This window comes from Lonsdalea britannica, assembly GCF_002111595.1.
Taxonomy (GTDB): Bacteria; Pseudomonadota; Gammaproteobacteria; order Enterobacterales; family Enterobacteriaceae; genus Lonsdalea; species Lonsdalea britannica.
The window spans coordinates 1-57,671 of sequence record NZ_LUTN01000006.1; the positions used below are offsets into that span (position 1 = coordinate 1).

The window sequence follows — 57,671 nt, forward strand, 5'->3', positions numbered from 1 at the left end:
AACCCTCGATACGTTTTCACGTATACACACTTTCCAGGCGTGCTCCTTCAGCCTCTCGGACACCTCACCGTATTGCCGCGCTCGGCGGCAACGGGGCGCTACTATAGGGAGTCGCCTTGTTACGGTCAAGCAGTATTTAGTGGTTTTGAAACATCTGGTTAAGCCTTGTACGTTTGGCTGATGACTTACGCTGTTGCGCGGGTTTGACCTACGGTGGTATATGGAAGAAAAGAGGGGGGAGGCTAGATTTGAGTGGGCTACGCGAGCCTGAAGACGAGAGAAATTTGCAGGGGGAGGATTGCCGATAATAGGATACCGTAATCACAGAGATCAAAAAGGCATTCTAGGATGACCCCGAATGCCTTTCGTCTTAAAGCGGTGGTTTAGAACGCGCTAGTATCTTTGAACAGGCCGACTTTCAGATCGCTCGCCGTATAGATGACGCGACCATCGACCAGCACTTCACCGTCCGCGATACCCATAATCAGTTTGCGATTGATAACACGCTTGAAATGGATGCGATAGGTGACTTTTTTGGCTTCAGGGAGAATCTGACCGGCGAGTTTGACTTCACCGACGCCCAGCGCGCGACCTTTACCTTCTCCGCCTAACCAGCCGAGGTAAAAGCCCACTAATTGCCACATGGCATCCAGCCCCAGGCAGCCAGGCATAACCGGGTCGCCGATGAAATGGCAGCCGAAGAACCACAGGTCGGGATTGATATCCAGCTCGGCTTCAACATAGCCTTTGTCATGCTGGCCGCCATCTTCGGTCATCTTGATGACACGATCCATCATCAGCATATTGCCAGAGGGCAATCGCGGGCCCTGTTGGCCGAACAGTTCACCGCGTCCGCTGGCGTAAAGATCTTCTTTCGAATAGGATTCGCGTTTATCTACCATGTTTCTTTAAGTCCTGTTTTTGTGAAGCGAGCAGGTTAGCGTACACGTGTACGCTGAGCAAGCCTATTACCGCTGGACATACCAGTTTCGCTATCGGAAAAACCAAGGGAAGCGACGGCGTTCTTGCGGTGTTAAAAGAGCGATACGCTCACGAATCGCAGCCAGCAAGCTGGGGCGATGTTCTTCATCGTAAGCAACCTGTGTCAGCAGGGTGACCGCTTCTGCGACAGAGGATACCGGATAGATATGGAACTGCGCATTTTTCACAGCCTCAACCACGCCAGGCTGTAAACAGAGATGGCGCTGATTGGTTGCGGGGATGATGACGCCTTGCTGACCGTTCAGACCACGGCGCTGACAAACATCGAAGAAGCCTTCAATCTTTTCGTTAACGCCGCCGATGGGTTGAACGTGTCCAAACTGATCCACCGAACCGGTGACGGCAAATTGCTGATTGATAGGCTGTAGGGCCAGCGCGCTGATCAGGGCGCAAAGCTCCGCAAGGGAAGCGCTATCCCCGTCTACCTCACTGTAAGATTGCTCAAAAACGATAGAGGCAGAGAAGGGCAACTGCTGTTCCAACTGTAGTTCAGAAATCAGAAAAGCCTGCATAATCATCATGCCTTTGGCATGCAGGTTACCCCCGAGTTCGGCTTTACGCTCGACATCGGTCAGTTCGCCATCGCCCGGATGTACTACGCAGCTGATTCGCGTCGGTTCGCCAATCATCATCGGATAACCTGGGTATTCCAGCACGGAAAGTCCATTGACCTGACCGATGACGGCGCCGTCGGTTTCAATCAGAATCTGACCGAGCTCGATATCGTCCTGTAACCGTTCATACAGGTAACTATCGCGCCAGCGGCGGGTGGTTTCGGCATCGTTGATCGCCTGCGCAGTGAGCGTTTCTTGCTGTGCGTAGAGCGAGGCATGCTTCAACTGATGAGTCAGCCATTTGGGACACAGGGGCAGACAGCCCTGATCGTCGCTGTGACGCACCGCGTGGGTGACCAGTGCGTTCCATCCGTCCTCCGCCAGCAGAGGAAGTTGATTTTCCTGACACAGAGCATTTATGTATGCACACCAGTGCACCATATCCTCAGGCGCGATCAGAGAGAGTTGAGATTCAAACTCGCCATAAATGGCGTCTCCGCTCAGCTCGGGCTCCATATCGTGCAGGTCGGCCAGACTTTCACGATCGCCCACGATGATCAGTCGCAGATCCATAGGCATTGGAGGAACTTCCACCGGCAGCGGGCGGCGTTCATCTGGCGAGAGCCACGAGTACTGCCCTGAGACTATCGTCTGCTTCAACCGAAGCCACATCAGCGGCTGCGCCAGCAGCGTGCGTGCAGAAAGAATCAATACGCCGCCGTTGGCCTGATGAATCAGTCCGGGCTGTAGCTGAATATCGTCCTGGAACAGGCGGACGCAACCAAACAGCTGCTCCGGCTCAATCCATTCCTGATACCCACACCGTATTTTGGCCGCAAAATTGTCATCCTGATGCAGGGCCGGCTGGACGCTGATACGGCGACCGGAGATCTGATACAGGCTGCCGGAAAACGCTTTTTCCATTGACGCAGTAGCGTTAACAGCTCGGGCGATCAGCCGCAGATAATCATCACTCTCCTGCGCTTTCAACAGCATGAAGCGAGAGGGGGAGCGAGACTGGCAAAAGAGTGTCAGCGCATTCGCCAAACGGGGCTGGATCGCTGAAAACTCAGCGGGCGTCAGCTGCGCGGCTTGAGAGAACAATGTCTGATACGGGGTGAGATCAGGCAACAGTTGTTGCCATTCGAGTCGGTTGTTGGTCAAAGTATCTACAGCACTCGTCTAAAGGGAAAGCGGGATTATACAAAAATAATGCCTGATGCACATGAGAGCCTGCGTGTTGCTGGCAGACAACAAAGGCGGAATAGCCGTTCTGGCTGAAAAATGGCCAGTAAAAAGTTTGCCTGAAACAGGAAACTCAGGCCACAATGGAGATATGTCGGGCACGTTACACGGTCACTGAAGACTTTATTATGAAATACCAGCAATTAGAAAATCTTGAGTGCGGCTGGAAGTGGAAATATCTGGTCAAAAAGCACCGTGAAGGCGAGTCCATTACGCGCTTTATAGAGCAAAGTGCGGCCGATGAAGCGGTCAATGCGCTGCTCAGAATGGAAGATCAGCCCTCGAAAGTGCTCCAGTGGATTGATTTGTATCTCAATCCCGCGCTGGATAACCGGATGAAGCAGACCATCCGCGCGCGCCGTAAACGGCACTTCAATGCTGAACATCAGCATACCCGCAAGAAATCCATCGATCTCGAGTATCTGGTATGGCAGCGTTTGGCGGGATTGGCTCACCGTCGTGGCTGTACGCTGTCGGAGACCATTGTCCAGTTGATTGAAGATGCTGAACACAAAGAGAAATATGCCTCCCAAATGTCGACGCTAAAACAGGATCTACAGGCCATGCTTAACAGTAAGTCAGGCCGCTAACATGTTGCGTTTTCAGCCGACCTGGTTGATCCGTTCAATCAAGCTGAGGATTTCCCGGTCCGAAAATACCTCCACTCCCTTCGATCTCAGCAGTTCGGCGGTGACGCCACTGCCCGCAACGGTTTCTCCGTTGAAATGGCCGCTATAGATAGTCTGGCTACCGCAGGAAGGACTGCCGTCGGTGAGTAGTGCGAATCGGCAGTTATGCTGCTGCGCCATTTCCAGCGCCAGCCAGGCGCCCAAAAGATACTGTTCAGTGACGTCGTCCCCGGTTTCTTCGACTACCCGCGCCCCTGACGCAATGACCGCGCGTCGGCGTTGAGTGGGGATAATTTCCGCCGGAGGCCGCGGTGTGGAAAACCCCGCCGCCAGTTCGGGGCAAAATATAATCAGACGCTGTTCCCGCTGCCAACGGTCAAGATACTGTTGGACTGTCTTTTTATCTGAGCCGTTATATCTGACGGGAAATCCTGCCAAACAGGCGCTTATCAAAATCTTATTCATCAGTGGGATCTTCGACTTTCGAGAGTTCAAGACCGCCATTAGAGGCGAGTGACATCAACAGAGCGGGAATAATAAACACGCGGATAGGGCAAAGGGAAATAATTAAAAGAAAGAGAACATCACGACAACGGGAAAACTCAGCGGCCAGGTCAGGCCGATTAAAACCGCGCAGAGTAGGCGTATCAACATCGAGCGGTCCTTGCTGACGAAGAAAGTGAAGACCAGCGATAGAACAAAACCAATGAAATAAACAGTTTTAATCATTTCCCACAGATGATGGTGAGCCACTTTGTTCTCTTCCTTATAGTCGCAGGCGGCGCGTAGTTTAAGGCGTTGCCAATTTGTGATCAATCCTTTAACACAAGGGATAAACGTGAAACGTTTTTCCGGCCGGTTAATCATAGTGCCAAATCGAGGGGAATTCTGACGAGTCCTTAGAAAAAAAAGATTTACTTATGGATAGTGACTTCAACTGCCGGAGGCGATGAAGGGGGGAATATTCACAGTATTACATGGGGTAAATAAAGAAGTGAGGGGCCGGAAAATGATTTATACCGGTAGGTGAAATCAAAATTGAGACATGGCTGACGGGCTGGATACCAGTCGAATAATTGTGACATAAATATTAATTTTTGGTGACTATATGGACTTAGTCGGCCAACTAAAATAGTTTGGTTTTTTATCCTGTTTAAAAGGGAATAAAATGAACGAGATATCAAGCCTGTCGTTAAAAATCACTCATGAGCTCAAAGAAAGAATTAAAGCTGCGGCCTCCGCGAACGGGGTTTCAATCAGTGCGGAAGTCAGCGCTCGTTTGCAGAGAAGCTTTGAGCCAGCGCTGTCAGACACCCAGCAAGCAGACGCCATTGATAATCAACATACCGAAGAATTGTTAGAACAGCCGCTATCGGCTAAAGAACTTAAAAAGCTGCGGCAGTTAATCAAGGAAAAAACCAAAGGTTCTGTCAAAAAGAAATAAAACCGACCTTTATGCCTGCCAGTGACAAGGGAGGCATATATTCACTTTCCCATTCCTTTTATTTCCCGATCATCCACGATTAATCACTGCGTTTTGCCCTCATCTTGTGTGAGTTATCGAAAGTGGTGCCCACACAATTTAAAATTCTCGCTGGCGCTGCCGATAGACACACAATGAAAGGTCTTATTTTTAACAGGGAGGGCGTATGCCTATCGGTACCTTAAAGGAAACATTGCTGTTTGGTGATGACATTGACGCAGTAAGCCATCGATATGAAATCTACAAAGCTGATTCCCGTGGCGGTTTTTTTGCAATGATTTACGCACTAAAGCCATTGCGGATGGAGCACCATATGGTCATGGCATGGAACATTGAAGAAACCTGTTTGCCTTTACGCTCTTCCTACATTCCCAATGCGCGTAGGGAATGTGAGGCGCATTGGAAAAATGCATCTGTCCTGGCCGAAGGAAAGACGTTGAGAGCCGTGTAATGGACCACAGAAGCAAGCCATTAAGCTGCTTCTGTGTAAACTCTCGCTTAGGAGCCTTCAGGATAATCCGTTACCCCGCCCTGGATTGGTTTTTATCCCGCTCGGTGTTTGACTCGTGCCGGTAAAGAAGCGCGGTATCGCAGCCAACAAGAGATATCTAACAAAATCAACATCACAGCGCTGATCCCCATCACTGGTAGAAAGATGCCGATGCCCAAAGTGATAATGACCACCGGAATCCGCAATGCCAGCGGTAAAGTTAAAAAGGCTGCGGTCACTGTTTGCAGGGGATTTTTGGAAACCGAGGCGCGTGGACGCCGTAGCCACCACAAGCGATATCCCCAAACAATCATTGTGCACAGTCCCATGCCAAAAACGGCGAGTAATAGCTGATTAGGCCATCCAAACAACACGCCCATATGTATATCAACGCCCCATCGGGTCAATTTAGCCGCTAACGGGAAGTCGCTGAAGGCGACCTTGCTGACAACCTGACCCGAATCGGGGTCGACCGCTACGGCATCTGCTCGGGTAGGCCAGGTTCTTTCCATTTCGGTGACTGTCCAGGCGCGATGCGGTTTTGACGTTGGGCGAATCTCTATTTTGCTGGCCTTAATGCCTGCAGCGCGTGCGGATGCTAACACCCGATCAAAGCGGGCAGGATCGATAGGTGTCCTATCTGACATGTCCATCATCATATGGTGGGCATGCTCGTTCTGCGGAGAGGGTTCGGTGTTTCCAGAAAGTTGCGTGGAGACTGCCGGCGTTTGCCAGCCGAGGGCGTACCGCAACTGCGATACGTGATCTCCAGCCCAACGCGCCCAGGTCAGTCCTGTCGCAGAGAAAAAGAGTAGGCCTGCCAGTAACGCCAGCCCGGTCACCGTATGGCGTCGACGCAATCGGCGACGGGCGCTACGTAAGGCATTGGCCTTTTCCGCATTGATGGGCGACTGACGACCCGACCACCACAGGTAAGCGCCGCCTAACGCCGCAATCCACAGCCATGAGGCGGCCAGTTCGCTGTAATTTCTGCCGAAGCTCCCCAGCAATAGACTGCGATGCAGGTTATCCAGCCAGAGACGGAACGGCAAAATTCCGCTGGTGCCGTAAACGGTTAGATCGCCGTTGACCGCCAATGACACCGGATCGATAAAGACGGATCGACTTTCAGAAGGCCCTAAATCAGGAGACGAAAACATGACGCGGGTTGTCTCGCCCGGGGATGGCGCGGGTCTGACTGCAGATAATGTCGTATTTTTGTCGTTACCCAGCACGCTCAATGCCGCCGCAACTTGAGATGACAGCGGTTGTGGCGTTCCTTCTCTATCGGTGTAGAGCACGTGCGCATAAAGCCGATTTTCAATCTGAGGCGTTAATACATACAGGGTGCCGGTGAGTGCGGCGATAAAAATAAATGGGCCGACGAACAGACCAATATAAAAGTGTATTCGTAAGAAGAACGTCCTTAGCCCGGAAGAGGTTGGGATAGGAAGCTGTTCGACGTTGGGGCGTTTTTCCCCGGTTTTGGGAGCAGACATAACGTTTCCGCAAAGATAATGAAATAGGGCGCGCAGGCTCGATGTTTCAAACCTGCGGATGCGTAAGCAGAGAATTGAACGCGAAAAAAAGCGGTGGCGCGCGTGCCAACGGGGAGAAGTGGTGCGAATCAGCAATGCGCTGCGGTAAGTCGCTTTTCAATAAATGTAAGGCACGCCAGTAAATGCGCGGTATCAGATCGCCGCCGCAAGGTTGCAACGCGGGAAGATGCAAAAACAGGACGCAATAACCGCATGCGCTGCGCGTCTGCGCCGCGTTGTGGCAATCGCGAGAATGCGAAGAGAGGTGCCCGTGTGTGGACGACGATGCGGTGGAATGCGGGTGATGATGTCTTGTTTGCGTCTGGACGTCGTGACTCCGAGCCAGCAGTTGAGAAACCGCTGGCGAGATAAAAATCATGATGACGGCAAGAATACTCAGCCAGTAGGGACCGCGTTTTCGCCTTAACTCAAACAGTGACATGTGCGCTTAAGCATAGAGCATATTTCGATGGCGTGACTGTAGCGTATTTAGAGGGATAAACGTTACAAAAATGTATTTTCTTAGGCGTCATAGTGGCCTAATGACGCACGCGTTTCCAAATAAAGAAACTTCGCTTCTGAGCGCGGTGATTGCGCTTGCTCAAGACCAAATCTAAGAGGAGAATCCCTGCTTTTACGCCTAACGGACTATTCCTAGGCGAAATCCCTACAATTTCCGTTATGGTAGTGCCCTGTCATGGAATGACGGCTTGATAATGAATGATGCGCATTTAGCGCTTTAAGGAATGAGAAGGCTGCGGTCTGTGAGAATCGTTGTCCCAAAGTCTGAAAAAGGGAAACGCGAATCACCGATGCCCGTTTAAATCGGAATTAAATGACGAATAGAGATAGCCGTTGTTTAAACGCTGACCTATCATAATGAACCAAATCTTTATGAAGTTGTCGGATAGCTAACTTATCCATTAATATGGATTTTAGTTGATTGAAGCACACATACAGGGGGAGATGTGCTGGTTAATAAATTTAAGGTTAAACAGCGAGTCAACAATCTTCGCTTGCTCTCAGCCGCTGTAATGCTGTCTTTGACGTCTTTGCCTACATGGGCATTTTCTATTGACGATGTCGCGCAACAGGCGGAAAAACTGGCAGCAAAGGGGTTTGAAGCACCGAAAAGTAATCTGCCCGATCAATTCCGCGACATGAAGTTCGCCGACTATCAGCAGATTCGTTTCAATCAGGATAAATCATACTGGAACGCAACGCCCACCCCGTTCAAGCTGCAGTTCTATCATCAGGGGATGTACTTCGATATCCCTGTCAAAATCAATGAAGTTACCGCTACCTCGGTAAAAGAAATTAAATATTCGCCTGACTACTTTAACTTCGGTTCAGTCAACCACGACCCTGACGCGGTGAAAAACCTCGGGTTCGCTGGTTTTAAAATTCTGTATCCTATCAATCAGGCGGATAAAAACGACGAGATCGTCAGCATGCTGGGCGCGAGCTATTTCCGCGTTATCGGCAAAGGTCAGATCTACGGTCTGTCGTCGCGTGGACTGGCTATCGACACGGCGTTGCCGTCCGGTGAAGAATTCCCGCGTTTCCGCGAATTCTGGATCGAGCGTCCAAAACCTAATGATAAGCATCTGGTCATTTACGCACTGCTGGATTCGCCGCGTTCGACGGGCGCATACCGCTTCACCGTATATCCAGGCCGCGATAGCGTCGTAGACGTTCAGGCCAAGGTTTACCTGCGTGATAACGTCGGCAAGCTGGGCATCGCGCCGCTGACCAGTATGTTCCTGTTCGGACCTAATCAGCCGTCGCCGACACTGAACTACCGTCCGAACCTGCATGATTCAAATGGCCTTTCTATTCATGCCGGTAATGGCGAATGGATATGGCGTCCGCTGAACAATCCGAAACATTTGTCCGTCAGCACCTATACTGTCGAGAACCCTAAAGGTTTTGGTCTGTTGCAGCGCGGTCGCGATTTCACCAGCTATGAAGACCTGGACGATCGTTACGACCAGCGTCCGAGTGGGTGGGTTGAGCCTAAGGGCGACTGGGGCAAAGGCAAGGTGGAGCTGGTAGAAATCCCAACGGCGGATGAAACCAACGACAACATCGTTTCTTTCTGGACGCCGGATACGTTGCCGGAAAAAGGGAAGCCGCTGGATGTGAAATACCGCCTGCATTTCACGACGGATGAAGATGCATTGCATTCTCCTGAAATCGCCTATGTTAAGCAGACCATGCGTTCTACGGGGGACGTGAAGCAGTCGAACCTGATCCGTCAGCCGGATGGAACAATTGCTTTCCTGGTGGATTTCGTCGGTACGCAGATGAAAGACATGGATCCCGCGACGCCGGTAGCGCCTCAGGTGAGCATCGGTGATAACGGTGAAATCGTCGAAAACAGCGTACGTTACAACCCTGTAACCAAAGGCTGGCGTTTGACGCTCCGTCTGCGCGTGAAGGACAGTAAAAAGCCAACAGAAATGCGTGCAGCGTTGGTGAATGGCGAGACTACTTTGACTGAAACATGGAGCTATCAGTTGCCTGCCAATGAATAAGTCAACTTCCTCTCTCGACTATGTCGAGAAATTGTCTCTGCCTGCCGAGCAGGCAGAGACGTTGCGTGAATCCCTCCCGCATTCAACGACTCCCCCAAATCCATCTGAAGTGCATCAGGCTTTAGCTGATGGCGATTCGGTGAATCTTCGGGCCGAAGATGATTTGCCCTTAATCTCCGTGAAGCGTCGCTTGGAGATGGGATGGGGAGACAATCCGTCTCAGGAAAAACTACTGACCAAAGATCGGGAAGGGCGCACTGCGATTCAGGCGATGCCGAAGATCAAACGTGCCGTGATGTTTCCTGACGCTTGGCAAACCAACCCGCTTGTACGCTGGTGGCATGGTATTTTGGGGCAGTCGACCGCACCTCGTCACCGCCGTGTAACGGTGCAGGAAAACAAAGAAGAGAGCCGGTGGCGTACGGTGGGTACGATCCGTCGCTACATCCTTCTGATTCTGACGCTGTTTCAAACGACAATCGCGACCTGGTACATGAAAACCATCCTGCCGTATCAGGGATGGGCGCTGATCGATCCCTTCGAGATGGCGCACCAGGACTGGCTGCGCACCGTTATGCAGCTGCTGCCTTACGTATTGCAAAGCGGTATCCTGATTTTATTCGCCATCCTGTTCTGCTGGGTCTCCGCGGGCTTTTGGACTGCGCTCATGGGGTTCCTGCAGTTACTGATAGGCAAGGATAAATACAGTATTTCATCCAGCACGGTCGGCAACGAGCCCCTCAATCCGGAACATCGTACTGCGTTGATCATGCCGATTTGTAATGAAGACGTAGAGCGGGTATTCGCCGGTTTACGGGCGACTTACGAGTCGGTGGAAGCGACCGGCCAGTTAGCGCATTTCGACATGTATGTGTTGAGTGATAGCAACGATCCCGATATCTGCATCGCAGAGCAGAAAGCTTGGATGGATTTGTGCCGCGATGTCGGAGGCGAAGGTCATATCTTCTATCGCCGTCGTCGCCGTCGTGTGAAACGGAAAAGCGGCAACATCGATGATTTCTGCCGCCGTTGGGGAAGTCAGTATAGCTACATGGTGGTACTGGACGCCGACAGCGTGATGAGCGGAGATTGTTTGACCAATCTGGTCAGGCTGATGGAAGCGAATCCGAATGCCGGGATTATCCAGTCATCGCCGCGGGCATCGGGTATGGACACGCTGTACGCGCGCTGCCAGCAGTTTGCGACACGCGTCTACGGACCGCTGTTTACGGCGGGGCTACACTTCTGGCAGTTGGGCGAATCGCATTACTGGGGCCATAACGCGATTATCCGCGTTAAACCCTTTATTGAGCATTGTGCGCTTGCGCCGCTGCCGGGAGAAGGTTCTTTCGCCGGGTCGATCCTGTCTCATGACTTTGTGGAAGCCGCTCTAATGCGCAGAGCCGGTTGGGGAGTGTGGATTGCTTACGATCTGCCCGGTAGCTATGAAGAGCTGCCGCCGAACCTGTTGGATGAATTGAAACGTGACCGCCGCTGGTGTCACGGCAACTTGATGAACTTCCGGTTGTTCCTGGTCAAAGGCATGCATCCCGTGCATCGCGCAGTGTTCCTGACCGGGGTGATGTCATACCTCTCCGCGCCGCTATGGTTTATGTTCTTGGCCTTATCGACCGCGTTGCAGGTTGTGCATACCTTAATGGAACCCCAGTACTTCCTGCAGCCGCGACAATTGTTTCCGGTATGGCCGCAGTGGCGACCTGAGCTTGCCATCGCGCTATTCTCCACCACGCTGGTTCTGTTGTTCTTGCCGAAATTGCTGAGCGTGATTTTGGCCTGCGCCAAAGGGGCGAAGCCATACGGCGGCGTCATCCGGGTGTTCATTTCACTGTTGTTGGAAATGCTGTTCTCCGTCTTGTTGGCGCCGGTCAGAATGCTGTTTCACACGGTCTTCGTCGTCAGTGCTTTCCTCGGCTGGTCGGTACAGTGGAATTCTCCACAGCGTGATGATGATGCAACTTCGTGGGGCGAAGCATTCACCCGCCACGGTTCGCAGTTGGTGCTGGGGCTGGTCTGGGCGCTGGGAATGGCCTGGCTGGATCTTCGCTTCTTATGGTGGCTGGCCCCGATCGTCTTCTCGTTGATTCTGTCGCCTTGGGTGTCGGTGTACTCCAGCCGCGCCAATCTGGGTCTGGCCTGCAAACGTGCGAAGCTGCTGCTGATTCCGGAAGAGTTCAATCCGCCGCGTGAACTGGTGGCGACGGATGAGTACTTCCGTCTTAATCGTGAACGCAAGCTGAACAACGGATTTATGCATGCGGTCTTTGACCCGACGATCAACGCATTAGCCAGCGGGATGGCCACGGCGAGACATCGCTTCAGCCAGCCTATCGAAACGGTGCGCGAACAGCGTGTGGCGGAGGCCTTGAGCCTGAAACCACAAGAGGTTGAAAATAACCAACGACTGGCGCTGCTCAGCGATCCGGTGACGATCTCTCGCTTGCATTACCATGTCTGGCAGGAGCCTGAACGTTACACTGACTGGGCTGAGTACTATCAGACCCTAGCCGTTCCGCCGGTGAAGTCGTAATGTAACTCGGTTAAGCCATTAATACCGACATAGCTAAAACGCCCGATGAATTTCATCGGGCGTTTTTTTACTTACGGTTTTGTCACGTTGGGCAGGGTAAGCAACGATTCGGAGTTACGCTGCTATTCGTTTATCTGCTGCGGATGGTCCTCCATCCACGGCAGTAAGAAACACGACTAATACAAAGAGGGTTCACCCTGCGGGCGTGTCTTAAATCGGCGGTGCAACCACATGTATTGATCGCTGGCCAGCATGATATTTTGCTCAATGATGTGGTTCATCCAGGTGGCCGTAGCGATTTCATCCTCTACTGGTATATCCAGTTCGGCGGGCTGAATGATGAGCTCATAACCTTTGCCGTTAGGCAGCCTGCGGGGGACAAATGGAACGACCGCCGGTTTTGCGCTCCGGGCCAGCATATAACTGCCAGCAGTCGTCGCGGCTTTATCGACGGCAAACAGCGGGACGAACACACTGCTGCGCGGACCATAGTCGTGGTCAGGGGCATACCATAATATCTCTCCCTGTTTGAGAGAGCGGATCATGCCTTTTAAATCCTTGCGGTCCAGCATGGACTTGTTAGAACGCATGCGACCCCAAGTCTGCAACCAGTCAATCAGCTTATTATCATTCGGACGATATACGCCAATCCCTTCGTTCTGCATGCCAAAAATGCGAGCGCCGAGTTCTAACGTCAGAAAATGAATCCCGATCAGCAATATTCCACGATTCTGCTCGCGCAGGGGTTGCATATTCTCCAGGCCGGAGACCTTGAACCAACGCGCGATACGCCAGTCTGGCCAGAACCACGCCATACCCGTTTCCATGACGCCCATGCCGACTGATTCGAAGTTGCTACGTACCAGCGCTTCCCGTTTTTCGGCGGACATGTCGGGAAAACACAGCTCCAGGTTGCGCCGAGCTATCTGGACTCGGTGCTTCAAAATAGGCATCGATAGCCGGCCAAGATGTGTCCCTAGGCGGTAAATGATCGGATAAGGAAGCAGGACGACCAGATAAAGGATGCCTATGCCCAGCCAGGTAAGCCAATAGCGCGGATGCAACAGCGAACGGTTGAAAGAGGGGATTGTCGTCATGGCCTTAATATCGAAAACGGCGGTAACTCACGCCTTGTGTTAATGGAATTTTCAGAACACCACTCCGAAGAGTAGTTGAATATGGCATTTAATGGCGCATTTGAAATGTGCTACAAGCTGATTTTTATACGGATTTAGTCAGACGCCTATCATAGCATCGGTTTGCGATGGTTTTTGACCTTTGGTAGTACGGTCAGCCAGTCACAAGAGGCCAGTATTATGACGAAACCGTCACGATGAAACTAGTCATCAATTCTCCTTGTGTAGCTCACATTGATATTTATAAGGGGGTTATCTGAGCCTGACAGGGGCTAAGCGCTGGTGTATCATGCCGCGCTATTGTGTTGGCAACAAAATGCTAACACAGAATTAATGTCGTTAACCTCACTATAAACAGGATCGTACACCATGCCAGTGTTACATAACCGTGTTTCCAATGAGGAACTGAAGGCGCGCATGCTTGCTGAAACCGAGCCTCGCACCACGGTCTCCTTCTATAAATACTTCCAGCTGGACGAACCCCAAGCATTTCGCGACGCGCTCTACCTGTCGTTGACCGAGATGAACGTGTTTGGCCGTGTCTATATTGCCAAAGAGGGGATCAATGCGCAGATTAGCGTCCCTCAAAGCCTGTTTGATGCGTTCAAAACGCGGTTGTATGAGTCGCATCCTGCGCTGAACAACATCAGGCTGAATATTGCGCTGGAAGATGACGGCAAATCGTTTTGGGTATTAAGGATGAAGGTGCGCGAGCGGATTGTGGCCGATGGGATTGATGATCCGACGTTTGACCCGTCACAGGTTGGCCATTATCTGAAAGCCGAAGAGGTTAACCGGATGGCGGAAGATCCTTCCACGGTGTTTGTCGACATGCGCAACCATTATGAATATGAAGTAGGCCATTTCGAAAATGCGTTGGAAGTGCCGTCTGATACCTTTCGTGAGCAATTGCCTATGGCCGCGGAAATGTTAGCTGACGACCGTGAAAAGAACATCGTCATGTATTGTACGGGCGGTATTCGTTGTGAAAAAGCCAGCGCTTATATGCTGCATCATGGGTATAAAAATGTGTTCCACGTCGAAGGCGGGATCATTGAGTATGTCCGTCAGGCAAAGGCTCAGGGACTTCCCCTCAAGTTCATTGGTAAAAACTTCGTCTTTGACGAGCGTATGGGCGAACGGGTCTCCGATGAGGTGATTGCTCATTGCCATCAGTGTGGCGCCTCATGCGATACGCACACAAACTGCCGTAATGAGGGATGTCATTTGCTCTTTATACAATGTCCTCAGTGTGCGGAAAAATATCAAGGTTGCTGTGGTCCTGCTTGTCAGGAGGAAGTCATGCTGCCGCTGGATGAACAGCGTAAGCTGAGGCGTGAAAGGGAAACCGGTATGAAGATTTTCAATAAATCCCGGGGATTGCTGCATACGGCGCTGCCGACGTCCACGAAGGGTGAGAAAGCGTAGCAACGTTCAGAAAAAGGAAGAGCCCCGTCAGGGGCTCTCTTTTGGCTGAATTATTTCTGACGAACACCTTCAAGTGAAATAATGAGCTCAACGTCTTGTGAAGAGGGCCCCAGGTCCGTTGTGATGTTGAAGTCTTTGAGCTTGATCTTCCCTGTGGCTTCGAAGCCTGCGCGATAGTTGCCCCACGGATCATCCCCTTGTCCCAGCAGTTTGGCATCGAGCGTGACCGGTTTGGTGACGCCGTTTAATGTCAGATTGCCGGTGATATCCAAATCATTACCCTGCTTTTTCACTTCGGTGGAAGTAAAGGTCGCCAAAGGCGCTTTCGCTACGTTCAGGAAATCGCCACTACGGATATGTTTATCACGCTCAGCATGGTTGGTGTCCACGCTGTCGGTTTTAATCGTGACATTCACTTTGTCCGCTGAGGGATTCGCTTCGTCAAAAGTGAAGGTCCCGTCGAAATCCTTGAACGTGCCATACAACCAGCTGTAGCCCAAATGTTTGATTCTAAATTGTATGAAGGCATGCTGGCCTTCTTTATCAATTTTATAATCCGCAGCAAGGGCGGAACCCGCGTAGGAAACTGATGAAGCCAGTAACAAACCCAATAGCGTTTTCTTTAACATTGGTTTTCTCCTAACAATCCCGAGGTTTAATGGCCGCTGCGTCCCAACATCCGCTTTAACGTGCCGTCACGATCAATGAAGTGATGCTTCAGTGCTGCTAATGCATGCAGAACCGACAAAATGACGATGCCCCATGCAAGATAAAAATGGATATTTCCAGCTATATCCGCCTGATCCCTGAGCCCGCTAAGCGTGGCAGGAACGTAAAACCAGCCAAATACTGAAATAGGCTGACCTTCTGCCGTGGAGATGAGATAGCCACTGATGAGGAGACTGAACAGCAGAAGATAAAGCAGAATATGTGCGAGCGTGGCGCTTATTCGGGTTAGTCGTGAATAACTGGCAAGCGGCGAAGGAGCCGGGCTGATTTTGCGCCATATCACCCTGAACAGCACGACAATAAAAAGCAGGATACCAATACTTTTGTGTATCTCAGGTGCCTTGTGGTACCAGGTATCGTAATAGCCAAGCGAAACCATCCACAGGCCTAGCGCAAACATGCCGTAGACAGCCAGTGCGACGATCCAGTGAAGCAGCACGCTGATATGACCATATCGAGCTGACGTATTGCGCCAAAGCATGACCACATTCCTTATCGTGAAGTTGCTATCAAGTCAGGAGAAAATTAAACACAGGTAAAAATAAAAGCAATACAAAATTATTGCTTTTAACATGATGATTTTATTTATCAATCATTTTGAATGAGCTGTCCCTATCTCATTCAGAACATCATATGGATTGCTTAAAATAATAGTCGTCATCGACCTTGATGCGAAAAATAAAAATGCCTTAATTTTTAAACTGTGAGCAACATATCGGGAGTGAAAATAATTAGAGATGTGAATTATTGAGATGTTCGTGAGATTTTATATTGATATAAAAGGCGACACCGCCTCGGGAGACGGTGTCTATGGTGATAATAACGTACTACAGAAAAAGAAAATTTAATGCTTTAGATAATCAATGGGCTCAAATTCATTTGATTCGATTTTGGCAATGCCCGCTTCAAGAATGTTAATGAGTTGCTTTGCCACATCGGTGGTTAACCACAAAGTACGATCAACCTGAGCTTCATCGGGAGCCTGGTCCGCGGTAGAGAGGTAGTGTAAGCGGATCATCATTGCATCGTAGCTGTCAACGGTGCTGATATCCCAACCCACAAGTGGATGTGTTTGAATAACTTCACTTTTTATATCCATGATTACCCCTTATGACTAGTTACTAGCATGAGTGACTAAACGAGGTTCTAGGTGACTCCTATCTACAATAACTTAATGAGTATATCGCTCCTGACTGTATTTATGGAATTTTATTGTAAACAATCGCAAAGCAGGTCGTTTTTTGTTCTTTATTTAACCAATGAATGGATGGGGGCTGGCCAGAATAACTTAATCATTGTGCGGTCAGAATAGACTTACAATTCAAATTCTTTTAAGCCTGCTCATTCAGCAATACGCAATAGTTATTTTTTTGATAAGACTCTTTGAGAATATTGCTGATTTAATTAAATAGCACTCGAATTTTCTATCCAAAAAACGAGTGCATTTATGACAAAAGAGAAGGTTGCGGTGAAAAAAGAAGAATTGACAAACTTTTAGTCTGTGTCGAGTCCGGAAAGAAACCAATCGTCAGCGCTTTCCCAAGTCTCTTGCAGAATCTCGGTGATTTTCTCTTTATCATCCTTATTGCCACCGAAAACACTGAGACTATTCGACCCGGCATAACGTACCAAAACAGAGGTATCCGGGTAATGTGTTTGAATGCGGTGACTCAGCTCTTGAGTCAAGGCGTCAATGGCGCCGGCGGGCAACTTAACGGTTTTTGCTACAGTGACTTCAACACGCATAATGACCTCCATACGGGACTGTTTGTTTATACAGTTGTCCCTATTAAAACGCAAGAGGCATAAAGTCGAAGAAAGACGAATTTTCCCTGCCTTCCGGCAGGGTAAGGTTACCGGACAGACCAGTTGAGCTGCTGTCCTGCCATAAAGGGAATGAGTTTTTGTCCTTTGGCATCAATGTATTCAGGGAAAGTGATCGGCTCCCGATGCAGTTCAATAAAGTCATCATTGATGGGGAGACCATAGAAACGAGGTCCATTAAGAGAGCAAAACGCTTCCAGGTGTTCCAGCGCTCCCATCTCTTCGAAGACGGTGGCATACGCACTCAGCGCAGCCTGAGCGTTAAACACGCCTGCGCAGCCGCACGAAGACTCCTTGCGATGCTGCAGGTGGGGCGCAGAGTCTGTTCCCAAAAAGAATTTTTCTGAACCGCTGGCGATGACGTCGCGCAGGGCTTGCTGATGTACATTTCGTTTCAGTATAGGTAAGCAGTACAGGTGGGGACGTATTCCGCCCACCAACATATGATTGCGGTTGAACATCAGATGCTGTGGCGTAATGGTGGCTGCCAGATACTCATCGTTTGCTAAAACGTAGTGCGCCGCGTCGCGGGTCGTGATGTGTTCGAAAACGATTTTGAGGGCGGGGAATTGCTTGCGCACAGGTTCCATGACGCGATCGATGAAGTAAGCCTCACGATCAAAAATATCCACCTCGGGATCCGTAACTTCGCCATGCACTAACAAGGGCATCCCCAACTTCTGCATTTGCTCCAGCAGCGGATAGATAGCGCGTATGTCCGTCACGCCGTGGCTCGAGTTGGTGGTCGCGTTCGCGGGATAGAGCTTGGCCGCCGTAAATACCCCTTGGTCGAACCCTTCGGTCAGCTCGCGCGGGTCCAGCGTGTCGGTTAAATAACAAGTCATCAGGGGATGGAAATGATGAGCGGAAGGGATGGCGGCAAGAATGCGCGTTCTATAGGCCTCTGCTGCCGCGACGGTGGTGATGGGCGGTGTCAGGTTAGGCATAACTATAGCGCGGCCAAAAACGGCGCTGGTGTAGGGTAATACCGCATTTAGCATGTCATCGTCACGGAGATGCAGATGCCAGTCGTCGGGACGACGAATTTTCAGGACGGTTGGGACGGGGGTCATGGATTATGCTCCGGCGGTCAGTGATTAACATAGCGGTCATAAGACTGATTACGGCGGGTGACAAGCATAAGCGTAAAGTGGTTGAAATGCACCCGATTGTTTTGAAGTGGTTGAAATTCTTCTTTTATTGGCGTTTCATATTAAAAGATCTAATACATTCGCAAAATGCGAGAAGAGGAAAAAAATGGAAATTCGTGTCGTCGCTTGCCTTCAGGCAAAACCAGAGTACTTGAAAGAAATCGCGGATGCGGTAACCAAAGCGGTAGAACCTAGCCGCAAAGAGGCCGGTAATTTGCAGTACGACCTGCATGCGGAAATCGATAAGCCAGGTGCTTTTGTTTTCATCGAACGCTGGAAAAACAAAGAAGCATTAGAGACGCATGAGAAGACAGCTCATTTCCAGAAACTGGTTGCAGATATGGAAGGTAAGACGGTTTCTGTCGACATCAAACTGATGACCCAGGTCGCTTAAGCAAAAAAAATGCCCGTCAATGACGGGCATTCCAGAGATACAACGGGCACCACGTAAGTTATGTGGTGCTTTTTTTATCGTTACTCTTCAACGGTAGGCTTGGTTGCCGGGGCGCTGGCGCGGTTAACCGAAGCATGGCCACCTGCAGACCCTTTTCCGGTGAACTCGAACGCAGGGCGCTGCCAGTCGCTGGATTTCGGCTCTTCAGGCACATACTGTGGCGCTGGTGCTTTAGTCATCGGCGCTTTGGCGTGATGTTTAAAGCTCGGCTGCGCATCAGGTGTCGGCTGAATCGCTTTCTCGACCGGTTTCTCGGTCAGGACCGGCGCCGTTTCTACGGGCTGCTCAACGTGTTCCTCAACCGCCTCGGCGGTCTCTTCTGTTACCGGCGCAACAGGTTCAGCGGCGGGCGCGTGGGCATGATTCGCAGCGGCGTCTTGAACCGGCGCTGACTCTTCTGAACTCGCTTCTTCCGCTTTTTTGGCGCTGTCATCCGCATCCTCAGAGGCACTTTCTTCACGCGATACACGGGTTTCCAACGGCAGTTGCGCGGTCACTTCTTCTTCCGGAGCAATCACATCGCTGCTCTGGGCTTCCGTCGACTCGTTGTTTTCCTCTACGATTTCTTCCGCGATGGAGCTGGACAGCAACTCGTATTCCGTGACCGTAGGAATGGTGATCGCATCTTCTTCCTGAACCACGGTTTCTGGCGCTTCAGGTTGAGGTTGCGTAATCGGGTAGTGAATCCACACTTTGCCCGAGGCCATTTCCGGCGCAGAAGCCGCCTGTTCGACAACCATCGGAGACTGTACCGGGTAACGCTCATCACGGTAACGACGACGACGCTGTCCGCTGACACGCAGATGGCGCGGTGATCGGCGTGAACGACGCGGCATGTTGTTATCACGGTTATCTCCAGCGTTGTTTTCCGAGCTGGTTTCTGAGGTGGCCGGTGCGGCGACTTCCGCAACCGGAGTTGCTTCAACGGCCGGTTTAGCTGCGGCAGCGGTATCTGCGTCATCAACAACACGAACTTTCTGCGTGAGCTGACGACGTTGGCGACGCGGCATCACCTGAGCCGGTTTTTCCTGCTCTGGCGTCTGCACTTCAGTTTCAGCTGCCGTGTTCAGCTCTTTGACTTCCTGCTGAGCCTGGCGCTTGTCTTCCTGACGGTTACGTTGACGTTCCGCTCGTTGCTCACGACGTTGCTCTTCGCGCGCTGCTTTTTCCTGTGCATCGACGGCCGGAGTTTGTGTGTCATTCGTTGCGTTTTGCGTCCGCTTGTTGTTACGACGCTGCTGATCGTCGCGTGGTTCGCGGTTTTCGCGCGGTGTCCGCTCATTACGGTCACGACGATTGCCGGATTGGCGGCGATTGTTGTTGCGACGTTCCTGACGCGGTTGGCTTTCGTTTGTTTCGTTTTCTTTAGCCTGAGGCTGTTGCGGTGTTTCTTCCGCCGTCGCCTGAGGTGCATCGAACATACCTTTCAACGAGCCGAACAGACGACGGATGATACCGGACTTCTGAGGCGCAGCGGACTGTGCATTATGGGCGGCGGCCGGTGTCGGCGTTTCTGTCGGAAGGTTATCCGGCAGGCTAAACGTCGCTAGTGCCGGTTGCTCAGGGATCTTGCGTTCGGCAATCTGCTCTTCTTGCGCCTGCTGAACTTCCGCATCCAGCATTTGCGGCAGCATGTAGCTCAGGGCTGGCTTCTCTTCACCGTTACGGATACGTACGACGGAGTAGTGAGGCGTTTGCATACCGTCATGCGGTACGATGACCGCGCGAACACTGCCCTGACGTTGTTCGATAGCGTTGACCGCGTCACGTTTTTCGTTCAGCAGATAGGAAGCGATCGGCACCGGCACAATCGCCTGGACTTCTTTGGTGTTTTCCTTCAGCGCTTCTTCTTCGATTAAACGCAGGATAGACAGAGACAGGGATTCATTATCGCGAATAGTCCCGGTGCCGCTACAACGCGGACAAACGTGATGACTGGATTCGCCCAGAGAAGGGCTCAGGCGCTGACGCGACATTTCCAGCAAACCAAAACGTGAAATTCGTCCAATCTGAATGCGGGCACGGTCCTGACGGACGGCGTCGCGCAGACGGTTTTCAACTTCGCGCTGATGGCGGACTGGCGTCATATCGATAAAGTCGATAACGATCAGACCGCCCAAATCTCGCAGACGCAGCTGACGGGCGATTTCATCGGACGCCTCCAGGTTAGTGTTGAAGGCGGTTTCTTCAATATCGCCGCCGCGGGTAGCACGTGCGGAGTTGATATCAATAGCCGTCAACGCCTCGGTGGTGTCGATAACAATGGAGCCGCCAGAAGGCAGGCGCACTTCACGTTGGAAGGCGGATTCTATTTGGGATTCGATCTGATAGTGGCTGAAAAGTGGGATTTCACCGCTATACAACTTAATTTTGCTGCTGAAATCGGGACGACCCAAAGAGGCGATATGCTCCTTGGCGCGTTCCAGAATTTTGGGGTTGTCGATCAGGATTTCGCCGATGTCCGGGCGCAGATAGTCGCGGAATGCGCGAACGATCACATTGCTTTCCTGATGGATCAGGAACGGCGCAGGGCGACCTTCTGCGGCTTTCTTGATGGCTTCCCAATGTTTGATGCGAAACGCCAGATCCCATTGCAGGGCTTCTGCGGATTTGCCTACACCGGCCGTACGTACAATCAGGCCCATGCCTTCAGGCAACTGCAGAGAGCTCAGCGCTTCCTTCAGCTCGGTCCTGTCATCCCCTTCGATACGGCGTGAAATACCGCCGGCACGTGGGTTGTTCGGCATCAGAACCAGGTAGCTACCGGCAAGGCTGATAAACGTCGTCAGCGCCGCACCTTTGTTGCCGCGTTCTTCTTTATCCACCTGCACAATAACTTCCTGGCCTTCGCGCAGAACATCTTTGATGTTTGGGCGGCCATGGGAAGCATAGTGACTGGGGAAGTATTCGCGTGCGATTTCTTTGAGGGGGAGAAAACCGTGTCGTTCAGCGCCGTAATCAACAAAAGCGGCTTCGAGACTCGGTTCAATACGCGTGATTTTACCTTTATAAATGTTTGCTTTCTTTTGCTCATGACCCGGGCTTTCAATATCCAGATCATAGAGGCGTTGACCATCAACCAAGGCAACACGCAACTCTTCTTGCTGAGTCGCGTTAATCAACATTCTTTTCATCGTAACTTACTCGTTATTCTTAACTTGCATTATGGATAGAGCTGCCGGTGAAAGCGGGGTATGACCGGAATGAACCGATGGCCTCGTGGCTTATCGCAGGGGCGTCAACCTCCCGGTTGTCGTCTGCATAGAGACGCATGTTTCGGTAGCCTGTATTTCCTGATGGAAAACAGCGCATTTATTGTGGGAACAGCTTCTGAAAATAGGTGCCAGATCTGATTCCATTTGCCGGCCAAACTGCTTACCGCAGCTCGCTAACTGCTTGATAAATCGCTTCGTCTTACGCCATTGCTGCGTTGTGACTCATCAGGCAAATATGATATTTCCGCAATTTCCCTTGTTTTTCAGGTAAACAGCGCGGAAAGCCGAAGCATTATTCCATTGCTGACACGCCGATAGCAAGGTGACTTTGCCTGTCAAAATGAAGTTATCACCCGCTCTGAGACAGCAATGTACGAAATTCGCGCATCGTCACTGTTACAGAAGCTGACTATTAACTTCATAAGTCAGACTCACAGTTAAGCATAGAAAAAGATGTGGCGCTATCTACCCACGCTCTTTAGAATTCTGGCACATGAAAACAGATAACCCATCAGTACAATTTTTGACGGTTTCCGACGAAGAGGCCGGTCAACGCATCGACAATTTTCTGCGCACGAAATTGAAAGGTGTGCCGAAAAGCATGATTTACCGTATTTTGCGCAAAGGTGAAGTACGCATAAATAAAAAGCGGGTGAAGCCGGAGTACAAATTGCTCGACGGCGACCTGATCCGCATCCCACCGGTGAGAACGTCCGAACGTGAAGATGCGCCGGTCTCCGCGGGGCTGGCCAAAGTGTCGGCATTGGCGGATTGCATCATTTATGAAGATGATTACCTGTTGGTGCTTAACAAGCCCTCAGGGACGGCTGTCCACGGAGGCAGTGGTCTCAGCTTTGGCGTGATCGAAGGTTTGAGGGCGCTGCGGCCTGAAGCCCGCTTCCTGGAACTGGTACACCGTTTAGATAGAGACACATCTGGTGTCCTATTAGTTGCTAAAAAACGGTCGGCTTTGCGTGCGCTTCATGAACAGCTGCGAAGCAAAGGGATGCAGAAAGATTATCTCGCGCTCGTGCGTGGGCAATGGCAATCGCATTGCAAAGTGGTGCAGGCACCACTGCTGAAGAATATCTTGCAAAGCGGTGAGCGTATTGTCCGAGTCAATAGTGAAGGAAAACCGTCTGAGACACGCTTTAAGGTCGAAGAGCGGTTCGAGCATGCGACTTTGGTCAAAGCGAGCCCAGTGACCGGGCGTACGCATCAGATCCGTGTACACACCCTCCATGCGGGCCATCCTATTGCATTCGACGATCGTTACGGCGATCGGGAGTTTGACAATCAACTGGCGAGTACGGGCCTTAAACGCCTGTTCCTGCACGCACAGGCTCTAAAATTCGAGCATCCCAACACCGGCGAGACGTTACGGGTAGAAGCACCGTTAGATGAGGCGTTACGCCGATGCCTGCAACGCTTACGCAACCATAAGCAGTAGTTGAGGACCGCACCTGGCGATGAGTCAGGTGCGGTAAAAATACGTGTCAGGCTATTAAAAGAGGGTTCACGCCTTCCTGTCGTAGCAGGTCGAGTAACGCAATCAGCGGTAGCCCGATGAGTGTATTGGGATCGCGTCCCGAAAGTCTTTCAAACAGCGTAATACCGAGGCCCTCGCACTTAAAGCTTCCCGCGCAGTCGAAAGGTCGTTCCTTCTCTATATAGTTATTTATCTCTTTATTCGTTAACGCGCGAAAATGGACCTCATAAGGCTCAACCAGAGAATGCATATGCGCGCTTTGGCTGTTATACAGCGCCAGTCCGGTATAAAAAGTAACGTGACGACTGCTAGCCTGACTCAACTGAGCGATAGCGCGATCACGATCGTGAGGCTTGCCGGTTATTTTTCCGTTCAACACACAGACTTGGTCGGAGCCTATAATTAGATGGTTGGGGTAGGCGTCAGCTAACGATCGCGCTTTGGACATCGCCAGACGTCTCACCAGGGTGGGTGCATCTTCCTCAGGACAGGGGGCTTCATCAACATTAGGTGATGCATACTGGAAAGGAATAGCGAGTTTTTCGAGTAATGCGCGACGGTATGGTGATGTTGATGCGAGAACAATATTAGGCATAGTTATTGTAAAATCGTGACCTGAACATGCGGCTTATTCTAAACTGCGTTTGGCGGCGGAGGCTAACCCTCACGAAAGTTTCCATTCCCCACCTTTTCCTTTGACTCTATGTCGTTACGACGCTAATATGCGCGCCCTATGCAAAAGGTAAAATTACCCTTAACCCTCGACGCGGCTCGCACTGCTCAAAAGCGTTTAGATTATGTTGGTGTCTATACAGCTGAACAGGTGATGCGTGTTGCCGAATCAGTGGTTAGTGTGGATAGCGATGTCGAAGCGGCTTTATCGTTCAACATTGATAATCAGCGTTTGGCTGTTATCGATGGACGTGCCGATGTGGCGGTAACCTTACGGTGCCAGCGCTGTGGCAAGCCTTTCGAACATCAGGTCCATGCCACGTTATGTTTTAGCCCGGTCATCAGTGATGAGCAGGCCGAAGCTCTGCCGGAAGCGTACGAACCGATTCAGGTCAATGAGTTCGGTGAAGTCGACTTGCTGGCGATGATAGAAGATGAAATTATTCTTTCATTGCCCATCGCACCGGTGCATGATTCTGAACACTGTGAAGTGTCCGAAGCGGACATGGTGTTTGGCAAACTGCCTGAAGAGGCGGAGAAACCAAATCCATTTGCCGTATTAGCTAGTTTAAAGCGTAAGTAATTGAAGGAGTAAGGTCCATGGCCGTACAACAGAATAAACCAACCCGTTCCAAACGTGGTATGCGTCGTGCTCACGATGCTCTGACCACAACTGCCGTATCCGTAGATAAAGTTTCTGGCGAAACTCATCTGCGTCACCACGTAACTGCGGATGGCTACTACCGCGGTCGCAAGGTCATTGCTAAGTAATTCCTGCTTAAACGCAAGGAAATGCTTTGACACGCCTAACTCTGGCGTTAGATGCAATGGGCGGGGACTTTGGCCCCTGCGTAACAGTGCCTGCTGCATTGCAGGCACTGGCTTCTAATCCCAATCTTTATCTGCTGCTGGTTGGCGATCCTACAACGCTCACTCCATTACTTAGCAAAGTCGATTCCTCCCTGTTTTCCCGTTTGGAAATCGTACCGGCTGAAACGGTAATAGCGGGCGATGCCAGACCATCTCAAGCTATCCGCGCCAGCCGAGGCTCTTCTATGCGTATTGCATTGGAGCTCATCAAGGAAGGGCGTGCACAGGCTTGCGTGAGTGCTGGAAACACCGGAGCGCTGATGGGGCTGGCCAAATTGCTGTTGAAGCCGGTTGATGGTATTGAACGTCCGGCGCTGGTAACCGTGTTGCCACATCAACAGCATGGGAAAACGGTCGTTTTGGATCTCGGTGCCAACGTGGAGTGCGACAGCACCATGCTAGTGCAGTTTGCTGTGATGGGCGCCGTCATGGCGGAAGAGGTTCTGGGACTCAGTAATCCCCGAGTGGCGCTGTTAAATATTGGCGAAGAAGAAAGTAAAGGGCTAAACAACATCCGCGGAGCTGCCGCGCGTTTGAAAGCGACATCGTCTATCAACTACATCGGTTATCTTGAAGGCAATGAGTTGCTGACCGGTAAAACGGATGTCATGGTGTGTGATGGGTTCGTTGGTAATGTCACGCTAAAGACGATGGAAGGCGTCGTTAGAATGTTTCTGTCTCTTCTGAAATCCTCATCAGGTTCAGATCGTAGACAAAAACAGTCTTGGTGGCTGAAATTATTGGGACGCTGGTTACAAAAACGTCTATCCAGGCGTTTTGGACACCTGAACCCTGACCACTATAACGGGGCTTGTCTGCTAGGATTACGTGGGACAGTGATAAAGAGCCATGGAGCTGCAAACCCGAATGCGTTTGCGGTAGCGATTGAACAGGCAGTGCAGACGGTACAACGACAGATTCCCGAAAGGATCGCCGCACGACTCACGTCTGTATTACCCAAAAGTGATTGAGCTTACATGTATACAAAAATTATTGGAACGGGAAGCTATTTGCCCGAACAAATCAGGTCGAATTCTGATTTAGAGAAAATGGTGGATACGTCCGACGAGTGGATCGTGACTCGCACCGGTATCCGCGAACGTCGAATCGCAGGGCCGGACGAAAGTGTGGCCACCATGGGTTTCCATGCGGCGCAAAAAGCGCTCGAAATGGCCGATATCGATAAAGACAAAGTCGGCTTGCTGATTGTTGCAACGACCTCTTCCAGTCATGCATTCCCGAGCTCAGCCTGCCAGGTTCAGCAGATGCTGGACATTCAGGACACGATTGCATTCGATTTGGCAGCGGCCTGTGCAGGTTTCACCTACGCGCTGAGCGTAGCTGACCAGTATGTTAAGAGTGGCTCCGTGGATTATGCTCTGGTGATCGGCGCCGACGCGTTGACGCGTACGCTGGATCCAGAAGATCGCGGAACGCTGATTCTGTTCGGCGACGGCGCAGGCGCCGTTGTGTTATCCCGCTCCGAAGAGCCGGGCATCCTCTCTACGCATCTGCATGCCGATGGCCGTTATGGTCAGCTTCTGTCTCTACCGTACCAGGCGCGCACTAACGAAACGCCGGAATACCTGACAATGGCGGGCAATGAAGTATTCAAAGTTGCTGTCAAAGAACTGGCTCACATCGTTGAAGAAACGCTGGTAGCGGCAAAACTGGACAAAACCGAGCTAGACTGGCTGGTTCCGCATCAGGCGAACCTGCGGATTATCAATGCGACGGCCAAAAAACTGGGCATGGGCATGGATAAAGTGGTGATTACGCTTGATCGTCATGGCAACACATCTGCCGCTTCAGTACCCGCGGCGTTGGATGAAGCTGTGCGCGACGGACGTATCAAACGCGGACAGCTGGTACTACTCGAAGCATTCGGCGGTGGATTTACCTGGGGTTCTGCTCTGGTTCGTTTTTGATTAAACAGGACTTTCTGATTATGACGCATTTTGCAATGGTGTTCCCGGGACAAGGTTCCCAATCAGTCGGCATGCTGGCTGAACTGGCGGAGACGAATCCGGTAGTCAAGGACACATTCGATGAAGCTTCCTCCGTGCTGGGTTACGACTTGTGGCAACTGGCCCAAGAGGGCCCGGTAGAAGAACTGAATAAAACCTGGCAGACGCAGCCGGCGCTATTGACCGCATCGGTCGCCATTTGGCGCGCCTGGCAGCAGCGGGGCGGTAAAACGCCCGCACTGATGGCAGGCCACAGCCTGGGCGAATATTCTGCTTTGGTTTGCGCTGGCGTAATGGACTTCAAGCAGGCGGTCAGCCTGGTGGAATTACGCGGCAAACTGATGCAGGAAGCGGTGCCGGAAAATACGGGCGCCATGTATGCCATTATCGGCCTCGATAACGACACCATCGCGGCGGCCTGTGCCGAAGCCGCTCAGGGACAAGTTGTCTCACCGGTGAACTTTAATTCTCCGGGGCAGGTGGTTATCGCAGGCAACAAAGAAGCTGTTGAGCGTGCCGGTGCCGCCTGTAAGGCTGCTGGAGCGAAACGAGCGCTACCGCTGCCGGTCAGCGTGCCTTCCCACTGCGCCTGATGGAGCCTGCTGCACGTAATCTCGCGGAAGCGCTGGAGAATGTCACGTTCAACGCGCCCCAAATTCCTGTCGTGAACAATGTCGACGTCCGTGCTGAAACGTCGCCGGAAGCTATTCGAAGCGCGCTGGTGCGTCAGCTTTCCAACCCTGTCCGTTGGACAGAGTGCGTTGAGTACATCGCGGCGCAGGACGTACAGAAACTGCTAGAAGTTGGGCCGGGCAAAGTACTGACCGGGCTGACCAAACGAATCGTAGATACCCTGACTGCGTCTGCAGTCAATGATTCTGCTTCCTTATCAACAGCCCTTGATCAATAAACGGAATAGATGATGAGCTTTGACGGAAAAATTGTTCTCGTAACGGGTGCCAGCCGTGGCATCGGTCGTGCTATCGCTGAGTCACTGGTTGCGCGTGGCGCGAGAGTGATGGGGACGGCGACAAGCGAAAAAGGCGCCGCCGATATCAGCGCATGGCTGGGCGACAACGGTAAAGGTTATGTCCTGAATGTCGCGGATATGTCCTCGATCGAAGCGACTTTGGCTTCCATCAAGTCGGAATTCGGCGATATCGACATTTTGGTGAATAACGCGGGTATCACCCGTGATAATTTGCTGATTCGCATGAAAGACGAAGAGTGGCAGGATGTGCTGGATACGAACCTGCGTTCTGTATTTCGCTTGTCCAAAGCCGTTCTGCGTTCCATGATGAAAAAGCGTTTCGGCCGTATCATCACCATCGGTTCAGTGGTCGGCACCAGTGGCAACCCTGGGCAGTCCAACTATTCCGCTGCTAAAGCCGGGCTGGTTGGGTTTAGCAAATCGCTGGCGCAGGAAGTGGCCTCGCGTGGCGTAACCGTCAACGTTGTCGCGCCTGGTTTTATTGAAACCGATATGACGCGAGCATTGACAGATGAGCAGCGTGCGGGCATTTTGGCTGGTGTTCCTGCTGGACGCCTGGGTGATGCGAAAGAAATTGCCAGTGCTGTTACGTTCTTAGCTTCTGAAGAAGCGGGTTACATCACCGGTGAAACATTGCATGTTAATGGCGGCATGTATATGATCTGACACGTCAGATCATATTTGCTTGAATTTGCAGCGAAATCTGCAAAAAGCACAAAATCCTGGCTCGACCAGTACTGATTTTGTTGCATCTTTTTCAACATTTTATACACTACGAAAACCATCGCGAAAGCGAGTTTTGATAGGAAATTTAAGAGTATGAGCACTATCGAAGAACGCGTTAAGAAAATCATCGTTGAACAGCTGGGTGTTAAACCGGAAGAAGTCGTGAACAATGCTTCCTTCGTTGATGACCTCGGCGCTGATTCTCTTGACACCGTTGAGCTGGTAATGGCTCTGGAAGAAGAGTTTGATACCGAGATTCCAGACGAAGAAGCCGAAAAAATCACTACTGTTCAGGCAGCAATTGATTTCATCCAGGCAAACCAGCAGTAAATGAACATATCTAGGCGGTCATTCGACCGCCTAAGTTTCCTTTAATACCTCAGTATTTTCCCTCCCTGGAGGATCAGCGTGTCTAAGCGTCGTGTAGTTGTGACTGGTCTGGGCATGTTATCTCCTGTCGGCAACACAGTTGAGTCAACTTGGAAGGCTTTGCTTGCCGGTCAGAGTGGTATCAAACCCATCGATCATTTCGATACTAGTGCCTATGCAACACGTTTTGCAGGCTTAGTCGAAAACTTTAACAGTGAAGAATTCATCTCGCGTAAAGATGCTCGCAAGATGGATGCCTTCATTCAGTACGGCATCGTGGCCGGTATTCAGGCTATGAAAGATTCGGGCCTCGAAGTCACAGAAGCCAATGCCGGACGTATTGGTGCTGCCATTGGTTCGGGTATTGGCGGTCTGGGACTGATTGAGGAAAACCACGCGGCATTGGTACGTGGCGGCCCCCGTAAAATCAGTCCTTTCTTTGTCCCTTCCACCATCGTCAACATGGTTGCCGGTCATCTGACCATCATGTTGGGTCTGCAAGGTCCTAGCATCTCCATTGCGACGGCCTGTACTTCTGGCGTACACAACATCGGACATGCTGCCCGCATCATCGCTTATGGCGATGCTGACGCGATGCTGGCCGGTGGTGCAGAAAAAGCAAGTACTCCGTTAGGTGTGGGTGGTTTTGGCGCAGCTCGTGCGCTTTCAACCCGCAACGACGATCCGCAGGCGGCAAGCCGTCCGTGGGATAAAGACCGGGACGGTTTCGTTCTGGGCGACGGCGCTGGTATTATGGTGCTGGAAGAGTATGAGCATGCGAAACGTCGTGGCGCTAAAATTTATGCTGAAATCACTGGTTTCGGCATGAGCAGTGATGCGTACCACATGACGTCACCGCCGTCGGATGGTTCTGGTGCCGCGATGGCAATGGTCAACGCGTTTCGCGATGCCAATATCACTGCGGAACAAGTGGGCTATATCAACGCGCACGGCACGTCGACCCCGGTCGGCGATAAAGCCGAAACTCAGGCGGTCAAGTCTGTCTTTGGCGCGAGCGCGTCACGCGTGATGGTCAGTTCGACCAAGTCAATGACTGGTCACCTGCTGGGTGCGGCTGGTGCAGTGGAATCCATTATGTGTGTTCTTGCGCTGCGCGATCAGGCAATCCCGCCGACGATCAACCTCGATAACCCGGATGAGGGTTGCGACCTGGACTTCGTGCCGCATGAAGCTCGTCAGGTTTCAGGCATGGAATACGTGCTGTGTAACTCCTTCGGATTTGGTGGTACCAATGGTTCATTGGTCTTCCGCAAAGTCTGACGTGTGAGCTTGATGAAAGCCCGGATCTTCCGGGCTTTTTTTTATCTGAAGAAAATCAGCTAGGGTTATTTTTCCCTGTCCGCTAGTCTGGACTCTCTCTTGTTCTTCTAAAGAGGAAGTGAATATATGTGGTTGATTAATGGGGTGTTAGAGCAAAATTTGCCGGCATCTGACCGCAGCGTGCAGTACGGCGACGGTTGTTTTACCACGGCCCGTGTGCTCAACGGCCGTGTGGTATGGCTCGAACGCCATATCCAACGGCTCCAGCATGCGGCGAAGGTACTTATGTTCCCGGAAATCTACTGGGATCGGCTGTCGGCAGAGATGCAACAGGCTGCCGAAGGCAAGGCGAGCGCAGTGGTAAAAGCGGTCGTGACGCGTGGGGTCGGGGGAAGGGGGTATAGTCCTCAGGGATGTAAGGCACCAGTGAGGATGATCATGAATACGGCTTATCCCGCGCATTACGAGCACTGGCGCAGGGATGGCATCTCTTTAGCGCTCAGCCCGGTAAGATTAGCGCGAAGCCCACTCCTTGCCGGCATAAAACATCTTAATCGTCTCGAACAGGTGATGATCCGCCGACACCTTGACCAGCAAGAGGCTGACGAGGCTCTGGTGCTTGACACTCAGGACAGGCTAGTGGAATGCTGTGCGGCCAATTTATTCTGGCGCTGCGGCAAACAGGTGTTTACCCCGGACGTTTCGCAGTCCGGCGTCGATGGCCTGACGCGTCGCCATGTTATGGAATTGCTGGAGCAATCGGACTATCAGCTGCAGGTCGTCTCCGCGCCGTTGGAAGCATTGGCAACGGCTGACGAAGTGATTATCTGTAATGCTTTGATGCCACTCATTTCTGTCAACCGGGCTGAAGCCTGGTGTTATCGCTCACGAGAGTTGTATGACTTTCTGAGCCCTAACTGTGAGTAATAGAATGTTATGAAGAGATTGAAAATCGGGATCGGATGTATTGGTCTGGTGGTCGTTGGCGCCATTGCCCTGTGGAAACAGGTGCAGCAGTTCGCCGCCGCTCCGCTGAAGATCACTCAGGAAACCATTTTTACTCTCCCGGCGGGAGCGGGTCACGACGCGCTGGAACAGCAACTGGCGCAACAGCAGATTCTGTCTGCCAGCTGGCGTTTCCCCGTATTGTTGCGGTTGGAGCCCGATCTGGCCAACTTTAAAGCCGGTACCTACCGCCTTCAGCCCGGAATGACGGTTCGCCAAATGTTGGCCTTGCTGGACAGCGGTAAAGAGGCGCAGTTCGCCATCCGCTTTGTTGAAGGATCGCGACTACGTGACTGGCTGGCGGCGATACAGCAGGCGCCGTACCTCAAAAAAACGTTGACCGGCAAGAGCACTCAAGAGATTGCCGAGACGCTGGGTATCAAGGATCTAAGTAATCCTGAGGGCTGGTTTTATCCGGACACCTATCTGCACACTGCGGGCATGACGGATAAAGCTGTGCTGACGCGGGCCTACCAGCGTATGGATAAAATCGTCGACGAAGTCTGGCAGGGACGTCAGGACGGACTGCCCTACAAAAACAAGGAAGAATTGCTGACGATGGCGTCGATCATCGAAAAGGAAACCGCTATTGGCAGCGAAAGAGCCTTGATTGCATCCGTATTCATCAATCGCCTACGGATAGGAATGCGCTTGCAGACGGATCCTACGGTGATTTACGGCATGGGAGAACGCTATAATGGCACCATCACGCGCAGCGCTCTGGATACGCCGACACCCTATAACACCTACGTCATTAGTGGTCTGCCGCCGACGCCGATAGCCATGCCGGGAAAAGCGTCGTTGGACGCGGCGGCGCATCCGGAAAAAACGCACTATCTCTATTTTGTTGCGGATGGAAAGGGGGGACATACGTTCACCACCAATTTATCCGACCATAATCGCGCGGTACGGGAATACCGTAACGCGTCGGTAGCCGTAAAGGAAAAGCATGCACAGTAAATTCATCGTCATCGAAGGGCTGGAAGGGGCCGGAAAAACCAGCGCTCGTAATGTGGTGGTGGCCACCCTGCGTCAGTTTGGCATCGAAGATGTCGTCTTCACCCGTGAGCCGGGCGGTACGCCGCTGGCTGAGCAATTGCGAACCCTGATTAAACAAGGGATTGAAGGTGAAAAACTGACGGACAAAGCCGAACTGTTGATGCTCTACGCCGCGCGCGTCCAATTAGTGGAAAACGTGATTAAGCCTGCCTTGCAGCGAGGCGCCTGGGTGGTTGGCGATCGTCATGATCTCTCTTCTCAGGCTTATCAGGGCGGAGGTCGCGGAATGGATCAAGCCTTGATGACGTCACTGCGCGATACGGTGCTGGGAGATTTTCGCCCTGACATGACTCTCTATCTCGATCTTCCTCCCGCCGTTGGCTTACAGCGTGCGCGTCAGCGCGGTGCGCTCGATCGTATTGAGCAGGAGTCGCTGGCGTTCTTCGACCGTACCCGAGCCCGCTATCAGGCGCTTGCCGCTGCCGACTCCAGTATTGTGACGATCGATGCCGGGCAAACGCTGGAGAACGTGAGTCAAGATATCCATCAGGCGCTTGCCGAGTGGCTGACGCATCTTGGCCTGACCTGCGGAGAACCGGGCTGATGGAGTGGTACCCGTGGCTGAATGCGCCCTACCGCCAACTGTTGACGCAGCACCAAGCGGGTCGAGGTCACCATGCGCTGCTTATTCATGCGCTGGCCGGAATGGGCGAGTCTTCCCTGAGCTATGCCTTGAGCCGCTGGTTAATGTGCCAACAGCCTGAGGGGATGAAAAGCTGCGGGCATTGCCACTCATGCCAGTTAATGAGTGCGGGCACGCATCCGGACTGGCACACCATCACCGTGGAAAAAGGCAAGCAGAGCCTGGGTGTGGATGCGGTGCGGACGGTGCTCGAAAAAGTGTATCAGCGCTCGCGGCAGGGCGGGGCGAAAGTTGTCAGCCTGCCTCAGGCTGAGTTATTGACCGAAGCGGCGGCTAACGCCTTGTTGAAAACGCTGGAGGAGCCGCCTCAGGAAACCTATTTCATTCTGGGTTGCCGGGAGCCGTCGCGGCTATTGGCGACGCTGCGCAGCCGGTGTTCTTACTATTACTTGCCTGTCCCTGAGGAAGCGCACGCCATGCATTGGCTGCGTCAACGCGGACATACGGACGAGCCGGCGTTGCATACAGCGCTGAGACTGTATGCGGGAGCGCCACTGGCGGCGGAACATCTGCTGCAACCGGGACAATGGAAACCTCGCCTCACGCTGTGTCAGTCGCTCTCGACCTGTCTGGCTCGGCGGGACATGTTATCGCTGGTGACGCCACTGAACGGAGACGACACCGATGAACGTATTCATTGGGTCGCTTCGCTATTTTTAGATGCGTTGAAATGTCATCAGAGCGCAAGTACACATCTGGTCAATCAGGATCAGCTTGCGCTGGTCGAACAGCTGGCGAGGGCGTTGACGCCTGACCAATTGTTATTCGCGCTGCGGCGTTGGCTGCAGTGTCGCCACCAGCTCCGCACTATCACGGGAGCCAATCGGGAACTGCTGCTGACCTCGCTGTTGCTCGACTGGGAACAGAGTTTATCTGAACCGTCTCCCCGGTTACCTCATCCATTTATTGCCTAAAACTATCGGATCGCCATTATGTTGTTAGTTGATTCCCACTGCCATCTCGATGGTCTTGATTATCAGTCTCTGCACCGAGACGTCTCTGATGTGCTGACGAAAGCCGAAGAGCGGGATGTCCGTTTCTTCCTGGCCGTCGCGACGACGTTGCCGGGCTTCCGCTCGATGAAAACCTTGATCGGCGAAAGGAACAACGTCGCCTTTTCCTGCGGCGTGCACCCTCTCAGCATGGAAGAACCTTATGATTACGCTGAATTGCGTGAGCTGGCTGCGTTGCCGGAGGTGGTTGCGCTGGGTGAGACCGGTCTGGATTACCACTATGAACAGGACCCGGAGGCCATCGGCCGTCAGCAGGCCTCGTTCCGCGAGCATATTCGTATCGGACGTGAGTTGAACAAGCCGGTTATCGTCCATACGCGTTCAGCGCGTGCTGATACGCTGGCGATTCTGGCGGAGGAACGAGCCAACGAATGCCGCGGGGTTTTGCACTGCTTCACCGAAGATAAAGACACCGCGGAGAAACTGCTGGATATGGGATTCTATATCTCATTTTCCGGTATCGTGACCTTCCGCACCGCGGAAGCGCTGCGCGAGGTGGCGCGGTATGTGCCGCTGGATCGTATGCTGATCGAAACGGACTCTCCCTGGTTGGCGCCGGTGCCGTATCGCGGCAAAGAGAACCAGCCAGCCTATGTTCGCGATGTGGCGGAGTATCTTGCTGTGCTTAAAAATGTTAGCGTCGATACGCTGGCTGAAACCACCAGCGCTAACTTTGCAGACCTTTTCCACATCGACCCTGCACAGTTGACCCCCCCTAATGGTGGATAAGAATGGTTGGGTTTTTTCGAACCCCGTAATTAATTGGGCTGATAGGTAGTCTGTCTCCAGAAAGATGCCTGGAGTTTGTTTGGGTTTTTAGATATTGATCACAAAAAATGCAACTTCCGTAATATATACAGCGTGTTGTTGTGTTGAAACGTGACAGCTATCAAACATTCGGCTCAACATTTATTTTACTCTGCGTAAAAAATAAAAGGATGCTGAGACATCCTTAGCACTCTGAAGGATATCCTCCCACCTTCGCATGACGTATCAGAAGTAAAGCACTATCACTCAGGAGCACACTCAATTATGTTCAAGAATGCATTTGCAAACCTGCAGAAAGTAGGTAAATCGCTAATGCTGCCGGTATCCGTGCTGCCCATCGCAGGTATTCTGCTGGGCGTCGGTGCGGCCAATTTTAGCTGGTTGCCCGCCGTTGTTTCTCACGTAATGGCGGAAGCGGGTGGATCTGTCTTTGCCAATATGCCGTTGATCTTCGCCATCGGCGTGGCGTTGGGATTCACGAATAACGACGGGGTTTCCGCCCTCGCCGCCGTGGTTGCCTACGGCATCATGGTGAAAACGTTGTCTGTGGTTGCACCGCTTGTCCTGCATATGCCTGCAGAAGAGATTGCCGCGAAGCATCTGGCTGATACCGGGGTTCTCGGCGGGATCATCGCCGGCTCCATCGCGGCCTATATGTTCAACCGTTTCTACCGCATCAAGCTGCCTGAATATCTGGGCTTCTTTGCCGGTAAACGTTTTGTGCCGATCATCTCTGGTCTGTGCGCCATTCTGCTGGGTGTGGTGCTGTCCTTCGTTTGGCCGCCGATTGGTACGGCGATTCAGGAATTCTCTCAGTGGGCCGCTTACCAGAACCCGGTGGTGGCGTTTGGTTTGTATGGTCTGATTGAACGTTCTCTGGTGCCGTTTGGTCTGCACCACATCTGGAACGTTCCTTTCCAGATGCAGATTGGTGAATACACTAACGCAGCGGGTCAGGTTTTCCACGGTGATATCCCTCGCTACATGGCGGGCGACCCGACCGCGGGTAAACTGTCCGGCGGCTTCCTGTTCAAAATGTACGGTCTGCCGGCAGCGGCGATTGCTATCTGGCACTCCGCACGACCAGAAAACCGTGCCAAAGTCGCTGGTATCATGATTTCAGCTGCGCTGACGGCATTTCTGACCGGGATCACCGAGCCGATTGAATTCTCCTTCATGTTTGTCGCGCCGTTGCTGTATGTCATCCACGCCATTCTGGCTGGACTGGCGTTCCCGATCTGTATCCTGTTAGGGATGCGTGACGGTACCAGCTTCTCGCATGGTCTCATCGACTTCATCGTCCTGAGCGGTAACGGCAGCAAACTGTGGCTGTTCCCGATCGTCGGTCTGGGCTACGCGCTGGTGTATTACACACTCTTCCGCGTACTGATTGCCAAACTGAATCTGAAAACGCCGGGTCGCGAAGCAGCGTCAGAAGACAAATCTGTTGCTGGCGGCGGTGAAATGGCGGCGGCGCTGGTGACGGCGTTCGGCGGTAAAGACAACATTACCAACCTGGATGCGTGTATCACGCGTCTGCGTGTCAGCGTAGCGGATGTCACCAAAGTGGATCAGGCGGGTCTGAAAAGCCTGGGTGCTGCGGGCGTCGTTGTCGCAGGCTCAGGGGTGCAGGCTATCTTCGGTACCAAGTCTGATAACCTGAAAACGGATATGGACGACTTTATCCGCAACAGCTGATAGCCAGACTGTAAACGTATCAAACGAAGGGGCGAAAGCCCCTTTTTTAATGGCCGCGATTCACCCGCTGAACAAACGCAGACACAAGAACATTCCCTTGAGATGAGATTCGGCAGTAGGATAATCCCATCACTTATGCTTGGGAAAATAACAATGCAGATATCAGCACAACGTTTAACGCGGGTGGCACAGCAGTTATTGCAGCAGCTGGGGTGTGATGAAAGTGAAGCCGATTGTGTTGCCGCGCATCTGGTCGGCGCCAATTTGAAGGGACATGATAGCCACGGCGTCGGGATGCTGCCGGAGTATGTCCACTTCATCGGGCAGGGTGCTATGCACCCCAACACGCCCGCGCGACTGATCAAAGACGCCGGTGCCGTATTGCAGTTCAGTGGCGATCGTGGTTTTGGTCAGCGTACGGGCAAAGAGGCGATGCAAGCAGCTATCGGGCGCGTCAAAACGACGGGCGTATGTCTGATGACGCTATCGTCGACCTGCCACCTCGGACGCATCGGCACCTATGGCGAGATGGCCGCCGACGAGGGGCTGATTGCCATACACTTCGTCAACGTTAACGATCTTCCGCCCATCGTGGCGCCGTTTAGCGGCAGCGAAAGTCGTTTCGGCACCAACCCCATCTGCATTGCGTTCCCCGGCAGCGGCGAAAACCCACCGTTCATTCTTGATTTTGCGACCAGCATGGTGGCGCTAGGTAAAACACGCGTGGCTTATTTGGCAGGAAAAACTTTCGACGAAGAAGTCATGTTTGATAATGAAGGTCATTTGACCAACGATCCCAGCGTGATGTGGGATGAAGCGAAGCCCGGCGCGCTGCGGCCTATTGCCAGACACAAGGGGGGAGGATTGATTTTGGCCGCCGAACTGCTGGCCGGTATTTTGTCCGGCGGCGGAACCATTCAACCAGAGAATGAGCGCGCCGGCGCTATCGTGAATAACATGACGACCATCGTGATCGATCCCGCGCAGCTGGTCGGGATGGAGTGGTTGCGGCGGGAATATGATGCCATGCTGGACTATGTGCGATCTTCGCGTACTCCCGACCCTGACGCGCCGATCTTGATTGCGGGTGAGCCCGAGATTGAGGCCTGCCGCCAACGCACGGTTGAAGGCATCACGATATCCGACCAGGAGTGGCGGAAGATTGTCGAAGCAGGGTGTTCGCTCGGCATGCCGGAAACCGCGTTTGCTCTGTAATTCGCCGATGCGGTAATAAAAAACGAAGAGGGTTGAAAATCATCAGATTTATCGCTCATACTTCACAGCAATGCGCCAGAAGGCGCGGGTATTAAAAGGACAATTATCATGGCTGAGGAAACGATTTTTAGTAAAATTATCCGCCGGGAAATTCCAGCGGATGTGGTTTATCAGGACGATTTGGTCACCGCGTTTCGTGACATTGCTCCGCGCACACCCACCCACATTCTCATCATACCGAATGTTCTGATTCCTACCGTCAACGATGCGACGGCCGAGCATGAAGCCGCGCTGGGACGTATGATTACGGTGGCGGGCAAAATCGCCCGGCAGGAAGGGATCGCCGAGGATGGCTACCGGCTGGTCATCAACTGTAACCGTCATGGCGGGCAGGAAGTCTACCATGTGCACATGCACCTGCTGGGTGGGTGTGCGCTGGGTCCGTTGCTGTCCATTTAATTTGTGACGTTGTCACAAAAAACGTATCGCTACGTCGTTACGGCTCATTAGCGTGTCGTCATTTCTGCTTGAGGTCGTTGAGAGGAAAATCATGAAGAAATATCTGGGCGTACTGCTGCTTGCGCTGATCGCTGCGGGTTGTACCAGCCGTCAGCAACAACCAGAGCAGCCGCCTGCTCCCGTTCAACCGGCAGAGCCGACAGTGCCTTCGCAGCCATTGCCTCCTCAGTCTGAGCCGGTACCTTCGCCACCTAAACTTCAGTCTCCTCTGGACTGGCAGGCGAGTGTTTCTCCGCTGGTCGATCAGATGTTGAAGGCGGACGGGGTGACTAAAGGCAGTTTACTCCTGCTCGATAATGTGAAAAACAGCACCAACGGCTCCTTGCAGACCGGGAAAGCGACCTCGGCTCTATACAACGCTCTGGGTTCCAATCCGGTGTTTACTTTGGTATCTCGGCAGCAGCTGGGTGTGGCGCGGCAGACGTTAGGTCTGTCTTCGGAAGACAGTTTGGGATCGCGCAGCAAAGCGATCGGCCTGGCCCGCTACGTCGGGGCGCAGTATGTGCTTTATAGTGACGCGAGCGGTGACGCGAAATCCCCTGAGCTTGAGCTGCAATTGATGCTGGTTCAGACGGGTGAAATTGTCTGGTCCGGCAGCGGCGCGATTCATGAGTAAGGTCCGATGAGTCAATCAGCGCTCCTTGCGTTGCTTGAACAACAAAAACCGGCGTCGACCGCCGGTTTTTATTTGTCTGAGGTGCGAGGACTGAGCGCAGAAAGCTGGCGAGTCCACACGCCCAAAGGCGACTGGATTGCTCGTGAGCAAACCCGACATGGCGCGCAGCTGGGCGGAGACCGTCGGCGTGAATTCCGGGTGTTGCGGCAGCTATCCGCAGCCGGACTGGCGCCGGGGCCTGTGGGCCTATGTAATCAGTGGCTGCTGGTGGAGTGGCTAGACGGGAGCGTTGCCACGGAATCGCAGTTCGTCGATCTGTTGTACAACGGCGAGCTGGCGGCCCGGCTGGCGGCATTGCATCATCAACCTCGCTACGGTTTTCCGCTGCCGCTGAAAACATTGTTGGCTCGCCACTGGCAAAACATGTGTCCCGCCCGGCGTACGCCAACGCTGCTGCATCACCTTAAACGATGGCTAAGCCGCCCCTTACCGCCCGCGTTCATCCTCGCCCCGTTGCATCTGGACGTACATCCGGGCAACCTCGTTCAACATGCGCAAAACTGGCATCTCATTGATTGGGAATATGCGGCCGATGGCGATATCGCTTTAGAACTGGCGGCGTTGTTCCGGGCAAACACGCTAACGCAGGAACGACAACAGCGTTTCCTGGCGGAGTATTGTCGCCAATGGCCCAACATGTCGCCGCGGATACTCAGCGAACGGATAAAGCAGTGGCTGCCGTGGGTCGATTTCCTGATGCTGATGTGGTACGAAGTGCGCTGGCAGCAGACGCGTCAGACGATATTTTTGCAGGCCGCAACGCCGTTGCGGTTGCGATTAGGCTTGCCCTGGTAAAGGTACGCAGGGCAAATAAAACAGATGAAAGAGGTTGTTGTGGGTCCATTAATGTTAGATGTGGCCAGCTACGAGCTGGATGCCGAAGACCGCGAAGTGCTGGCTCATCCGCTGGTCGGCGGTGTAATTCTGTTTAGCCGCAATTTTCATGATGCGGATCAGCTCAGCGAGCTGGTGCGTCAGATACGTCAGGCGGCGCGACAGCCGCTGGCGATCGCCGTCGATCAAGAGGGCGGCCGCGTTCAGCGCTTCCGCGATGGTTTTACTGCGTTACCGGCAGCTCAGTCTTTCGCGGCGTTAAACGACTTAGCGGAGGCGGAAGCGCTGGCGGAAGAGGGCGGTTGGCTGATGGCCGCGGAAATGATTGCGATGGATATCGATATCAGCTTTGCGCCAGTGCTGGATGTCGGCCATCAGAGCGCCGCTATCGGCGAACGGGCATTTCATGATGATCCCAACACCGTATTGGCGGTGGCGGATCGATTCATCACCGGCATGCACTCGGCGGGAATGAAAGCGACGGGCAAACATTTTCCTGGTCATGGTGCGGTTAGCGCAGACTCGCACAAAGAAACTCCGCGAGATCCTCGTCCGCTGGCTCAGATCCGGGAACGGGACATGTCGGTGTTCCGTGAATTGATCAAGCGCGGACAGCTCGACGCCATTATGCCTGCGCATGTAATTTACACCGAAGGCGACCCGCTTCCTGCCAGCGGTTCTCCCTACTGGCTGAAACGTATTTTGCGTCAGGAGCTGAAATTTGACGGCATCATATTCTCCGATGATTTGTCGATGGAGGGCGCTGCGGTCATGGGGAGCTATCCCGAGCGGGCCGAGGCCTCTTTGTCAGCCGGTTGTGACATGATTTTAGTGTGCAATCATCGGGAAGGGGCCGTCAGCGTGCTGGATCATCTCCCTCATCGTGAAGTGCCGGGCCTTGAACGGTTAAGGCACCGTGGTCATTTCACGCGCCGTGAACTGTTGGATTCCCCGCGTTGGAAACGAGTGAGTCAGCAGTTGACCACGCTCAATGAGCGCTGGCAGGCGTGTAAAACGACGAAATAGGCAATCTTTACAACCCCGCAGCACCGCTCGAGGCGTTCTATTACGTTGGGACGCCTCGATGATTTCTTCTCTTTGTCACTCATGCCTGATACGCGCTAAAACAGGTTCAGGTTTAAGGTATTAAACGAATCGTTTCAGTTTTTTAACCATCTGTTTATAAATGACTTTTCATTAAGCGCTGTTTAAGAAATATCAAAAAGAATTGATATATATCAATTTTGGTATGACCATATGACCCGCCATGATATCCTGCCCGTAGATACCGACTAACTTTATAGAACCACATGTTATATAAGGATATTATGACTTTCCTTTGTTAACCGTGGGCTTACCTATTTTTCAGGGGGTCATTTTGACATCTTTGCCAATCAAGAAAATTGTGATTGTCGGCGGTGGCGCTGGCGGACTAGAGCTTGCGACAAGCCTCGGGCACAAACTGGGCCGTAAAAACAAAGCCGAAATAACACTTGTCGATCGTAATTCGAGCCATTTATGGAAACCACTGCTGCACGAAGTGGCAACCGGCTCTCTGGACGACGATATGGATTCGTTGAGCTACCTGGCGCACGCCAGCAATCATCATTACCAGTTCCAGATGGGGACGTTGACGGGCATCAACCGCGAGCAAAAAGAGATCGAATTGGCCGAAATTCGTAACGATGCTGGTGAGCCGTTGGTTGCCGCGCGCACGTTGCCGTACGATATTTTGGTCGTGGCGCTGGGCAGTACCTCTAATGATTTTGGTACTCCCGGCGTGAAAGAGCATTGCATCTTCCTCGACAACCCCAAACAGGCACGTCGATTCCACAACGAAATGCTGGACCTGTTCCTCAAGTTCAACGCTGATCCGAGCCGCAAAGAGCGCGTCAATATCGCTATCGTGGGGGGCGGCGCGACGGGCGTCGAGCTGTCTGCCGAGTTGTATAACGCCGTCAAACAGTTGAACAGCTATGGTTTCAACGCGCTGGATAATCAGACGCTGAACGTGACGCTGGTCGAAGCGGGCGAACGTATCCTGCCTGCGCTTCCGCCGCGTATCTCTTCGGCCGTTCATCAGGAACTGACCAACATCGGTGTCCGGGTACTGACGAAAACCATGGTGACCAGCGCAGAGCCTCATGGTCTGAATACCAAAGACGGTGAGTTTATCGATGCCGATCTGATGGTGTGGGCCGCGGGTATCAAAGCGCCGGATGCGATGAAAGAGATTGCTGGTCTGGAAACCAACCGCATTAACCAGCTGGTGGTCGAGCCCACGCTGCAAACGACGCGTGATACCAGTATCTTCGCCTTGGGCGACTGTGCTTCCTGCCCGCAGGAAGGAGGCGGTTTCGTGCCTCCTCGCGCACAGGCTGCGCATCAGATGGCCTCGCTGTGCTTTGATAACATCATGGCGCTGATCAACGAAAAACCGCTGAAATCTTATGTCTACAAAGATCACGGTTCGCTGGTCTCGCTGTCCAACTACAGCACCGTCGGCAACCTGATGGGCAACCTGATGCGTGGCTCAGTCATGGTCGAAGGACGGATTGCGCGTTTCGTTTACATCTCACTGTATCGTATGCATCAGATTGCGCTGCACGGCTACGTCAGAACCGGCCTGATGATGCTGGTGGGACGCATCAACCGGGTTATCCGACCCAAGCTGAAACTGCACTGATTGTCAGAACCAGGCCGTCTGTTACCGTGACAGGCGGCATTAATTGATTGTTTTGTAAATAGTTATGCTTACCCTTCTTTGCTGAAATTGATAAGAAAAATCCCAAAGCGCAATGTTTGCGGATGTCGATCGGCGTTTGGTTCATTAATCCTATTGTCCCTCAAAATCACTTTGTGCAGACTTCCCCCTGTTTACGAACGGCGTTGCGCGCACGTCGCATCACCCGAAAGTTGGCGCTTTCGGCATAATCATCACCGCTCTGCTCCGGTCTGTTGCGACAGGATGGCGTTGGGCGAGATGGAGAATGCGTGAATATCTATTCAGGAGGTTTCCTGTGAACAAGTCAATGTTAGCTGGCGTGGGGATCGGCGTTGCCGCCGCACTGGGTGTGGCCGCGGTCGCCAGTATGGATGTCTTCTCGCCTAAGCCGCAGTTTGCCCAGGTGTTAGCGGCAACACCGATTAAAGAAACCGTTAAAACGCCGCGGCAGGAGTGCCGCAACGTCACGGTGGCTCACAGACAGCCTGTGCAAGATGAAAACCGTATCACCGGGTCGGTCCTCGGCGCGGTTGCCGGTGGTGTTTTAGGCCACCAGTTCGGCGGCGGGCGTGGTCGAGACGTTGCGACGGTCGCGGGTGCCTTAGCGGGCGGTTACGCGGGTAATCAGGTACAAGGCAAGATGCAGGAGCGGGATACCTATTCTTCCACTCAGCAACGCTGTCAGACGGTATATGACAAGTCGCAAAAAGTGCTGGGCTACGACGTGACCTACAAGATCGGCGAACAGGAAGGAAAAGTGCGTATGGAACGCGATCCTGGTACCAAAATCCCGCTAGACCGAAATGGTCAGCTGGTGTTGAGCGAGCAGATTTAAGGCGTTTCTCAAACTCCTTCTCTATCGCACTGGTTCCATCCGACGGTTTTTCGGACGGAACCTGTCGCGTTCAACCGTTTCGCGTTCCCTCGCGAGACGTTTGTGCCGGCGAGGCGCACTCACTACAGAATACGGTCGTTTGGCGTCTTAAACAGGGCTTTCATATCCTCGGACATCTCAAAGTTCATGTTGATGTTTTTCGGAGGAATAGGCTGCGTGAACCAGCGCTGATACCACTTCTCTGCTTCACCTTGGGTCTGCGCCTGGGCGATCGTCGTATCCATCAGTTTCTTGAATGCCGGGTCGTCTTTGCGCAGCATACAGCCGTAGGCTTCGTGAGACTGCGCGGTGCCGACGATAGCCCACTGACTTGGTTTCTTCGCCTTGGCGCGTTCTCCGGCTAATAGAGGATCGTCCATATAGAACGCCACCGCGCGTCCGCTTTCCAGCGTTCGGAAAGCATCGCTGTGGTCTTTAGCTGAAATGATGCGCATCTTCAGGCTGTTCTTGTCATTCAACTGGTTGAGCAGGATCTCGTTGGTTGTCCCCGCCGTCGTCACGACTGGCTTACCGGCAAGATCGCTGAAATCACTAATGCCGCTATCTTTTCTGACCAACAGTTTTCCACCCACGATAAAGATGGAGTTGGAGAATGCGGCCTGCTGCTGACGTTCCGCATTGTTGGTGGTCGAGCCACACTCGAAATCTATCGTACCGTTTTGCAGTAAGGGAATACGGGTCGATGAGGTAATCGGCACCATCTTCACCGTCAGGTTAGGCAGGCCCAGCTGTTTTTTCACTGCATCGACAATCGCATTCGAATACTCCTGCGAATAGCCGACGACTTTCTGATCGTTGTCCAGATAGGAAAAGGGAACGGAGGACTCGCGATGCCCAACCACAATCAGCCCACGTTCTTTAATTTTTTGCAGTGTATCGTTGGTCGAAGCGTTCGTGTCCGCGGAATAGGCTGCATGGCAAGCGGTCCCGACTAGAATAGCCGAGATCAATGTCGTTCTTTTCATGATGTACTCCGTTGTGTATGTATTGACCGCTTAAGCGTAGAACGTTTCTAGAAACCCACGCTGTGACGGGCCCGCTCGGCCGGGGCGTGGAGCATTGCCGTCCGGCGGGCTGCATCATTAGGCAAAATTGATGCCATGATGCGATGACTCAAGCCCTGACGGGCGGCGAACCCGTGGGGAATAAGGCCTCAAAGGGAGAAAAGAATTCAACGCCACGCGCATCGTTTGTCGGACTCGGTGGCCGTGCATCTTTTCGGTGCATTGGCGAGATGGAGGGTATGCTAAAAGCGATGCCTTAGGGCGTCTGACGGACGATCGTTGCGGGGAAGCCTTGGATAGCGTTTGAAGGAGACCTCAGGATCGTGTCGGGCGTCTGGAGCGCAGATAAAAAGACCCCGGATTAAACCGGGGTCTAGAAAAGTTAGCCATATCACCGACGCACATGCCGGTTAAACATGGTGATGTGCTTTAGGCAGGACAAGTATGCTGCGCCATCGACGTTAACAGCTCGCGGATAAACGTTAATCGCGCAGGGCGGTCGCTCAGGTCGGTGATGAACTTGAGGCGGGTTGGCCCATCTAACCGGTAGACGCCGGGCTCTCGCTGCAACAGACCAATCAAATGGCTCGGCTCGACACGGTTATTTTGGCTAAACTCAATAAAACCGCCTTTGTCGTGCCCTTCGATCCGCTTGATGCCCAATGACTGTGCCTGCTGACGTAATGTGGCAATTTGCAACAGATTGCGCGCGGCGTCCGGCAGCGGGCCGAATCGGTCAATCAGCTCAGCTCGGAGATCGGTTAACTCACCGTCGCCGTGGGCGCTGGCGATCCGTTTATAGAACGACAGTCGGGTATTCACGTCGGGGATAAAATCTTCCGGCAGGAGGGAAGGCAGGCGCAGTTCGACATCGGTCTGATTGCTGATCAGATCCTCCAGCGACGGTTCGCGACCTTCCTTGAGGGAGTCGACCGCGCTTTCCAGCAGCTCCATGTACAGCGAAAAGCCAACGCTTTCCATCTGCCCGCTTTGACCTTCGCCCAACAGTTCGCCTGCGCCGCGGATCTCCAGATCGTGGGTCGCGAGCGCGAAACCCGCGCCCAGATCTTCCAGCGAAGCGATGGCTTCCAGACGTTTGTGCGCATCCGTACTCATGGCTTTTGGATTCGGGGTCAACAGATAGGCGTAAGCCTGATGATGAGAGCGGCCAACGCGTCCGCGCAGCTGGTGAAGCTGCGCCAGCCCGAAATGATCGGCGCGTTCGATAATGATGGTATTGGCGCTGGGTATATCGATACCGGTTTCGATAATTGTCGTACATACCAGCACATTGAAACGCTGGTGATGGAAGTCGTTCATCACCCGCTCGAGATCGCGCTCGCGCATCTGGCCGTGGCCGATGGTGATTCGCGCCTCTGGCACCAGTTCGCTCAGTCGCTGCGCTGCTTTTTCAATGTTCTCGACGTCGTTGTACAGGTAGTACACCTGACCGCCACGCAGCGTTTCACGCAGAATGGCTTCTCGCACCACCAGGCTGTCATATTCGCGAACGAATGTTTTGACGGCCAAACGGCGTGCTGGCGGGGTCGCGATGATCGACAAATCGCGCATACCGCTCATTGCCATATTCAGCGTTCGCGGGATAGGCGTGGCGGTCAGCGTCAGGATATCGACGTTGGCGCGCATGGCTTTGATGCGCTCTTTGTGGCGTACGCCGAAGCGGTGCTCTTCATCCACAATGAGCAGGCCGAGATCGTGCCAATGAACATCGCTCTGCAACAGCTTATGGGTGCCGATGAGAATGTCGACTTTACCCTCGCGCGTTTGTTCCAGCACTTGGGACTGCTCGCTCTGACTGCGGAAACGGGAGATCATCTCGATGCGAACGGGCCAGTTGGCGAAGCGGTCGCGGAAATTATCGAAGTGCTGCTGAGCCAATAGGGTGGTAGGGACTAAGACGGCGACCTGTTTGTGGTTCTCGACCGCCAGATAGGCGGCGCGCATGGCGACTTCGGTTTTGCCGAAGCCGACATCGCCGCACACCAGACGATCCATCGCCAGCGGCTGGCACATGTCGCTCAGCACGGCGTTGATCGCCTGAGCCTGATCCGGTGTGGTTTCGAATGGAAAGCCTTCGCAGAACAACTGGTATTGGGCTTTATCGTGTTTGAAGGCGAATCCGCGCTTGGCCTCGCGCTGGGCATACACATCCAGCAGCTCGGCGGCGACATCGCGCACTTTCTCGGCGGCTTTTTGACGGGCGCGGACCCAGGCGTCGCCGCCCAGCTTGTGCAGCGGTGCGTTTTCGTCGCTGCGCCCGCATAGCGGCTGATCAGATGCAGCGAGGAGACCGGGACGTAGAGTTTATCGTTGCCCGCGTAATGCAGGATCAGGTACTCCGCCGTGATACCGCCCGCTTCAAGGGTGGTGAGTCCGGCATAGCGCCCCACGCCGTGTTCAAGGTGTACGACCGGTTGTCCGGTGCGCAGCTCCGCCAGGTTGCGGATCAGCGTTTCGGTATTAATGGCGCGGCGGTTGTCCTGACGTGGTCGGCTGACGCGTTCGCCCAGCAGATCGCTTTCGCATATCAGCGCCCAGTGTCGCAGGGTATCCACGAATCCATGTTCGCTCGCTCCAACCTGCAGATAGCAGCCGGAATCTTGCGCCTGCTCAAGACGGGCAATGGGTTTCGGCGCCAGTTTGATGCGTGACAACAGTTCCTGCAGCGTTTCCCGTCGGCCCTCACTCTCGACCGAGAAGACAATGCGGCCGCTGAACTGCTCCACGAAACGGCGCAGCGCATCGAGCGGGGATTTTTGCTGATGTTCGACGGCCAGCACCGGCAGCGTCTGGTAGCCAGATTGACGTTGGCGGCCTTCGACGGCAATGACTCCGTGCGCAGCTGTACGCGCGGCCATTGCTTGATTTCGCTCAGCAGCGTGTCGACCTGTAGCCACAGGACGGGCGGGGCCAGCAGCGGACGCATCGGATCGACGCTACGGCTGTCATAGCGCTGTTGAATGTCTTGCCAGAACCGTTCTGCGCTGTGCTGCAGATCGCCGCTGTTGACCAGTAATGTCCCTTCTGGGAAGTAGCTGAATAGCGAGGGCAGGGGCTGGCTGAAAAACAGCGGTTGCCAATATTCGATACCGGCGGGCCAGGTGTTTTTGCTGACCTGCTGGTAGACGTGCTCCGGGTCGCGTCGCACCTCAAACTGCTCTCGCCACTGGCTGCGGAACAGCTCGATGGCGTCTTTGTCCGTCGGGAACTCGTGAGCGGGCAGCAGGCTGATGTGGTCGACCTCATTCAGCGTACGCTGGGTATCGACATCAAACAGCCGCAGGCTATCGATGTCATTATCGAAGAAGTCGATGCGGAACGGTTCTTCGCTGCCCATCGGGAACAGGTCTAGCAACGCGCCGCGCGTAGCGAATTCCCCATGCTCCATCACTTGATCCACGCTGCGATAGCCCGCTTGTTCCAGCTGTTCGCGCAGTTTGTCGCGAGACAGATGCTGGCCTTTTTTCAACATCAGCGCATGCCCATGCAGGAACGTATGCGGGCAGACTTTCTGCATCAGCGTGTTGACCGGCAGGATGAGCACGCCACGCTCCATCAGCGGGAGCTGATACAAGGTCGCGAGTCGGGCAGAGATAATTTCCTGATGAGGCGAGAAACTGTCGTAAGGCAAGGTTTCCCAGTCCGGCAAGGTGGTCACCGGCTGATCCGTAAACTGTTGGATTTCGTCACGAAGCCGCAGCGCATTTTGCATATCCGGGGCGATCATCACCACCAGCCCTGCATGACGTTCGATGATTTCTGCGCATTCGACGGCGCACGCCGCGCCGGTCAATTCGCCCAGCAGGCGCTGCTCTCCCGCTTTGCGTGGCAAGGTATAACGGTATTGTTCAGGCATAGTCTGATTATCAGGTCTTAATCTCGGCCCCTCTAAGAAAAAGCCGGAGAGAGAGATAGTTAGGGTTCCATAAAGCGGTACTACCCTTTATTATCCTTGATCACTTTGCTTTAGCAACCTCATCCAGACGGATTTCATGTATCAACCTGTCGCGTTATTTATCGGCCTTCGCTACATGCGCGGGCGTGCCTCGGACCGCTTTGGGCGGTTTGTCTCCTGGCTGTCGGCTATCGGCATCACCCTCGGCGTGATGGCGTTGGTCACCGTCCTTTCCGTGATGAACGGATTCGAACGAGAACTGGAAAAAAGCATTCTGGGATTGATGCCGCAGGCATTGATTACTACGCCCCAGGGGTCGCTGAACCCTGGTCAGCTACCGGTTTCCGATTTGCAAAACCTCAAAGGCGTGACGCGTATCGCGCCCCTGACGACGGGCGACGTGGTGTTGCAAAGCGCGCGCGGCGTGGCGGTTGGCGTCATGCTGGGCGTGAATCCGGACGAAGACGAGCCGTTGTCGCGCTATCTGGTCAACACCCGTCAGCAGCAGCTGCAGCCGGGGGCCTATCAGGTCATCTTGGGCGAGCAGTTGGCGAGTCAACTGGGCGTTAAACGCGGCGAACAGTTGCGCCTGATGGTGACCAGCGCCAGCCAGCTTACGCCCATGGGCCGCATTCCTAGCCAACGTCTGTTCACGGTGGCGGGCACGTTCGCCGCGCAAAGCGAGGTGGACGGCTATCAGCTGTTGGTTAATCAGCAGGATGCCTCTCGACTGCTGCGCTACCCGCTCGGCAATATCACCGGCTGGCGGCTCTGGTTGCAAGAACCGCTGACGGTAGATTCGCTCAGTCAGCAATCGTTGCCCGCCGGGACCGTATGGAAAGACTGGCGCGAGCGTAAGGGCGAACTGTTTCAGGCGGTACGAATGGAAAAAAATATGATGGGGCTGTTGTTGAGTCTCATCGTGGCCGTGGCGGCCTTTAACATCATCACGTCGCTGGGACTGCTGGTGATGGAGAAACAGGGAGAAGTAGCGATTTTGCAGACGCAGGGATTGACGCAGCGTCAAATTATGGCGCTGTTTATGGTTCAGGGCGGCGGAGCGGCGTGTTGGGATCGCTGGTGGGGGCGTTGTTTGGCGTGCTGTTGGCCAGCAACTGAATACGCTGCTGCCGTTGCTGGGGCTGCTCATCGACGGCGGATCTCTGCCGGTCGTCATCGAGCCGCTGCAGGTAACGGTGATCGCGCTCGTGGCGATGCTGCTGGCGCTGCTCTCCACGCTGTATCCTTCCTGGCGCGCCGCCGCCGTCCATCCTGCTGAGGCTTTACGTTATGAATAAGAATTTATTGTTACAGTGCCGCCATTTGTGCAAGCGCTATCAGGACGGGAAGGTCTCGACCGATGTGTTGAAGGACGTCTCGTTTGAGATGGCGCCGGGCGAAATGATGGCGATAGTCGGGAGTTCGGGGTCCGGCAAAAGTACGCTGCTGCATTTGCTGGGCGGCCTGGATTCGCCGACCTCGGGCGACGTAATTTTCAAAGACAAACCGCTGAACACCTTGTCCCCCGCGGCCAAAGCGGCGTTGCGCAACCACGAACTGGGGTTCATCTACCAGTTCCATCATCTGCTTCCGGATTTCACTGCGTTGGAAAACGTGGCGATGCCGCTGTTGATCGGAAAAACGTCGCCGAAAGCCGCCAAAGAACAGGCGCGTGACATGCTGGCGGCGGTTGGACTGGAAAAACGCAGTCACCATCGCTCCGCAGAGCTTTCTGGGGGGGAGCGCCAGCGCGTTGCGATAGCTCGCGCGCTGGTGAACAACCCGTCCTTGGTGCTGGCCGATGAGCCTACCGGCAATCTCGATCAGCGTACTGCCGATACCATCTTTGAACTTTTAGGCGAACTGAACGTGCGTCAGGGCACCGCATTTCTGGTGGTCACGCATGATTTGCAGCTGGCGCATCGCCTCAGCCGACAGTTGGAAATGCGCGACGGTCAACTTCAGCAGGAACTGACGCTGGTGGGGGCACCGCAATGAGTTTTCCTCCACTTTCACTACGGGTGGGATTGCGGTTTAGTCGGGGACGTCGTCGCAGCGGCATGGTGTCGTTAATCTCGGCGATTTCCACGTTCGGAATTGCGCTGGGGGTTGCGGTGCTGATCGTCGGGTTAAGTGCGATGAACGGCTTCGAGCGTGAGCTCAAAAATCGTATTTTGGCCGTGGTGCCACACGGAGAAATCGAAGCGGTTAATCCGCCCTTTACTGGCTGGCAGGCGATGATTCCGAAGGTTGAAGCGGTGCCGGGCATTGCCGCAGTTGCGCCTTACATCAATTTCACCGGATTACTGGAACACGGCGCCAACCTGCGGGCCATTCAGTTCAAAGGGGTTGATCCACAGCAGGAGCTTCGTCTAAGCGCGCTGCCGCATTTTGTTCTGAACGATGCCTGGAGCCGTTTTCAGGCCGGTGAGCAGCAGGTCGTGCTGGGGAAAGGCGTGGCTGATGCTCTAGGCGTGAATGAGGGCGAGTGGGTGACGGTGATGATCCCCAACAGCGATCCGCAGATGAAGTTGCTACAGCCTAAGCGCATCCGTTTACACGTCACCGGTATTCTTCAACTGAGCGGGCAGCTCGATCACAGCCTGGCATTAGTGCCGTTGAAAGATGCGCAGGGGTATCTGGATATGGGCGAAGCGGTAACCGGTCTGGCGCTGAAGATGGATGATGTGTTTGCCGCCAATCAACTGGTGCGCGATGCAGGCAAGGTAACGGAAGAGTACGTTTACATCCGCAGCTGGATTGGCACTTACGGCTATATGTATCGCGATATTCAGATGATCCGCACGATTATGTATCTGGCGATGGTATTGGTGATTGGGGTCGCCAGTTTCAATATTGTCTCCACGTTGGTGATGGCGGTGAAAGACAAGAGCAGCGATATCGCCGTATTACGAACGCTGGGCGCCGGGGACGGACTGATACGCGCCATTTTCGTCTGGTATGGTCTGCTGGCGGGCCTGCTCGGCAGCGTGCTGGGAGCCATCGTTGGGATTATCGCCACGCTGCAGCTCACGCCGTTGATCCGCGGTATCGAAATGATAACCGGCCATCGTTTTCTGTCCGGCGATATCTACTTTATTGACTTCCTGCCGTCAGAACTGCATGCCGCTGACGTCATACTGGTGTTGGTCACCGCGTTAGCGCTCAGCCTGATCGCCAGCTGGTATCCCGCACGCCGGGCCAGCCGCATCGATCCTGCCAGAGTGTTGAGCGGGCAATAAGCAGGGACACAACGTTCACGGCTCAGTCGCGGTAGCGTCAAACTCTGAGCCAGCGGGAGTGAAGGGAGTAGGGTATGTATTACGGGTTCGATGTCGGCGGCACCAAAATAGAAATCGGTGTGTTTGACGCCGACTGGCGGCCGGTATGGCAAAAGCGCGTGGCGACGCCGCGCGATGACTATGGTCAGTTGCTGACGACGCTGAAGCTACTGACTGATGAAGCTGATACGGTGGCCGGAAGCCTGGTTCCATCGGCATCGGCGTACCCGGTTTGTACGAACAAGACGCTGGGACGTTGTTTACCGCTAATCTGCCCTCCGCCATGGGGCGTACTTTGCATCAGGATCTTACCCGCCTGTTGCAACGGGAAATCCGCATTAGCAACGACGCCAACTGTTTTGCCCTTTCTGAAGCACATCACCCTGACTTCCGCCATTCTCCGGTCATCTTCGGTCTTATTTTGGGGACCGGGGTGGGGGGCGGCCTGATCGTCAACGGCCACCCGGTGAATGGCGCCAACGGCATTGCTGGCGAGTTCGGGCACACCCGGTTACCCGCGGATGCGCTGGATATTCTTGGCGCTGAATTGTGCCAGGCGCCCTGCGGATGTGGTCGAAAAGGGTGTATTGAAAACTATATTTCAGGTCGGGGCTTCGAATGGCTATATCAGCATCGCTATTCGCAGCCCCTGCCCGCCACCGCCATTATCCAGCGCTATGACGCCGGCGATAAGCAGGCTCAGATCCACGTCGAGCGTTATATGCGGCTTTTGGCCGCTTGTCTGGGTAATCTGCTGACGTTGCTTGACCCGTCTCTTCTAGTGCTGGGCGGCGGCCTTTCTAATTTCGACGCTATTTATTCATTATTGCCGCGTTATTTACCTGACTTCCTGTTACCTACAGCACGTTTGCCTTCGATCGAAAAGGCGCGCTATGGGGATGCGGGCGGTGTGCGGGGAGCGGCTTTGCTACACTTACTGGAGCCTTAAGGAGCAAACATGCATTCGCATCGGCGTTTAGGCCGTTTTCGTCAGGGGAAGCGTATGCGTCATCAGCGTTTGCGTGCGCGTATTTTTCACATTGATTATCTGGCGGTGAAACACGTGAAAAAACCTCGTGTGGTGGTACTCACCGGCGCGGGTATTTCTGCGGAATCCGGCCTTCAAACTTTTCGCGCTGCTGATGGGCTGTGGGAAGAGCATCGTGTTGAAGATGTGGCGACGCCGGAGGGATTCTTGCGGGATCCGGCGCTGGTTCAGCGTTTTTACAACGACCGACGCCGTCAGCTGACGCAGCCGGAGATTGTCCCGAATGACGCCCACCGAGCGCTGGCGCAGTGGGAAGAGATATTGGGCGACGACTTTTTACTGGTCACGCAGAACATCGATGATTTGCATGAACGGGCCGGGAGTCAGCGCGTGGTGCATATGCACGGCGAGCTGCATAAGGTGCGTTGCGATCGAAGCGGACAAGTATTCGAACGTGACGGGGACGTCGGTGAAGACGAACGGTGCACGTGCTGTGAAATTCCGGCACGTTTGCGTCCTCACATTGTTTGGTTCGGCGAAATGCCACTGGACATGGATCGCATATATCAGGCATTGACCGAAGCGGATTTCTTCATTGCCATCGGCACATCGGGCAACGTCTATCCCGCAGCCGGATTTGTTTATGAGGCGCATCAGCACGGGGCGCATACGGTTGAGCTTAATCTTGAACCGAGCCAGGTCGAAAGCCATTTTGATGAGAAAATTTATGGCCCAGCCAGCCAGGTGGTGCCGGATTTCGTCCGCCGTTGGTTGCTTGCGCACATCAGCATCTCGTTTTAAGCCGTTTGTCTCACCGGTCACGTGAAGACAAACGTCTGGCGCGAACTTCCGCTTAATCGAGATAGCGTCCAGTGAACCCGTTAGGGAATACTCAGGCCCATGCCGCGCATGGGCCTTTTTTACATCGTTTTTATTGGGTTACTGTTTTGCAGTCATGGGGGCGCTGGTAGTGCCGCGTCGCGGGGCAACGGCCATCCAGATTTCGCTTTGCAGAAAAGGTTTGTGGGGCTGCGCTTAATTTTCATGTGATCAAGAGAGCAGGGATACTGTTCTGTTTAGTTATTATTGCATGCCCAGTGTGTCATCATAGGGCAAATGCAATGATTGATAGGGTATTTCGGCCATTGCCTAAGATAAAAAACATTATAATGTTCTGATAAAGGCCATCGATCGCGAGTATGGCAGGTCAATTATCTTCCCGAGCGAGCGTGAGTGAGCGTATGTACGTGTTGCGTTGGAAATTTATAGTGATGGCAGCGGTCCTCATGGTCCTTTCTGGTTGCAGCCATCATGCGCCGCCGCTGAACGGGCGCTTGAGTGATTCCCGGGAAGTCAAAGCACAGTTACACCAGCAACTGGCCGAATGGCGTGGAACGCCCTACCGCTATGGGGGCCTTAACCGCCGTGGCGTGGATTGTTCGGGTTTCGTCTATCTGACATTCCGAGACAAATTTGGCGTGCAGTTGCCGCGCTCAACGGAAGATCAGGTCGAAGTGGGCACGCGTATCGATAAAGAAGACCTGTTGCCGGGCGATCTGGTGTTTTTCAAAACCGGAAGCGGGAATAGCGGTATGCATGTGGGCATCTATGATGCTAATGAGCAATTCATCCATGCTTCCACGAGCAAAGGCGTGACGCGTTCATCGCTTAACAATGTTTATTGGAAACGAGCCTATTGGCAGGCTCGCAGAATCTGATGGAGCTCGATGCATCCTTGAGTCTCTGAACCGATATTTTTAGGGTGTTAAGAGACAGCATCGAAAGCTCCACGGTTAGAATCCCGAACGTAATGAAAGGCCTATTGTGAAAGTTGGTTGAGTATTTGTTGTGTATCGTGGTTGTAATATTATCAGTGTTCTGAAATTGAAAATGTTTGTTAATAAACTGCAACGCTTATTGGGGGTTTGTCTGAAAAGTGAAAAACGAATTGTGTTCTCTTGCGCTCGCATTATAGAGTGATTGTAAGACGTTCTTTTATTCAGTTTTCACCCTGCGCAGTTTTTATTATGACCATCGCATTCGCGTGATCTTAACCGTCTTAATTTATTAGACTTATGATTAATATATGACAAACGATCAATCGATTAATAATGACTGATTGAGTTGTGGTGAATGGAAACGTGCGATGTTTGACGTCTCTGTTCGGGTGAATGTTCACATTATCTGATTCTGGCTAAAACACTATGCGTATCCAGCTTGATGTGGAGTATATCAGCAACTACCTATTTTCACCGGTCTATAGCCTAGACGCCCGGCTTCTCGCCGTGGAAATGACTGGCCGCTTTCACAGCGTCGCCGGCAATCTGGCTATGCCCCAGAGTATCTTGTTGAGCCTGCTCGATAGATCGCAGAAGGTTGCCTTATTTAAAGAGCAACTTCTTATTATTAAAAGCAAAGCGTCATGGTTTCGAGATAATCAGGTGATGGTTTTGCTCAAGATTGATCGTGCTTTGTCTGAATTAGTTATTCGTGATGAAAAAATTAAAATGACGCTTAACGAACTTTCTTTTATCCAACTCGAAATTAATGAGATTTATCCTAACCTCGACGAAGGTAAGGAAAATCCTAATATTCTGGCGCTCAGTGAATCGTTTAATTTGTGGCTGGATAATTTCGGCTCGGGAAAAACCAATTTGAAACCATTTTACGATGGCTTATTTCGCCATGTGAAATTGGATCCTCGTTTCGTCCAGCGCTTATTAACTCGTCCGACGGAAGTCTCTATGATCACCCCCATGCTGAGCGTCATCAAAAAGCATAACGCCGGAATGATGGTGATTGCTCAGGGAATTGATAGCCCAGCCTTGCTTGAAAAGTCATACGATCTCGACATCAGTGGCGTTCAGGGGCAACTCTGGCCTGCGGTGCCGTTAGAACAGCTGGATCAGAAACTACCCGCTGCGGTGTGCTATGGGTAAATCTGTCGCGTAATCCATCTCTTCTGCTCATTAATATCCTTATCTTTACTCAGTGTTAATTCCTTGTACACCGCTCTACACTGCGGTAAAAAGAGGATCCGACCATGCCGAACCCGCTTAAATTCCATAATCGTTACTACCAGCAACTACCCGATTTCTACACCCCGGTGGAACCTTCTCCGTTGCAAGGCGCCAGGCTGCTTTACCACAGTCAAGCGCTGGCCAACGAGCTGGGATTGTCCGCAGAATGGTTTACGCCTGAGAACAGCCCTATTTGGTGCGGTGAAAAACACCTGCCAGGTATGCAGCCGCTTGCACAGGTCTACAGTGGACATCAGTTTGGCGTGTGGGCCGGTCAATTAGGGGATGGTCGGGGAGTTTTACTTGGCGAGCAGCTGTTAGCCGACGGACGCCACGTTGACTGGCATCTTAAGGGGGCGGGGAAAACACCTTATTCGCGTCAGGGTGACGGGCGTGCCGTATTGCGTTCGGTGATCCGTGAGTTTTTGGCCTCTGAGGCATTACATGCTTTGGGGATCCCGACGACACGTGCGCTGACGATCGCCACTAGTGAACAAGGGGTGCAGCGTGAAACGGTAGAGCGGGGCGCAATGCTTGTGCGCATTGCGGAAAGTCATGTGCGATTCGGCCATTTCGAACACTTTTATTATCGTCGCGAGCCCGAGAAAGTCCGTCAGTTGGCTGATTTTGTCATTGAGCACCATTGGCCGCAGTGGCATCTGGAGTCGGATAAATATCGCCTGTGGTTCACCGACGTGGTGGAGCGCACCGCGCGTCTGATTGCGCACTGGCAGTCGGTGGGCTTCGCGCATGGCGTAATGAACACCGATAATATGTCCATTCTGGGTATGACAATTGACTACGGCCCGTTCGGCTTTTTGGACGATTACGATCCCCATTTCATCTGCAATCACTCTGATTACCAAGGGCGTTACTCTTTTGATAATCAGCCAGCAGCGGCGCAGTGGAATCTACATCGGCTGGCTCAATCGCTCTCTGGCTGATGTCGCCGGAAGTGTTGCAGTCAGCGCTGGATCGCTTCGCGCCAGTATTAATGCAACGGTACGGCGAGCTGATGCGCGCGAAACTGGGCTTCTCGTTTGCAGACCCAGCGGATAACGACATCCTGACGGGATTATTTCGTCTCATGCATCAGGAAAAAGCCGACTACAACCGAACTTTCCTGCTGCTATGTGAGACGGAAGCACACAACGAGCGTTCGCCGCTGCGCGATGAGTTTGTCGATCGCGAAGCATTTGACCGCTGGTTTGCCGCTTATCGACGCCGACTGCTACTTGAGCCCGATGACGAGGTTGTCCGGCAGAAAAACATGCAGAACGCCAATCCAACGTACGTATTGCGTAACTATCTGGCGCAACAGGCCATTGAACGGGCTGAACAGGACGATATCGAAGCGCTGTCGCGTTTGCACCGTGCTATTAGCCAGCCTTTCAACACAGAGCCGGATTTGACTGAGCTGTCAGCGCCTCCGCCTGAATGGGGAAAACATTTGGAAATTTCCTGTTCCAGCTAAATAGCCCTGGCATTTTTCATGATGGATCTGCGAGTTGGGCGGGAGGCGCTCTGAAGTGATAAAGGGACTTGCGCGGCGAATTTACACCCGGTCGGCTCGTTTTGTGAACAGATTCCCTTTCGAAAGACAAGTTTCTGCAAAATAAGTTCACTCCGGCTGGAGCAAAAATTATTTTCTGTTTATATACTAGCGTTTAAAGCAATCTGAATTCATACCCGCTCAGCTTATCCGACTGGTTTCCTTTCAACGAAGCGCAGTGGTTTTCCGTAATATACAAAAATCTCTTTTATCCTGCGGCAAGGGCGAGTACTGAATTCGGTTAGGTAAAAAACAGGGGATCATTGGATGTTGTTAGCAAAAAGAAAAACGCAAGGGCTGCGACTGGGCATGACGGGAGGCGCACTCTGGCTGGGCGGCCTGCTTGCGTTTTCAGCTCAGGCGGCCACGCAAACCATGCTGTCAGGGACGACGACGCCAATATCCACCGCTGCACCTGCCACCGCCGGTCTGCGGGGACAGTTGCCAGCAGGCATGACGCTACATTATGACTCTGCGCTTCGCGGGCTGTATGCGCAAATGGCTGAGCAGCCGATGTGGTCAGATAGTCGGG

The 57,671-nt window shown here is 53.1% G+C and carries 48 protein-coding genes and 6 pseudogenes (1 of these 54 running past the window's edge); 38 read left to right on the forward strand and 16 right to left on the reverse strand.

The window, feature by feature from the left end; all coding sequences use genetic code 11:
* Window positions 1–383: 383 nt before the first annotated feature.
* A complete protein-coding gene (gene fabA, locus AU509_RS06615; RefSeq protein WP_085650903.1) occupies window positions 384–902 on the reverse strand; it encodes a bifunctional 3-hydroxydecanoyl-ACP dehydratase/trans-2-decenoyl-ACP isomerase in 519 nt (172 codons plus the stop codon).
* A 90-nt stretch (window positions 903–992) separates the two neighbouring features.
* Window positions 993–2,720 carry an AAA family ATPase gene (locus tag AU509_RS06620; RefSeq protein ID WP_094117960.1) on the reverse strand — a complete coding sequence of 576 codons (1,728 nt, stop codon included), beginning with the start codon at window positions 2,718–2,720 and terminating at the stop codon, window positions 993–995.
* Window positions 2,721–2,929: 209 nt separating this feature from the next.
* Here AU509_RS06620 and matP point away from each other — a divergent pair, with 209 nt between their 5' ends.
* On the forward strand, window positions 2,930–3,391 hold the full coding sequence (matP, locus tag AU509_RS06625) for a macrodomain Ter protein MatP (RefSeq protein WP_094118036.1): 462 nt from the start codon (window positions 2,930–2,932) through the stop codon (window positions 3,389–3,391).
* Between the two features lie 12 nt (window positions 3,392–3,403).
* On the opposite strand, the gene AU509_RS06630 is transcribed toward matP, so the two are convergent.
* Entirely contained in the window at window positions 3,404–3,895 is a 492-nt protein-coding gene (locus tag AU509_RS06630; RefSeq protein ID WP_094117961.1) for a 2-thiouracil desulfurase family protein, read from the reverse strand.
* A 102-nt stretch (window positions 3,896–3,997) separates the two neighbouring features.
* Entirely contained in the window at window positions 3,998–4,183 is a 186-nt protein-coding gene (locus tag AU509_RS06635) for a GhoT/OrtT family toxin (protein ID WP_176223464.1), read from the reverse strand.
* Window positions 4,184–4,598: 415 nt separating this feature from the next.
* Here AU509_RS06635 and AU509_RS06640 point away from each other — a divergent pair, with 415 nt between their 5' ends.
* Both AU509_RS06640 and AU509_RS06645 read left to right on the forward strand, forming a co-directional pair.
* Window positions 4,599–4,874 (forward strand): hypothetical protein, encoded by a 276-nt coding sequence (locus AU509_RS06640; protein WP_094117962.1) that lies wholly within the window; start codon window positions 4,599–4,601, stop codon window positions 4,872–4,874.
* Window positions 4,875–5,079: 205 nt separating this feature from the next.
* A complete protein-coding gene (locus AU509_RS06645) occupies window positions 5,080–5,364 on the forward strand; it encodes a hypothetical protein (protein WP_085650899.1) in 285 nt (94 codons plus the stop codon).
* Between the two features lie 92 nt (window positions 5,365–5,456).
* Here AU509_RS06645 and AU509_RS06650 read toward each other — a convergent pair whose 3' ends face one another.
* Together AU509_RS06650 and AU509_RS19040 are read right to left on the reverse strand one after the other, a co-directional pair.
* Window positions 5,457–6,902, reverse strand: coding sequence for a PepSY-associated TM helix domain-containing protein (locus AU509_RS06650; protein WP_094117963.1), 1,446 nt, complete (start codon window positions 6,900–6,902; stop codon window positions 5,457–5,459).
* Between the two features lie 46 nt (window positions 6,903–6,948).
* Window positions 6,949–7,383, reverse strand: coding sequence for a DUF2946 domain-containing protein (locus AU509_RS19040; RefSeq protein ID WP_085650897.1), 435 nt, complete (start codon window positions 7,381–7,383; stop codon window positions 6,949–6,951).
* Between the two features lie 526 nt (window positions 7,384–7,909).
* Here AU509_RS19040 and AU509_RS06660 point away from each other — a divergent pair.
* Entirely contained in the window at window positions 7,910–9,478 is a 1,569-nt protein-coding gene (locus tag AU509_RS06660; RefSeq protein ID WP_085650896.1) for a glucan biosynthesis protein G, read from the forward strand.
* On the forward strand, window positions 9,471–12,026 hold the full coding sequence (gene mdoH / locus AU509_RS06665) for a glucans biosynthesis glucosyltransferase MdoH (RefSeq protein ID WP_094117964.1): 2,556 nt from the start codon (window positions 9,471–9,473) through the stop codon (window positions 12,024–12,026). The genes AU509_RS06660 and mdoH overlap by 8 nt, the downstream gene beginning before the upstream one ends.
* Before the next feature lie 176 nt (window positions 12,027–12,202).
* Here mdoH and AU509_RS06670 read toward each other — a convergent pair whose 3' ends face one another.
* Window positions 12,203–13,123, reverse strand: a complete 921-nt coding sequence (locus tag AU509_RS06670) for a Kdo(2)-lipid IV(A) acyltransferase (RefSeq protein WP_085650894.1) — start codon at window positions 13,121–13,123, stop codon at window positions 12,203–12,205.
* 408 nt (window positions 13,124–13,531) lie between these two features.
* Between AU509_RS06670 and trhO the strand changes: the two genes are divergently transcribed.
* On the forward strand, window positions 13,532–14,590 hold the full coding sequence (trhO, locus tag AU509_RS06675; protein WP_085650893.1) for an oxygen-dependent tRNA uridine(34) hydroxylase TrhO: 1,059 nt from the start codon (window positions 13,532–13,534) through the stop codon (window positions 14,588–14,590).
* A gap of 50 nt (window positions 14,591–14,640) precedes the next feature.
* Here the strand turns inward: trhO and AU509_RS06680 are convergent, their stop codons facing one another.
* The 5 genes from AU509_RS06680 to pyrC all read right to left on the reverse strand — a co-directional run bounded on the left by AU509_RS06680 (window position 14,641) and on the right by pyrC (window position 18,216).
* Entirely contained in the window at window positions 14,641–15,219 is a 579-nt protein-coding gene (locus tag AU509_RS06680; protein ID WP_085650892.1) for a YceI family protein, read from the reverse strand.
* Window positions 15,220–15,245: 26 nt separating this feature from the next.
* Entirely contained in the window at window positions 15,246–15,800 is a 555-nt protein-coding gene (locus AU509_RS06685; RefSeq protein WP_094117965.1) for a cytochrome b, read from the reverse strand.
* A 363-nt stretch (window positions 15,801–16,163) separates the two neighbouring features.
* Window positions 16,164–16,418: a biofilm formation regulator BssS gene (gene bssS, locus AU509_RS06690; RefSeq protein WP_026740390.1), complete on the reverse strand. Its 255-nt coding sequence runs from the start codon at window positions 16,416–16,418 to the stop codon at window positions 16,164–16,166.
* A gap of 395 nt (window positions 16,419–16,813) precedes the next feature.
* Entirely contained in the window at window positions 16,814–17,065 is a 252-nt protein-coding gene (gene dinI, locus AU509_RS06695; protein ID WP_085650890.1) for a DNA damage-inducible protein I, read from the reverse strand.
* Window positions 17,066–17,172: 107 nt separating this feature from the next.
* Entirely contained in the window at window positions 17,173–18,216 is a 1,044-nt protein-coding gene (pyrC, locus tag AU509_RS06700) for a dihydroorotase (RefSeq protein WP_094117966.1), read from the reverse strand.
* A 184-nt stretch (window positions 18,217–18,400) separates the two neighbouring features.
* On the opposite strand from pyrC, the gene AU509_RS06705 reads away from it, so the two are divergent.
* Window positions 18,401–18,688, forward strand: a complete 288-nt coding sequence (locus AU509_RS06705) for a putative quinol monooxygenase (RefSeq protein WP_085650888.1) — start codon at window positions 18,401–18,403, stop codon at window positions 18,686–18,688.
* An 80-nt stretch (window positions 18,689–18,768) separates the two neighbouring features.
* On the opposite strand, the gene rne is transcribed toward AU509_RS06705, so the two are convergent.
* Window positions 18,769–21,882: a ribonuclease E gene (rne, locus tag AU509_RS06710; protein WP_094117967.1), complete on the reverse strand. Its 3,114-nt coding sequence runs from the start codon at window positions 21,880–21,882 to the stop codon at window positions 18,769–18,771.
* A 574-nt stretch (window positions 21,883–22,456) separates the two neighbouring features.
* Here rne and rluC point away from each other — a divergent pair.
* Window positions 22,457–23,413 carry a 23S rRNA pseudouridine(955/2504/2580) synthase RluC gene (gene rluC / locus AU509_RS06715; protein WP_085650886.1) on the forward strand — a complete coding sequence of 319 codons (957 nt, stop codon included), beginning with the start codon at window positions 22,457–22,459 and terminating at the stop codon, window positions 23,411–23,413.
* A gap of 46 nt (window positions 23,414–23,459) precedes the next feature.
* On the opposite strand, the gene AU509_RS06720 is transcribed toward rluC, so the two are convergent.
* Complete coding sequence (locus AU509_RS06720) at window positions 23,460–24,047, reverse strand: Maf family protein (protein WP_085650885.1); 588 nt, start codon at window positions 24,045–24,047, stop codon at window positions 23,460–23,462.
* 138 nt (window positions 24,048–24,185) lie between these two features.
* Between AU509_RS06720 and yceD the strand changes: the two genes are divergently transcribed.
* The 21 genes and pseudogenes from yceD to AU509_RS06825 all read left to right on the forward strand — a co-directional run bounded on the left by yceD (window position 24,186) and on the right by AU509_RS06825 (window position 43,318).
* The gene (yceD, locus tag AU509_RS06725; protein ID WP_026740383.1) at window positions 24,186–24,707 is read left to right on the forward strand and encodes a 23S rRNA accumulation protein YceD; all 522 of its coding nucleotides are present in this window, start codon (window positions 24,186–24,188) and stop codon (window positions 24,705–24,707) included.
* A 17-nt stretch (window positions 24,708–24,724) separates the two neighbouring features.
* The gene (gene rpmF / locus AU509_RS06730) at window positions 24,725–24,895 is read left to right on the forward strand and encodes a 50S ribosomal protein L32 (RefSeq protein ID WP_026740382.1); all 171 of its coding nucleotides are present in this window, start codon (window positions 24,725–24,727) and stop codon (window positions 24,893–24,895) included.
* A gap of 26 nt (window positions 24,896–24,921) precedes the next feature.
* Window positions 24,922–25,965 carry a phosphate acyltransferase PlsX gene (plsX, locus tag AU509_RS06735; RefSeq protein ID WP_085650884.1) on the forward strand — a complete coding sequence of 348 codons (1,044 nt, stop codon included), beginning with the start codon at window positions 24,922–24,924 and terminating at the stop codon, window positions 25,963–25,965.
* Between the two features lie 6 nt (window positions 25,966–25,971).
* Window positions 25,972–26,922 carry a beta-ketoacyl-ACP synthase III gene (locus tag AU509_RS06740; RefSeq protein WP_085650883.1) on the forward strand — a complete coding sequence of 317 codons (951 nt, stop codon included), beginning with the start codon at window positions 25,972–25,974 and terminating at the stop codon, window positions 26,920–26,922.
* A 20-nt stretch (window positions 26,923–26,942) separates the two neighbouring features.
* A pseudogene (gene fabD / locus AU509_RS06745) lies at window positions 26,943–27,871 on the forward strand (ACP S-malonyltransferase).
* A gap of 12 nt (window positions 27,872–27,883) precedes the next feature.
* On the forward strand, window positions 27,884–28,618 hold the full coding sequence (gene fabG, locus AU509_RS06750) for a 3-oxoacyl-ACP reductase FabG (protein WP_085650882.1): 735 nt from the start codon (window positions 27,884–27,886) through the stop codon (window positions 28,616–28,618).
* Between the two features lie 153 nt (window positions 28,619–28,771).
* A complete protein-coding gene (gene acpP / locus AU509_RS06755) occupies window positions 28,772–29,008 on the forward strand; it encodes an acyl carrier protein (RefSeq protein WP_012765204.1) in 237 nt (78 codons plus the stop codon).
* Between the two features lie 78 nt (window positions 29,009–29,086).
* Window positions 29,087–30,328, forward strand: coding sequence for a beta-ketoacyl-ACP synthase II (fabF, locus tag AU509_RS06760; protein ID WP_085650881.1), 1,242 nt, complete (start codon window positions 29,087–29,089; stop codon window positions 30,326–30,328).
* A gap of 126 nt (window positions 30,329–30,454) precedes the next feature.
* On the forward strand, window positions 30,455–31,255 hold the full coding sequence (gene pabC / locus AU509_RS06765; protein ID WP_094117968.1) for an aminodeoxychorismate lyase: 801 nt from the start codon (window positions 30,455–30,457) through the stop codon (window positions 31,253–31,255).
* 9 nt (window positions 31,256–31,264) lie between these two features.
* The gene (gene mltG / locus AU509_RS06770) at window positions 31,265–32,293 is read left to right on the forward strand and encodes an endolytic transglycosylase MltG (RefSeq protein ID WP_085650879.1); all 1,029 of its coding nucleotides are present in this window, start codon (window positions 31,265–31,267) and stop codon (window positions 32,291–32,293) included.
* On the forward strand, window positions 32,283–32,936 hold the full coding sequence (gene tmk, locus AU509_RS06775; RefSeq protein ID WP_094117969.1) for a dTMP kinase: 654 nt from the start codon (window positions 32,283–32,285) through the stop codon (window positions 32,934–32,936). Before mltG ends, tmk begins: the two co-directional genes overlap by 11 nt.
* Entirely contained in the window at window positions 32,936–33,949 is a 1,014-nt protein-coding gene (holB, locus tag AU509_RS06780) for a DNA polymerase III subunit delta' (protein WP_094117970.1), read from the forward strand. The genes tmk and holB overlap by 1 nt, the downstream gene beginning before the upstream one ends.
* Before the next feature lie 18 nt (window positions 33,950–33,967).
* Window positions 33,968–34,777: a metal-dependent hydrolase gene (locus AU509_RS06785; RefSeq protein ID WP_085650876.1), complete on the forward strand. Its 810-nt coding sequence runs from the start codon at window positions 33,968–33,970 to the stop codon at window positions 34,775–34,777.
* Window positions 34,778–35,080: 303 nt separating this feature from the next.
* A complete protein-coding gene (gene ptsG, locus AU509_RS06790; protein WP_085650875.1) occupies window positions 35,081–36,514 on the forward strand; it encodes a PTS glucose transporter subunit IIBC in 1,434 nt (477 codons plus the stop codon).
* A 153-nt stretch (window positions 36,515–36,667) separates the two neighbouring features.
* Complete coding sequence (locus AU509_RS06795) at window positions 36,668–37,729, forward strand: malate/lactate/ureidoglycolate dehydrogenase (RefSeq protein WP_094117971.1); 1,062 nt, start codon at window positions 36,668–36,670, stop codon at window positions 37,727–37,729.
* A 108-nt stretch (window positions 37,730–37,837) separates the two neighbouring features.
* Window positions 37,838–38,188: a purine nucleoside phosphoramidase gene (gene hinT, locus AU509_RS06800; protein ID WP_094117972.1), complete on the forward strand. Its 351-nt coding sequence runs from the start codon at window positions 37,838–37,840 to the stop codon at window positions 38,186–38,188.
* A gap of 91 nt (window positions 38,189–38,279) precedes the next feature.
* On the forward strand, window positions 38,280–38,864 hold the full coding sequence (gene lpoB / locus AU509_RS06805; RefSeq protein WP_094117973.1) for a penicillin-binding protein activator LpoB: 585 nt from the start codon (window positions 38,280–38,282) through the stop codon (window positions 38,862–38,864).
* Between the two features lie 6 nt (window positions 38,865–38,870).
* Window positions 38,871–39,719 carry a phosphotransferase gene (locus AU509_RS06810; RefSeq protein WP_094117974.1) on the forward strand — a complete coding sequence of 283 codons (849 nt, stop codon included), beginning with the start codon at window positions 38,871–38,873 and terminating at the stop codon, window positions 39,717–39,719.
* A 24-nt stretch (window positions 39,720–39,743) separates the two neighbouring features.
* Window positions 39,744–40,784, forward strand: coding sequence for a beta-N-acetylhexosaminidase (gene nagZ, locus AU509_RS06815; protein WP_094117975.1), 1,041 nt, complete (start codon window positions 39,744–39,746; stop codon window positions 40,782–40,784).
* Between the two features lie 352 nt (window positions 40,785–41,136).
* On the forward strand, window positions 41,137–42,444 hold the full coding sequence (locus tag AU509_RS06820; RefSeq protein WP_094118037.1) for an NAD(P)/FAD-dependent oxidoreductase: 1,308 nt from the start codon (window positions 41,137–41,139) through the stop codon (window positions 42,442–42,444).
* 334 nt (window positions 42,445–42,778) lie between these two features.
* Window positions 42,779–43,318, forward strand: coding sequence for a glycine zipper 2TM domain-containing protein (locus AU509_RS06825; protein ID WP_085650869.1), 540 nt, complete (start codon window positions 42,779–42,781; stop codon window positions 43,316–43,318).
* Between the two features lie 122 nt (window positions 43,319–43,440).
* On the opposite strand, the gene AU509_RS06830 is transcribed toward AU509_RS06825, so the two are convergent.
* Window positions 43,441–44,343 (reverse strand): glutamate/aspartate ABC transporter substrate-binding protein, encoded by a 903-nt coding sequence (locus tag AU509_RS06830; RefSeq protein WP_094117976.1) that lies wholly within the window; start codon window positions 44,341–44,343, stop codon window positions 43,441–43,443.
* A gap of 468 nt (window positions 44,344–44,811) precedes the next feature.
* Window positions 44,812–48,259 (reverse strand): annotated as a pseudogene (gene mfd / locus AU509_RS06835) (transcription-repair coupling factor).
* 136 nt (window positions 48,260–48,395) lie between these two features.
* Between mfd and lolC the strand changes: the two are divergent.
* The 9 genes and pseudogenes from lolC to ldtD form a co-directional block, all read left to right on the forward strand.
* Window positions 48,396–49,596: pseudogene (lolC, locus tag AU509_RS06840) on the forward strand (lipoprotein-releasing ABC transporter permease subunit LolC).
* Complete coding sequence (lolD, locus tag AU509_RS06845; RefSeq protein ID WP_085650865.1) at window positions 49,589–50,296, forward strand: lipoprotein-releasing ABC transporter ATP-binding protein LolD; 708 nt, start codon at window positions 49,589–49,591, stop codon at window positions 50,294–50,296. The pseudogene lolC and the gene lolD overlap by 8 nt, the downstream one beginning before the upstream one ends.
* A complete protein-coding gene (gene lolE / locus AU509_RS06850) occupies window positions 50,293–51,540 on the forward strand; it encodes a lipoprotein-releasing ABC transporter permease subunit LolE (RefSeq protein WP_094117977.1) in 1,248 nt (415 codons plus the stop codon). Before lolD ends, lolE begins: the two co-directional genes overlap by 4 nt.
* Window positions 51,541–51,614: 74 nt before the next feature.
* Window positions 51,615–52,528: pseudogene (gene nagK, locus AU509_RS06855) on the forward strand (N-acetylglucosamine kinase).
* A 9-nt stretch (window positions 52,529–52,537) separates the two neighbouring features.
* A complete protein-coding gene (cobB, locus tag AU509_RS06860) occupies window positions 52,538–53,368 on the forward strand; it encodes a Sir2 family NAD+-dependent deacetylase (RefSeq protein WP_094117978.1) in 831 nt (276 codons plus the stop codon).
* A 470-nt stretch (window positions 53,369–53,838) separates the two neighbouring features.
* Window positions 53,839–54,285 (forward strand): NlpC/P60 family protein, encoded by a 447-nt coding sequence (locus tag AU509_RS06865; RefSeq protein WP_409359750.1) that lies wholly within the window; start codon window positions 53,839–53,841, stop codon window positions 54,283–54,285.
* A 486-nt stretch (window positions 54,286–54,771) separates the two neighbouring features.
* On the forward strand, window positions 54,772–55,506 hold the full coding sequence (locus tag AU509_RS06870; protein ID WP_085650862.1) for an EAL domain-containing protein: 735 nt from the start codon (window positions 54,772–54,774) through the stop codon (window positions 55,504–55,506).
* A 104-nt stretch (window positions 55,507–55,610) separates the two neighbouring features.
* Window positions 55,611–57,061 (forward strand): annotated as a pseudogene (locus AU509_RS06875) (protein adenylyltransferase SelO).
* A gap of 345 nt (window positions 57,062–57,406) precedes the next feature.
* Window positions 57,407–57,671, forward strand: a pseudogene (ldtD, locus tag AU509_RS06880) (L,D-transpeptidase); it runs 1,453 nt beyond the window's last position.

Excerpts from the sequence above, each read along its gene's own strand:
- fabA (WP_085650903.1), bottom strand. The coding sequence starts at position 902 with ATGGTAGATAAACGCGAATCCTATTCGAAAGAAGATCTTTACGCCAGC.
- matP (WP_094118036.1), top strand. The coding sequence starts at position 2,930 with ATGAAATACCAGCAATTAGAAAATCTTGAGTGCGGCTGGAAGTGGAAA.
- AU509_RS06630 (WP_094117961.1), bottom strand. The coding sequence starts at position 3,895 with ATGAATAAGATTTTGATAAGCGCCTGTTTGGCAGGATTTCCCGTCAGA.
- AU509_RS06640 (WP_094117962.1), top strand. The coding sequence starts at position 4,599 with ATGAACGAGATATCAAGCCTGTCGTTAAAAATCACTCATGAGCTCAAA.
- AU509_RS06645 (WP_085650899.1), top strand. The coding sequence starts at position 5,080 with ATGCCTATCGGTACCTTAAAGGAAACATTGCTGTTTGGTGATGACATT.
- AU509_RS06650 (WP_094117963.1), bottom strand. The coding sequence starts at position 6,902 with ATGTCTGCTCCCAAAACCGGGGAAAAACGCCCCAACGTCGAACAGCTT.
- AU509_RS19040 (WP_085650897.1), bottom strand. The coding sequence starts at position 7,383 with ATGTCACTGTTTGAGTTAAGGCGAAAACGCGGTCCCTACTGGCTGAGT.
- mdoH (WP_094117964.1), top strand. The coding sequence starts at position 9,471 with ATGAATAAGTCAACTTCCTCTCTCGACTATGTCGAGAAATTGTCTCTG.
- AU509_RS06670 (WP_085650894.1), bottom strand. The coding sequence starts at position 13,123 with ATGACGACAATCCCCTCTTTCAACCGTTCGCTGTTGCATCCGCGCTAT.
- trhO (WP_085650893.1), top strand. The coding sequence starts at position 13,532 with ATGCCAGTGTTACATAACCGTGTTTCCAATGAGGAACTGAAGGCGCGC.
- AU509_RS06680 (WP_085650892.1), bottom strand. The coding sequence starts at position 15,219 with ATGTTAAAGAAAACGCTATTGGGTTTGTTACTGGCTTCATCAGTTTCC.
- AU509_RS06685 (WP_094117965.1), bottom strand. The coding sequence starts at position 15,800 with ATGCTTTGGCGCAATACGTCAGCTCGATATGGTCATATCAGCGTGCTG.
- bssS (WP_026740390.1), bottom strand. The coding sequence starts at position 16,418 with ATGGATATAAAAAGTGAAGTTATTCAAACACATCCACTTGTGGGTTGG.
- dinI (WP_085650890.1), bottom strand. The coding sequence starts at position 17,065 with ATGCGTGTTGAAGTCACTGTAGCAAAAACCGTTAAGTTGCCCGCCGGC.
- pyrC (WP_094117966.1), bottom strand. The coding sequence starts at position 18,216 with ATGACCCCCGTCCCAACCGTCCTGAAAATTCGTCGTCCCGACGACTGG.
- AU509_RS06705 (WP_085650888.1), top strand. The coding sequence starts at position 18,401 with ATGGAAATTCGTGTCGTCGCTTGCCTTCAGGCAAAACCAGAGTACTTG.
- rne (WP_094117967.1), bottom strand. The coding sequence starts at position 21,882 with ATGAAAAGAATGTTGATTAACGCGACTCAGCAAGAAGAGTTGCGTGTT.
- rluC (WP_085650886.1), top strand. The coding sequence starts at position 22,457 with ATGAAAACAGATAACCCATCAGTACAATTTTTGACGGTTTCCGACGAA.
- AU509_RS06720 (WP_085650885.1), bottom strand. The coding sequence starts at position 24,047 with ATGCCTAATATTGTTCTCGCATCAACATCACCATACCGTCGCGCATTA.
- yceD (WP_026740383.1), top strand. The coding sequence starts at position 24,186 with ATGCAAAAGGTAAAATTACCCTTAACCCTCGACGCGGCTCGCACTGCT.
- rpmF (WP_026740382.1), top strand. The coding sequence starts at position 24,725 with ATGGCCGTACAACAGAATAAACCAACCCGTTCCAAACGTGGTATGCGT.
- AU509_RS06740 (WP_085650883.1), top strand. The coding sequence starts at position 25,972 with ATGTATACAAAAATTATTGGAACGGGAAGCTATTTGCCCGAACAAATC.
- fabG (WP_085650882.1), top strand. The coding sequence starts at position 27,884 with ATGAGCTTTGACGGAAAAATTGTTCTCGTAACGGGTGCCAGCCGTGGC.
- acpP (WP_012765204.1), top strand. The coding sequence starts at position 28,772 with ATGAGCACTATCGAAGAACGCGTTAAGAAAATCATCGTTGAACAGCTG.
- pabC (WP_094117968.1), top strand. The coding sequence starts at position 30,455 with ATGTGGTTGATTAATGGGGTGTTAGAGCAAAATTTGCCGGCATCTGAC.
- mltG (WP_085650879.1), top strand. The coding sequence starts at position 31,265 with ATGAAGAGATTGAAAATCGGGATCGGATGTATTGGTCTGGTGGTCGTT.
- tmk (WP_094117969.1), top strand. The coding sequence starts at position 32,283 with ATGCACAGTAAATTCATCGTCATCGAAGGGCTGGAAGGGGCCGGAAAA.
- holB (WP_094117970.1), top strand. The coding sequence starts at position 32,936 with ATGGAGTGGTACCCGTGGCTGAATGCGCCCTACCGCCAACTGTTGACG.
- AU509_RS06785 (WP_085650876.1), top strand. The coding sequence starts at position 33,968 with ATGTTGTTAGTTGATTCCCACTGCCATCTCGATGGTCTTGATTATCAG.
- ptsG (WP_085650875.1), top strand. The coding sequence starts at position 35,081 with ATGTTCAAGAATGCATTTGCAAACCTGCAGAAAGTAGGTAAATCGCTA.
- AU509_RS06795 (WP_094117971.1), top strand. The coding sequence starts at position 36,668 with ATGCAGATATCAGCACAACGTTTAACGCGGGTGGCACAGCAGTTATTG.
- hinT (WP_094117972.1), top strand. The coding sequence starts at position 37,838 with ATGGCTGAGGAAACGATTTTTAGTAAAATTATCCGCCGGGAAATTCCA.
- lpoB (WP_094117973.1), top strand. The coding sequence starts at position 38,280 with ATGAAGAAATATCTGGGCGTACTGCTGCTTGCGCTGATCGCTGCGGGT.
- AU509_RS06810 (WP_094117974.1), top strand. The coding sequence starts at position 38,871 with ATGAGTCAATCAGCGCTCCTTGCGTTGCTTGAACAACAAAAACCGGCG.
- nagZ (WP_094117975.1), top strand. The coding sequence starts at position 39,744 with ATGAAAGAGGTTGTTGTGGGTCCATTAATGTTAGATGTGGCCAGCTAC.
- AU509_RS06830 (WP_094117976.1), bottom strand. The coding sequence starts at position 44,343 with ATGAAAAGAACGACATTGATCTCGGCTATTCTAGTCGGGACCGCTTGC.
- lolD (WP_085650865.1), top strand. The coding sequence starts at position 49,589 with ATGAATAAGAATTTATTGTTACAGTGCCGCCATTTGTGCAAGCGCTAT.
- lolE (WP_094117977.1), top strand. The coding sequence starts at position 50,293 with ATGAGTTTTCCTCCACTTTCACTACGGGTGGGATTGCGGTTTAGTCGG.
- cobB (WP_094117978.1), top strand. The coding sequence starts at position 52,538 with ATGCATTCGCATCGGCGTTTAGGCCGTTTTCGTCAGGGGAAGCGTATG.
- AU509_RS06865 (WP_409359750.1), top strand. The coding sequence starts at position 53,839 with ATGGCAGCGGTCCTCATGGTCCTTTCTGGTTGCAGCCATCATGCGCCG.
- AU509_RS06870 (WP_085650862.1), top strand. The coding sequence starts at position 54,772 with ATGCGTATCCAGCTTGATGTGGAGTATATCAGCAACTACCTATTTTCA.